The following is a 52,184-nucleotide window of genomic DNA, read 5'->3' on the forward strand; positions in this document are numbered from 1 at the left end:
GCCTGATCCTGCCGGCCAAAGCCGGAAATCCCAGTGTCCGCCTCGATCCAGCTACACCACGCTCTGGGACACGATCCGTCATCGAATTTGATGGGCTTCGAGAGCGAGCCTGAGAGGCTCGCCCTTTCACCCTGTCAAATCGGCTGAAGCATGCCACTAGAGAGTTTTCCGCATCGAAGTTCTTCGAGCGGGCCGCCTCGGGACGAATAGGTCGAGGCGGAGATTTCATCTCATTTTTTTCGGAGACGCCGACAATGACTGCTTTCCCTGGACGCCGTTTCGCCGTTTCGCGCATCGTCGTGATAGCGGTGCCGATCATCTGCGGCGATGCGCTCGCGCAGGCGTCCGCCGGCAAAGGGCCCGGGACGGCCGAAAGCCCGAAATCCTCGGCCCCGGCCGCGACGGGCAATCCGACTCCGCCTCGCGGCCCGTATCGGTCGGTCCTGCCGCTCGCCGCTCCGAAGATTTTCGAGGACGCCGAAAAGGCCGCGCCGAATTCCGTTCCGAGCGCAGAGCCGGCGCTCAAAGAGGAAAGCGAGTCGTCGCCCGGCGCCGCTCCCTCCGCCTATGGCGCATCCACCGCGCCCTACACCACGGCCCGCGTCGCGGTGCAGACTCTGGGCAATTCGACGACGGCGGCGAACACGCCCGTCGCCAGCTTTCCGTACCGCGCGACAGGAAAGCTGTATTTCAAGGTCGGCGCGGAGGTCGCCGTGTGCACGGCGTCGCTGGTGAAGCCCGGCGTGCTGATCACGGCGGCGCATTGCGTGTTCGATTTCGGCAAGGGCTCGAAGGGCTGGTACAGCGGCTGGGTCTGGTGTCCCGCCAACACGTCCGCCGACGGGGGCGCCTATGGCTGCTATAGCGCCGGGTCGGCCCGGACGTTCGCCACCTACATCGACGGAACCGATGTCTGCGCGCAGCGCGGCGTCGTCTGCAACGACGACATCGCGACGCTGCTCGTCGCGCCCAAGAACGGGGTTCTCGCCGGCAAGGTCCTCGGCTGGTACCGCCATGGCTGGAACGATCCCTCCTACAAGCCGTCGCCTCTGCTCGGGAATGTGACGGTCCTGCAGATCACGCAGCTCGGCTATTCGTCCGCGCTGGACGGCGGCTATCAGATGGAGCGCACGGACGCCGTCGGCTGGTATTACGCCTCGGGAAACCTCAAGAACACGCAGATCGGCTCGGCGCAGGCCGGCGGCTCCAGCGGCGGGCCCTGGCTGATCAATTTCGGCACGCCGCCGGTCTTCGACCCGGCCTCGTCGTCGCCCGGAGCCTCTTCGAGGCAATTTATCGTCGGCGTGACGAGCTATGGCTCGTCCAGCATCGACTTCAATCGCCAGGGCGCCTCTTATTTCGGGCGGAATTCCCAATACAACGAAACCTATGGCTCTTACGGATCCGGCAACATCGGCCGGCTGATGAGCGACACCTGCACCGCCAACCCCACCTACTGCTGACCGGCGCCGCAAAAAATCAATCCCGGCCGAGCGCTTCCCTTCTCCCGCGCGCGGGAGAAGGTGGCCCGGCGAAGCCGGGTCGGATGAGGGGAACCCCGCTTTACGCGAGCGCGCCCGGCGCCGCTGCCCCTCACCCGGCCGCTCCGCGGCCACCCTCTCCCTCTGGGAGAGGGACGCGCCCGTGCTTGCGAGAGTATTGCGGCAATCTCCATTGGCCCGGCGAGCGGACGAGCGGCTCGTTCATAACAGACAAGCGGCGACGTGCTGCAGCCAATCGCCGATTTGCGGGAACGTGTGCGTGAGCCTATCGATAACCAATGCAACGGCGCCGCATCCACCGCCTACTTTCGCGCCAGGGAGCGCGCGCTTGGCCCATCTCGTCAGCGCCGGGCCGACAGCGTCGCCCCATTTGCCCGCTTCTCTCACGACGCTCTTATCGGCATGGCTCGCGAACTTCTTTCCTGCGCGCTTCGCCGTGCCTGCGACACCGACCATCGGAGAAATTGCCGCTTCAGCAATCGCCTTGACCACATTCTCCATGCTCGTGACGAGGTCTTCCGCCAAGAGATCGGCGCCGGCCGCGATCGGATCGACGCACGTGGTTTCCGCATCGCGCTGCGCGGCGAGGCGGCTCGCCATCTCGCTCACGATCGACGCGATTTCCTGCTCGACGAATTCCGCGGCCTCCGTTTCGCGCAGAGCATCGGCGAATTCGGCGGCGATGCGCGGCGTCGCCTCGCGCTGCTCGGCGGTCAGCCGGTCCTTTTCGGCGTTGGCTTTGAATTCGCGCCATTTCGGAAACTGTCGCACGGTGCTATCGAAAGCGCGAGTCACCGCGAGATAATCGGCGGCGAGCGTGCTCGGCCATTCGGCGACGACGCTCGCGGCGTAAGCTTCGAGCTTTTCCTGCTCATGCGCGAGCCGGAACAATTGCTCCTGAGTCGGCCGTTTCGTCGGGATGCGGTCAACCAGACGACGCAGAGATGCGGTCGCCCGCCTGTCGATGTTCGATTCCGCTTCGAGGCTGTCGACGAGATCAGCGAATTGCTGCTTCAGCGCGCGCAGGGCGGCATTGAGCGCGCGCGCATCGAGATCGGCGCCGATCGGGCCGTTGCGGAGGCGGATTTTCCCGTCCGCGGCGATCGGCTCGATCGCGGCTGGCCTAGGTCGGGGAAGATTGGGTGTCTGGCGCAAGCCAGGAGGACGCACGATCTCTGCGTCGACCGAGTCTGCTATCTCAGCAATTTCCAGCATATTCTTTGTCGCGCTTTTTGTCAGCCGCGCGATTGCCTGCGCAAGCAGCGCATTCTGCTCGGCGGGGTCTTTCTCTCGCGGGTCGACCGGAAGCGTCGCGAAAAGAAGCTCGATCTCCTCGGACAATTCCTCTCCCACGAGGCGCCGTTGGTACCAGTCGAGCCACGGCCGCCAATGTTCCTCCGCGACGAGCGAGCGCCAGCGCGTCCAATGTTTTTTCGCCCAGTCGGGCGCGCCCTGCGGCCAGAGAGGATCGCCCGAGATTTCTGACGCCGACCGGCCCTCTTCGAGCGCGTCGACGTCGGCAGACAATGAACGCCAAAACGAGCGATCGGCGTCGAAGCGGCTGGTCACGCCAGCGGCATGATCGGCGGCTTCGCTGGCGCCCTCGGACGGGACGTGGACAACTCCGACGAGGCGAGCGGCGTAGCCGGCGGCGTCTCCGGCGAACCAGTTTTGTTCGGAGCCAAAATTACCGGCGACTTTGGCTGATTTAGAGGCTTTGGCCACCGGGAGGCCATCAGCGTGGGTCGGATATCTGCCTGCCGCCCGAGCCAAAGCCGTGGCCCAAAACAATGCTAGCGCCAATCGTTCATACTGAGGCGAAATCGAATGTGGGCCTGCGTCGCCGAACTGACCCACCGATGGCAGCATGCGAAGCGTCGCTCGTGCTGCGATGACTATGGCGGCCTGCCGCTGCCGTTGGACCGGCAGAGCGTCGATCCATCTTTGCAGGCTTGTCCCGCTGTTAATCGGTGGCTCGCCGCTCACATCCAATCCAGTCACGAAAGTCCTCCACTCTCACGCGAGCATGGCGTCGAGTCCACGGTTGCGCAAGGCTGAGTCGAGGACGCCCAACCCTGGCCACAGATTCCCCAGTGAATTGCACAGCATTGCGCGAGAGGCGTTCGAAGTTGAGATGCGCGAAGCGCACCGCCTGCGGCGGTGTCCAGTCAATGGCGGCGTGCCGCCGGTGTTCCTGAGCGCCGCGCTCCCTTGACACTCACAAGAAAATATTCCTATACTCCGTCACCCTCGCCGAACGGCAAGGGCTTCGCCCGGGCCGCGGGGCCGGCGAGGGGGCGGTTTTCGAGAGACGCGGGACGGCTGCCCCCGTCGGCGCGCTCGATCGCTCCTCCGCCGGTCCGGCTTCTCCTTCGTGCGGAGGGCCTTTGGAGACAAAGGCGAAAGCCGGCCTGAATGTCCGAGAGTCGCGCGGGGATAGATTACCCGAGAGGCGGAAAACAACCCTGGCTCCGGAGGCGGTGTAAAATAACAGGCGGACCGCGTCCGGGACCTCGCGTCTTCCGAATGCGCTTTTTCACAAAGGCCGTGGCCAACGGAGGCCGCGGCGGTCCTGGACGACCTTGTCCACCCGCTCGCGACGGCGCGGCGGGGCGCCCGCGCGTGTCTTCTCAGGTGCGCCAGGGATGCGCCGGCAGATCGCTGACGCCGACCACTGCGACGCCGGCCTCCGCGACCGCATGGTCGTTCTCGACCGAGCTGCCGCTCACGCCGATCGCGCCGATGAGCACGCCGTTCTCGTCGACGATGGGCAGGCCGCCGGGAAAGGTGATGAGCCCCTGGTTCGAATGCTCGATGCCATAGAGCGGGCCGCCCGGTTGCGACAGCTTGCCGATCTCGCCGGTCGGCATGCCGAAGAAGACGGCGGTCTTCGCCTTCTTGATGGCGATGTCGATGCTGCCGACCCAGGCGTCGTCCATGCGATGGAAGGCCTTCAGATCGGCGCCGGAATCGACGACGGCGATGCACATTTTGGTGCCGAGCTCGGCGGCGCGCTGGCGCGCGGCGGCGATGGCGGCGTCCGCCGCGGCGATGTCGACATGCATGGTGGAGCCTTCTTTCGGCAGGAGGGACAGGGGCGGGGTCGGCCATCAGATGGCGGGAGCGAGGCTTGGTTTCAAGTCGCGCGCCCCCTGCGCATTTCGACGCGGCCGCGCGTAACGCTTCGGCTCCGGCGCGCGAAGATGAGGAGGGAGCGGCCCGCCGCCGCTTCGCCGGCGGTCCGCCGCCGGACGCAGACGCCAATTGAGGACTTCGCCATGCGCTCTCGCCACACTCTCGCCTTCGCCGCCATCGCCGCGCTGATCTCCGCGCCGCTCTCCGCCGCCGAGCGTCACGCCTATTCGGCGAAGGCGTTCGACGCCGCGCAGGCGGCGGGCGGGCCGATCCTCGTCGAGGTTCACGCGCCCTGGTGCCCGACCTGCAAGGCGCAGTCGGCCGTGCTGGAAAAGCTGGAGGCGCAGGAGAAATTCGCCGGACTGCAGGTCTTCACTGTCGATTTCGACAGCCAGAAGGACGCGCTGGCCCGCTTTCGCGCACGCATGCAGAGCACGCTGATCGCTTATCACGGCAAGGACGAGAAGGGCCGCTCCACCGGCGAGACGGGCGAGGCGGCGATCGCCGCCCTTCTGGACAGGACGCAATGAGCGCGGCCGATCTCGCCGGGCCCGGCCTCGCCTTCGTGGCGGGGCTGCTGTCGGTGCTCTCGCCCTGCGTGCTGCCGCTGCTGCCGATCATTCTCGGCGCGGCGGCGAGCGAGCACAGGCTGGGGCCCGCGGCGCTCGCCGGCGGCGTCGCTTCGTCCTTCGTCGCCATTGGCCTCGTCGTCGCGATGCTCGGCTTCGGCGCCGGCATAGACGGCGACAGCTTCCGCTTCGGCGCGGCGCTGCTGATGATCGTCATCGGCGTCGTGCTCGCCGTGCCGGCTCTACAGGCGCGGCTCGCGGCCGCCGGCGGCCCAATCAGCGATTTCGTCGAGCGCCGCTTCGGCGGCTTCTCCACGCACGGGCTCGAGGGGCAGTTCGCGTTGGGGCTGCTGCTCGGCGCGGTGTGGAGCCCCTGCGTCGGGCCGACGCTCGGCGCCGCCTCGGCGCTCGCCGCGCAGGGGCGCGACCTCGGCGAGGTCGGCGTCACCATGGCGCTGTTCGGCCTCGGCGCCGGGGCGCCGCTGATCGCGCTCGGCGCGCTGTCGCGACGCGCCTCGATGAGCTGGCGCGAGCGGCTGATGGCCGGCGGCAAATGGGCCAAGACCGCGCTCGGCGTCGCGCTCGCCTCGATCGGCCTCGCCGTCGCGACGCATCTCGACAAGCCGCTCGAGGCCGCCCTCGTCGCCGCTTCGCCCGAGTGGCTGACGCGGCTGACGACGGCGTTCTGATCCATCGGGAACGCAGCCGGGCGAGGGAGCGCGATCCACGCCTCTATCCCCTATCCCCGGTCGCCGCGATCGGTCTAGCATGAGCGCGCTTGTATCGCGTTATCTGGAGTTGCGGTGGCGGGTCGGGGCGCGAGGGCGGCGGGCGCGGCCGAGCGGGCGAGGGAAGCGGCGCTGCCTGCCCTCTCCGGCGCGCGCGCGGCGTTCATCTGCGCCTTCCGCGCGGCTGTCGAGCGCGAGATCGCGCTGCGGCGGCCGTTCCTGTGGCTGCCGGTCGCGGCGGGCGCCGGCGCGCTGCTCTATTTCGCCGCCGACCGCGAGCCCTCCCTCGCCGTTGCGGCGGGCGCCTTCGCCGTCGTCGCCGCGCTCGCCGCGCTGCTGCGCGGCCATCGCGCCGCGCGCGCGCTGTGTCTCGCGCTCGCGTGCCTCTCGGGCGGATTCGTCTCGGCGGCGTGGCGCGCCGCGCGCGTCGACGCGCCCATCGTTCCGCGCGCGGGCGTCGGCTTCCTCACCGGCTTCGTCGAGGAGCTCGATCCGCGCCCCGCCGGCGCGCGCTTCATATTGCGCGTCGCAAGCGCCGAGGGCCTGCCCGGCGACGCGCGGCCGCGGCGCGTGCGGCTGACGACGCGTGGCGATGCGAAATTCGCCGCCGGCGATTTCGTCGCGCTGAAAGCGCGCGTGCTGCCGCCCGCCCATGCGGCGCTCCCCGGCGGCTATGATTTCGCGCGCGACGCTTATTTCGCCGGTCTCGGCGGAGTGGGCAACGCGCTCGGCCGCATCGAGATCATGCCGCCGCCCGATCCGCCGCCGCTGTCGCTGCGATTTTTCGCCGGCGTCGATCGTCTGCGCAATGATCTCGCGCGGCGAGTCTACGACGGACTCGGCGGCGACACCGGCGCCATCGCCGCGGCGATGGTGACCGGCAAGCGCGATTTTCTCGGCGAGGAGGCCAAGGAGTTGATCCGCCGCGCCGGCATCTTCCACATCATCACCATCTCCGGCGTGCAGATGACGCTGGTCGCCGGAATTTTTTTCGTCGGCCTGCGCCGGCTGCTGGCGCTGTCGCGCACATTGGCGCTGAACTATCCGATCAAGAAATGGTCGGCCGCGCTCGCCATTCTCGGCGCGATCTTCTACGACATCGCCACCGGCTCGCGCGTCGGCACCGAGCGCGCGCTCGTCATGACCTCGGTGATGCTGATCGCCATCCTGTTCGATCGGCCGTCGCTGTCGATGCGCAATCTCGCCTTCGCGGTGTTTTTCGTCATCGCCGTCGAGCCGGAGGCGCTGCTCGGCGCGAGCTTTCAACTGTCCTTCGCGGCGGTCGCGGCGCTCGTCGCCGTTTATGAGGCGCGCGGCGCGATGGTCCAGCGGCGCCGCGAGCCGTCGGTCTCGACGTCGCGCCCGCGCGCCGACCCTCGGCGCGAGACTCTCGCGGAGCTGCTGCTGCGCGGGCCGGGCGCGCCATTGTTCGCGACCTTCTGCGCGACATCGGCGACGGCTTCGTTCATGGCGGGCAATTTTCACGAGCTCAGCCCCTATGTGCTGATCGGCAATCCGCTGACGCTCGCGATCATCGAATTTTTCGCCGTGCCGGCGGCGCTGTTCGGCGCCATGCTCTATCCGCTCGGGCTCGACGCGCCGGTCTGGGCCTATCTCGGCTTCGGCATCGATCTCGTCACGCGCATGGCAGGGGTCATCGCCGCCGCGCCCGGCGCCAGCCTGCCGGTGCGGAGCTTCGCGCCCTTCGCCCTCGCGTTTCTCGCGCTCGCCGTGCTGTCGCTGGTGATCTGGCGCAGCTGGCTGCTGCGCGCCACCGCCATTCCCTTCGCCGCGATCGGCCTCTATGGCGCGGCCAATGGCGACGGCTTCGACATGGCCGTCGCGCCGTCGGGCGAAGCCGCGGCGGTGCGGCGGCCGAGCGGCGAGCTGGCGCTGGTCGGGCGCGGCAAGCTGTCGTTCATCGGCGAGCAATGGCTGCGCGCCGACGCCGATCCGCGCGCGCCGGCCGACGCCAAGGGCGTCGCCTGCGACGAATTGGGCTGCGTGACGACGACCGTGGACGGGCGCAGGGTCGCGCTGCTGCTCGACCGTCGCGCGCTGATCGAGGATTGCGCGCGCGTGGCGATCGTGGTCGCGCCGTTCGATGCGCCCGCCGGCTGCGGCGCGGCGATCGTCCTCGACCGTCGCAAGCTCGCCGAGACCGGCGCCGTGACGCTCCGCTTCGAGGCGGGCGGCGTCGTCTGGCGCATGGCGCGCGGGCCGAACGAGGACCGGCCTTGGTCGCGGGCGCCGCAGCGGCGGCCGCATGCGGGCGCGGCCGGCTCCGAAGAGGAGGATGCGCGCATTGATTAGAACGCTTTCCGATCGAACGGAATCGTTCGATCGATCAGAATTCGCTCTAGCGATGCGTCGAACTCACCGGCGGCGGCGGCGGCCGCTTCCGCTCTGGCTGCGGTGTTCGCTCGGCGCGCCGGCGGCGCGGCGCTCGGGGGCGCGTCCGCGCATTGCCGCGCGATCGAGCGCGGCGAGCTTGCGGCGCATGCCCGCCGGCACGTCGGGCGTTTGCGACAGCGGGCGGAAGTCCGCATCCGTGTAAGGAAAGCGCCCGGCGCCGCGGAAAATCCGGACGCCGCGATCGGTCATCACCGCGTCGCCGCGGCGCAGCGTCGGGTCTCGATACAGCGCGTTGGTCGGAGCTTGCGCAGCCTCGGACTGGCAGGCGCAGCTCGGGTCCTTCTCCGTATCCGCGCGCCGGCGCAGCGAGGCGGCCAGGCGCGCATAAGAGCCGCGGCCGTGCGCGGCGACGGCGTCCTCGATCTTGTCGGAGCCTGTCGGCAGGACGAACAAGCTCGTGCTGGCGCCGGGGCAGAGGCTGCTGCAGGCGCGCTGGTGGCTCGCCGTGTCGGCCGAGCCCGTGTAGACGCCGACCGGAAAGAAATAGCCGTCGCAATCGCGCACGCAGTAGGATTGCAGCCCGCCCGGCGGCGCGGCGACGGCGTTGCGCTCTTGCGTCTGAGGCAGGGCGTGGCGCGGGCGCTGCGGCTCGACGGGAGAAGCGGCCGCCGGCGCGATCCGAGCGGCGCGCCGCCATTGACGCAGAGCGTGACGCGGCGCATGGCGCGCGCGGGCCTCGCGCAAGCGTGGCTGATTCTGCTGTGCGAACGAGCCGAACAGCTCCTGGAAAAAATCTTGGGCGAGAGCGCCCGAGAGGTCGCCGGCCGCGCAGGTCGCGGCGAGGACGATGACGGCGACGAGGACCACCCCGCGCCGGAGGGGGCCGGCCGGCGCTCGCAACACACGCGAAAGCATGACGCACCTACGCTGACGCGCCCGGGCGGATGCGCCTGGGCGAGGGAACACCCTCATACATGGCGCAGTCGCGCATTCGGCAACCCGGGCGAGGCCCTTTGGTTACGCCTTTGCCGATCGTCGCAGCGCGCAGCGCAGCGCGTCGATCACCTCGTCGGCGTAGAAGGGCTTCTCGATCATCGCCCGGGAGGCGTGCGCCTCCGGCAGGCCGGCGCGGCCATAGCCGGTGGTGAAGATGAACGGACAGTCGCGGCCGGCCAGCAGCTCGGCGACCGGGTCGACGCGCTCCGGGCCGACGCTCACGTCGAGCAGAGCCACGTCGATCTGCTCGCTGGCGGCGAGATGCAGCGCCGAGGCCACGGTGCGCGCCGCGCCGACGATGACGCAGCCATGCTCCCGCAGCATATCCTCGAGCGCGGACGAGATGAACGGATCGTCCTCGACGACGAGGACGCGGCGGCCCGCGAGGGCGTCGGCCGCCTGCCCGCGCCGATCGTCCATCGCGATCGCGTTGCGTCGTTCCCTCGTCCCGGCCATCGCCGTCATCGTGGGGCCGAATGCGGCGCCTGTCCAGGTGCGGGCGGGTGCGTGCAGAAACGCAAGCGCCTCCGCGTAGAAGCCGCGCTCGCGCGACCTGCGCCGCCGATCGGTCGCGGCCGCTCGGCCGATTTGACAAAGCTCGGCGCTCGCTCTATCAGCAGCATCGCTGCATTGCGGCATGAGATGCTCCGGTCGCGTAGATCGATCCCGTGGGTCGAGGTTCTGTCGAGCACATCCTTTTCAAGCGGACAGCCTGATACGCGGGGCGAGTCTCCCTCTCAACGTCGAATCTCCGTGGGCGAACCGCGTCGGATTCGATCCAATCGAAAGACGACACGTGACAAAATTCTCCGATCTCGGCCTCGCCGAGGTCATTCTGCGCGCGCTCGCGCAAGAAGGTTATGTTGCTCCCACGCCTATTCAGGCGCAAGCGATCCCCCCGCTCATGCAGGGCCGCGATCTGCTCGGCATCGCCCAGACCGGAACCGGCAAGACGGCGGCTTTCGCCCTGCCGATCCTGCACCGCCTGATCGCCGAACGGCGTCGTCCCGCGCCGCAGACGACGAGCGCCCTGGTCCTCGCGCCGACGCGCGAGCTCGCCGCGCAGATCGCCGACAGCTTTCGCGCCTATGGCCGCTTCGCGCGCTTCAATGTCGGCGTCATCGTCGGCGGCGTCTCGCATGGGCCGCAGATCAAAATGCTCGCGGGCGGTCTCGACGTGCTGGTCGCGACGCCGGGGCGCCTGCTCGATCACATCGGGAGCGGCGCGCTGCGGCTCGACACGACGCGGACGATCGTGCTCGACGAGGCCGATCACATGCTCGATCTCGGCTTTCTCGCGCCGATCCGCAAGATCGTCTCGCGCCTGCCGAAGAGCCGGCAGAACCTGTTCTTCTCGGCGACCATGCCCAAGGAGATCGCGTCTCTCGCCGACGATATGCTGAATGATCCGGTCTGCGTGCAGGTCACGCCGGCGGCGACGACGGCCGAGCGCGTCGACCAGCGCGTGCTGCTGGTGGATGGCGCGGCCAAGCGCGACGTGCTGGTCGAGCTCTTCGCCGATCCGGCGCTCGCCTGCGCGATCGTCTTCACGCGCACCAAGCGCGGCGCGGATCGCGTCTCGCAGCATCTCGAGGCGCATGGCGTGGGCTCCGCCGCGATCCACGGCAACAAGAGCCAGAATCAGCGCCTGCGCGCGCTCGATGATTTTCGTCGCGGCCGCACGCGCGCTCTCGTCGCCACCGACATCGCCGCGCGCGGCATCGACATCGACGGCGTGACTCACGTCGTGAACTTCGAGCTGCCGGAGACGCCCGAGGCCTATGTGCATCGCATCGGCCGCACGGCGCGCGCCGGCGCCGGCGGCGCCGCCATCTCGCTCTGCGACAATAGCGAGCGGCCGCTGCTGCGGGCGATCGAGAAATCGACCAGGCAGTCGCTGCCGGTCATCGACCGGCGCAGCGCGCAGCCGGCGCAGGAGGAGCGGGCGCCGCGGCGCGCGCCGCAAGAGCATCGCCGCCCGCATGAGCGCCCGGAAGGGAGCCGCAAGCCCGCCGGCCGCGCGCAGCCGCATGGCAAGCCGGCCGCCGGCGCGCGTCCCGCAAAGCCGTCCGGCGCGAGCCGCCCGCAAAACAGCGGCGCGAAATCCTCCGGCCGGCGGCCCTAGAGCATTCTTTAGTTTGAGCGAATTCTGATCGATCGAACGATTCCGTTCGATCGGAAAGCGCTCTAATCCAGTTTCGCGAACCTTCGATGAAACGCCGAATCTGCTCCCTCTCCCGCGAAGCGGGGGAGGGCTGGGGAGGGAGCGTCGAGCGGGCTCGCGCGCCGGGCCGACGCTATCGGTCGGCGCGAATAGCGGCGACGAGCGCGAACACTGCGAGCGCGGCCCAGCTGGCGATGAGCAGCGATCCGCCGATCGGCGCCGCGTAGGGAAAGAGCCGCGTCCCCGCAAAGGCCCGGACGGCGAGGTCGCCGGAGAACAACGCCGCTCCGGCGAGCATCGCGAAGCTTGCCCCGAGCAGCCAGCGCGAAAAAGCTCCGGCCGTCGCCGTGACGGCGGCGAGCGCGAGGCCGGCGGCGGCATGAATCAGCAGGAAGCGGCTCGCAGTGTCGAGCAGCGGGCTCGCCTCCACGTGCGCGGCGGCGGCCGACAGAACGACGCCGGCGGCGCCTTCCAGCGCCGCGAGCAGAATGACGATATATGTCGAGCGGAGCATGGGGCGAAGCCTCTCGCTGAGCGGCGCGGCCGCTTGTCGATCTCATACGGTTTCCGGATGATCGGTTCGCGATCGATCAGGTCAAAAAGAACAGCCCCCTCATCTTGAGAGGCACCGAAGGGGCCGTCTCGAAGGACGAGGGCGCTGGTTTGCCGCGATGCGCTGATCGACCGGAAACCGTATCAATGCAGGAAGAGCTTCAAGGCGACTGCCGACGATTCGTTCAATAGGCGTTCTCCGCCTTCACGAGCGCGAGCGGCGTCAGCGCGAGTATATAGATGTCGAGCAGGATCGACCAGTTCTCGATGTAGTAGAGATCGCATTCGACGCGCTTCTGAATTTTCTCCGGCGTGTCGGTCTCGCCGCGCCAGCCGTTGATCTGCGCCCAGCCGGTGAGGCCGGGCTTCACGCGGTGGCGCGCGAAATAGCCGTCGACGACCTCGTCATAGAGGTGCTCGGCGGCGCGCGCCTGCACGGCGTGCGGGCGCGGCCCGACCAGCGAGAGATTGCCCTTGAACACCACATTGAACAGCTGCGGCAATTCGTCGAGCGAGGTCTTGCGGATGAAGCGCCCGACGCGCGTCACCCGCGGATCGCCGCGCGTCACCTGCCTGGCCGCGGCCGGATCGAGCTGATCGACATACATCGAGCGGAACTTGTAGACCTCGATCTTCTCGTTGTTGAAGCCGTGGCGATCCTGCCGGAACAGGATCGGCCCGCGCGAGTCGAGCTTCACGGCGAGCGCCACCGCCGCCATCACCGGCGCGAGCAGCACGAGGCAGATGGTCCCGACGATCTTGTCGAAGGCCGTCTTGATCAGCACGTCCCAATCGGCGATCGGCTTGTCGAACACGTCGAGCACCGGCACATTGCCGATGTAGGAATATGAGCGCGGCCGGAAGCGCAGCTTGTTGGTGTGGGCGGCGAGGCGAATATCGACCGGCAGCACCCACAGCTTGCGCAGCATCTGCAGCAGCCGCTCCTCGGCCGAGATCGGCAGCGTGAAGATCACCAGATCGAGACGTGTGTGGCGCGCGAATTCGACGAGATCGTCGATTCCGCCGAGCTTGGGATAGCCGGCGAGGACGTCCGGCGAGCGGCTGTCGCCGCGGTCGTCGAATATGCCGAGGATGCGCAGATCGCTGTCCTGCTGCGCGGCGGCGAGGTCGCGCAGAACGGGCTCGGCGGCGGGCCCGCCGCCAACGATGACGGTGCGCCGGTCGAGCCGGCCCTGCTGCGTCAGCGCGCGCACCAGCGCGGAGACGGCGAAGCGCTCGGCGGCGAGCAGGCCGAGCCCCGTCGCATACCAGCCGGCGAGCCACACGCGCGACAGCGCATTGTCGAGCTTCAAAAAGAAGATGGCCGCGAGCGCCGCGAGAAAGACGCAGGTCCAGCCGCAGACGAGTCGGGCGCCATGGCTGATCGGCGCGCGGAACGCCTGCGTCGTGTAGAGCCCGAGCGCCTGCAGCGCGATGACGGCGAGCAGCGCCATGCCGGGAATCACGATGAAATATTCGACGCGATATCCCCAGGTCGGCGCGACATGCAGATAATGCACGCCGAAGCCGGCCGCGACGATGAGCAGAAATTCGAGGAGGCGCACGAGGCCGGACAGAACAATCGGCGAATAGGCGCGCGTCGGCGTCGTATCGGCGGCGATCTCGGCGAGGAGCGCGGCGCTGCGTTGCGAGGGCCGGGCCGCCGGGGCGCCGCCGGCGTTATCGACCGATTTCATGTCGCGCAACGCGAAAGCGCACATTTTCTCCTCCATTCAAGCTTTCTGCGGCGTTGCGGCCGGCATGGCGCGGCATCGGCGGCTCGCCGCCGCGAGCGCGTCGCGATAGCCGCGCAGCACCGATTCCGTCATCGTCTCGAGACTGAACATTTCGGCGACGCGCGCCGCGAGCGCGTCGCAATCTTTCCTCAGCGCCTGCGGCTCTGCGCTGCGCGTGCGGATCATGGCGTCCGCCAGCGCCGACGGATCGTCGCGTCGGACGAGCCTTTCAGCGTGAGGGCCGAATATTTCCGGAATGCCGCCGACGCGCGTCGCGATCAGCGGCGCGCCGGCGGCGATCGCCTCGAGCACGATGTAGGGAAGAGATTCGGCGCGGCTCGGCACGATCAATATGCGTCCGAGGCGCAGCGCCTCGCGCGCCGGCGTCGGCGGAAGGAAGGACAATTGCGCCAACACGCCGCGCCGCTCGCCGAGCGCGCGCAGAGCGGCTTCATCCGGCCCCGAGCCGACGAGCGCGAGGCGCGGCGTTGCGCCGCATCTCGCGCCGACCAGCGCGAGCGCCTCGATCAGAGTGTCGACGCCCTTGCAGCGGCGCCACTCGCCGACATAGAGAAAATCGGCGGCGTCGGCGGCGGGCGCGACCGGCGCGAATTCGTCCGGCCGCAATCCGTTGAGCACGACGCGCGAGAGCGCGCGCGAGAAGCCGACCGTCTCGCCGAAGCGCGCCTGCGCGAAGGCGCTCTCGAACGGGATGAAGTCGGTCACGCGCTCGAGCGCTGTCTCGACGGCGAGATAGAGCCGATGCGCGAGAGTGTCCGGATCATAGTGCAGACTGCCGCCATGCGGCGTGTAGACGCGGATCAACGGACGCCGCGGCGCCGGAAAAAAGGGGAGCAGAGCCGGCAGACGCGCATAGAGGCCGCCCTTGGCTCCATGGCCATGCGCGACGTTGGGCGCCAGCCGGCGCAGGACCGATGCGACGCGGCAAGCGATATGAACGTCGCTCCAATGCGGCTCCCGCCGCATGCCGATGCGCGTGACGCCGAGCGCGAGAGCCGGCTCGAGACGGCGCAGCACGCTCTCCGCGCGCTCGCCGCCCGTGGTCGAATCGACGATCAGCCCGACCGCATGGCCGCGCGCGGCCTGCTCGCCGGCGAGATCGACGACATGGCGGAACAGGCCGCCGATCGGCGCGCGCATCACATGCACGATGCGCAGGGCGTCCTCGGCCGTGTCGCGCTGCGCCGCCATCGCGTCAGAATATCCGCTCGCGCACGGTGATCGTATCGCCGGGGCGCACGGTCTGCAGCAGCGGCACGCGGCCCGTCACCGACACGCCGCCCATGTCGCGGGTCAAATCCACCGCGTCCTGATAGCCGCGCGGGCTGAAGCCGCCGGCGATGGCGATCGCCTTCTGCGCGGTCAGCCCGTCGACATAGGGATATTGGCCGGCGCTGATCACCTCTCCGAGCACATAGAAGGGCCGAAAGGCTTCGACCTCCACCGAGACATGCGGGTCGCGGACGAAGCCGTTGCGCAGCCGCGCGGCGATGTCGTGCTGGAGCTCCTGCGTGTTTCGCCCGGCGGCGGGAACCAAGCCGACGAGCGGCATGGAGATATGGCCCGAGCCGTCGACCGTGTAGCTGTTCGACAGAGCGTCCTGCCCGAAGACGATCACCCGCAGCCGATCGCCGGCGCCGAGCAGATAAGGCTCGTCCGGCGCGGTCGCCAGCAGTTCCGGGACATAGGCGCCGGGCAGGGCGCAGCCGGTCATTGTCGCGCTCATGATCAGCGAAAGAAGGAGGAAGCCATATCTCGGCATTTCGAACCTTGATCTCGAGTAACGGCTTATCACCGTCGTCGGCGGGCGCATTTTTAGGCGGTTATGGTTAACAAAGATTGATCGCGCGATTAACCGGGCGGAAACCATGCGCTCGCTATCAATCGTCTCACGGACGGGGAGACGAGGATGAGCGCCGGCGATTCGCGGGACGTGGAGCCGATGGCTCAGGGCGAGATCGATCTGGGGCAGATCGCTTCGGCGCTGTCGCGCCATCGGCGCATCGTGATCGGCGTGACGCTCGCGGCCCTGGTCGGCGCGCTTTTGTTCGTCAATCTCGTCAAGCCGCGCTACACGGCCGAGGCGCGCGTCCTGCTCGAGAATCAGGAGAGCTATCTCACGCGCTCGGACAAGGGCGAGCGCTCCGATTCCGCCATGGCGCCCGACGCCGAGGCGGTGCAGAGTCAAATCCAGCTGCTCACCTCGCGCGATCTCGCGCGCCGCGCGCTGAAGTCGCTCGAGCTCGAGGGCAATGTGGAATTCGATCCGCTCGCCGGCGGCCCGGGCCTCCTGACGCGCATCGGCGTGGCGCTCGGCGTGTTGCGCGATCCCTCGCGGCTCTCGCCCGAGGAGCGGATGCTCGACGCCTATTTCGAGCGGCTGACCATTCTCTCGCCGACCAAGACGCGCGTGCTGCAGATCGAATTCTCCTCGCGCGATCCCGATCTCGCGGCGCGCGCCGCCAACGCCATCGCCGCGACCTACATCGACATGCAGCGCGAGGCCAAGCGCGAAAACGCGCGCGCGGCGGCTCGGGCCCTGAGCCCGCTGGTCGCCGACCTGCGCGTGCGCGTCGCCGAGGCGGAAGGAAAGGTCGAGGAGTTCCGCATCAAATCCGGCCTGCTCGCCGGCAGCAACAATGTGTCGATCGCCACGCAGCAGCTCGGCGACCTCACCAATCAGCTCTCGCTGTCGCGCACGTCCGAGGCGGACGCCGAGGCCAAGGCGAGGCTGGTGCGCGAGATGCTGCGCCAGAACCGCGTCGGCGAGATTCCCGACGTCGCCAATAATGAGATGATTCGGCGCATCGGCGAGCAGCGCGTGGCGCTGCGCGCGCAGCTCGCGCTCGAATCGCGCACGCTGCTGCCGGCGCATCCGCGCATAAAGGAGCTGAACGCGCAGCTCGCCGATCTCGAGGGCGATCTGCGCCGCGCCGCCGAGCGCACGGCGCGGACGCTGGAGAACGAGTCGCATATCGCCGCCGCGCGCGTCGAAAATCTCACGCGGGTGATGGAGCGGCAGAAGAAGATCGCGGGACAGGCGGGCGCCGAGGAGGTGCAGCTGCGCGAGCTCGAGCGCGCCGCCCATGTGCTGAAAGAGCAGTTCGAGGCGGATTCGGCCAAATATCAGGAAGCGCTGGCGCGTGAGGGCGCGAAATCCTCGCCCGCCGACGCGCGCGTCATTCAGGCCGCCGTGGCGCCGCCCAATCCGTCATTTCCGAAGAAGCTGCCGATCACGGCTTTCGCCGCCATCGCTGCTTTCGTGCTCTCGGCCGGAGGCGTCGTCGCCGCCGAGCTGCTGACCGGGCGTCCGCGTCTTTCCACGAGCCGCACGCCGCCCGCTGTCCGGGCAGCGCGCGTCGAGCCGACCTCGATGACGGAAGCGGATCGCGACGCGAGGGATGAGCAGCGGAGCGAGGAAGAAGATTCAGAGGACGACGAAGACGACGACGTGATCGACGACGACGCCGTGGATCGGCCGACTCTCTTTCGCCGCGCCGCCCTTCGTGTCGCATCTGGCGACGCGGACCCGATGTCGGAGCAGGATGAGCAGAGCGAACGCGCCGAGGCGCGGATCGAGGATATGAGAGAGGTCGTCGGCCGCATCACGGCCGGCGACGACCAGGCCTCGGTCGCCGTGCTGCTCGTCGGCTGCGCCGATGCGCGCGGCAGCTGCAGAACCGCGGCGGCGCTGGCTCGCTCGCTGGCTCGGCGCGGCGCGGCCATTCTGGTCTGCGTCGACGACGACGACGAATATGACGGTCTCGTCGCCGGCGAAGATCCGGAGCCGCCGCTCGGCTTCGCCGATCTCGTCGCGCGCGAGACGACATTCGCCAGCGCGATTCACAAGGACGCCGCCTCGCGCCTGCATGTGATGCCGGGCGGCTGCGCCGACGCGCGTTTCGACGAAGATGCGTCCTGGGTGCTGGAGGCGCTGTCGCGCGCCTATGATTTCGTCGTCGTCGCGACGCGCCGCTACGAGCGCGCCGTGGAGCTCGCGCCCTCCTTCGATCTCCTGTTGGTCAGCGGTGGCGACAAGGTCGCCGAGCTCGTTCGCGATGAGCTCGAGCAGGCGGGCGTCGACGACGTCGTGCTGCTCGAGGATGATGCGCTCACGAGCGCGACGGCGGCCTGACTCGGCCGAATGCGCCGCGCAGACGCACGGCCCGACGGAACATCCAGGGGGTCTGCTTGATCTGGCGCTTGGCGCGCGTCGCCGCGACGAAGAGCGGCGCGGCGACAACGCCGAGCGGGCTCGCCGGGACGATCGTGTCGACCAGCGCGATGGTCTCGTCACAGACCGCATTCTTGTAGCGCCCTTCTCCGACGCCGAGATCGAAGCGCGTGAAGCCACGCGCGACGAGATCGCGCATCAGCGCATGCAGCAGCAGATCGCCGGGCGACGAGCGCGCGATCTCTTCCTCCGAATCGAAAGAGTTGAGCATCGCCGAGAAGCCGCGCTCATGCGGCAGCCCCGCATAGGCGGCGATGATCCGGCCGTCGAGGGTCAGCGCATGAGCTTCGAGCGCGCCCGTCTCGACGAGACGAAGAACGAAATCGCGCATGTCCGTCCGCTCGAAGGAGGCGTCGACGCCGCGCAGCCGCTCGGCCTTCTGCGCGAGCAGCGTCTTCACGATGTCTCGCGCACGATGTCCCGTCGCGACATGCTCGAAGACGACGGCGCCGAGCGTCTCGAGCCGCGTCTTCTTCTTGCGCAGCTTCTTGCGCGCATCACCCGTGAGCCGCGCATCGAGATCGGCGGCGCGAGCGGGCAGGGCGGTCGCATGCGCCGAGCTCGGACTGGGAGAGGAGCCGGGAAGAGCGAGCGGATTTGCGGCGCCGGCGCAGGATCGCGGCTGATTGCGCAAGAGGAAGAGATCGACGCTCTGCGGCGCCGCCCGTGCGGCGCGGCGCAGCAGCAAGCGCATGTCGCCGAGCGCGGCGTCGCGGGCGATCAGCCCGCAATTGAGATTGCTCTCTCTGCCGCCGATGAAGCGCGCGACGCCGAGCGGACCGACGCGCCCGAACGCGAGCGGCAGCAGGGCGACGGCTCGTCCGCCGCTCGCCCGGGCGACGACGATCATCGGCGCGAGGCCCTGCGCGCGGCCGAGCGTCTCCATCCAGACATTGCAGAAATCATAGGATTGGTAGGCGCTCGCCGGAGCGCGGGCGAAGAGATCGTCCCAATCGGCGCGCGCATCCTCGAGCCGTGTCAGCACATCCAGAGCGACGGGCGCCTCCTCGACCTCGCCCGCGAGATCTCCCACGCCGCAATCGATTGCATTTACCATGACTCGACGGTCCCGTTGCCGATCCGCTGCTTTGGTTCAAGCTATCAGGCAAAGGTCAACGAGAGCTGTAGAGCGCGAGAGGAGAGACCGCCATGGCCAACTGGCGCCGGCTGGCCATCGATGCAGGCATGGCTTTCTTTCGGGCGAGCGGCGCCCATCGCCTCGCCGAGCCTTTTACGCGCGGCGTCGGGGTCATATTGACGTTTCACAACGTGCGGCCTCGGCGCGACGACGCTTTCGAGCCGAACGGGTCGATCGAGATCACGCCGCAATTCTTCGACGGCGTGCTGACGCATTTGCGGCGGCGAGGGATCGAGATCATCTCGCTCGACGATGCGCTCGCGCGTCTGCGGGAGCCTGAAGCCGATCGCACGCCTTTTGCCGTGCTCAGCTTCGACGATGGCTATCGCAATCTCGTCGCGCATGCGCTGCCTGTTCTCGAGCGTCACGAGGCGCCCTTCATCGCCTATGTGACGGCCGGTTTCGCCGATGGCGCCGCGCGACTTTGGTGGGTCGAGCTCGAGGAGGCGATTCGGCGGCTCGATCGCATCGACATCGTCGCCGGCGGTCTGCGCGTTGCGCGCGGAACGGCGACGGCGGCGGAGAAGCAGGCGGCGTTCTGCGATATTTACGCTCGGCTCGAAGCCGGCGCGGACGAGGAGCGTCTCGACGTCATCGCCGCGCTCGCGGCGCAGGCGACGCTCGAGGCGGGTGCGCTGACGCGCGAGCTCTGTCTCGGATGGAGCGAGCTGCGCGCGCTCGCGCGTCACCCGCTGGCGACCATCGGCGCGCACACGCTGACGCATCCGCGGCTCGCGCGGCTCGCGCGCGCGCCGGCCGTCATGGAGATGGCAACGAGCCGCAAGCGCCTGGCCGACGAGCTCGGCGTCGCCGCGAGGCATTTTTGCTATCCCTATGGAGGCCGCGCAGCGGCCGGCGCGCGCGAGTTCGAGCTCGCTGCCGCGATCGGCTTCGAGAGCGCGGTGACGACGCGGCCGGGCATGATCTTCCCGGCCCATCGCGAGCGCTTGCTCGCCCTGCCGCGGCTCTCCGTCAACGGCAATTATCAGAGCGTGGAGGCGCTCGACATTCTGCTGTCGGGCGCGCCCTTCGCCTTGATGAACGCCGGCCGCCGGGTCGCCGCTTGACGGTCAGCGCCCCCAGCCGAAGCGCTGACGCAGATCCCGCCACATCTGCGCGAGGGTGCGCTTCTGCGACAGCGCGCGGGCGCGCGACGCCACGGCGCCGGGCGTGATCGCGCCGGAATAGTTGCAATCGCAGAAGAGATGATGCGCTTCGCGCATCGACAGGCCGAAGAACTCGATCGCGTCGCCGAGGCGGTCGCCGGCGAGGCCCTGCTCGCGGAACTGCGGATCGCGATAGGCGATCGAGAGAGGCGACTCGTCCTGACGCAGCTTCACGCGCTCGCGCACCGGAACATATTCCATCATGGAGAATAGGCGGATGCGTCCGGAATGCGCCGAGAGGATCTGCGCGAGCCGCTCCAGCCGCGCGCGCCGCGGCGACTCTTCCTTGTTCGCGACGGGCTCGATCGCCGCAATTTTCGTCACTTCTTCCAGAGTTCTGTGCTTCATCACGCCCTCCGTCGCCAATGGGCCGCTCCGCCCGAAACTTCCGGCCCCAATTCCTTTGAACACGCTTCCCCCGGATTGGTTCCGGGGCTTTTTCATGCGTCCGCTCGGGCTCGGCCGTGCGGAGCGCAGATGCTCCCGCGTTGTCGGTTACACGCTTGTCGCGGCGTGCGCTTCGACTATTTGGTGCGCGGGGCTGCGGGCCAATGGAGTGTCCTTCGATGTCCATGTCCTTCCGAGAGGCAACTGCTCAGGAGAATGCCGCAGTCTACGGCGGCCTCGTCGACGCCGTGGGAGGCATCGCGACGATCGTCCTCGCGGTCGTCGGTCTCGCCGGCGTCAATCCCCAGCTGTTCGCGTCGATCGCCACCATCGTGTTCGGCGTCGCTCTGCTCATTCAGGGCGGAACCATGCTGTCCGAATATGCTCAGATCATCTTTCCGACGGGCTCCCAGTCCTCCTCCGTCGAGCATTTCGGCGGCGGCAGCCTGTCTGCAGTGTTCCTCGTCGGAGCCGCCGGCATCGTGCTCGGCGTGCTGGCGCTGCTCGGCATCAGCCCCGGCGCGCTGACCCAAATCGCGGCGATCGCTTTCGGAACGGCGCTCGTGCTCAGCAGCAATGCGGTGTGGCAGCTCTATGTGCTCCGTCATGCTGCGGCCAAGAGCGAGGCCGCCCAGTCGCAGAGCTTCGGCGGCGAGTTTTTGGCGAGCGAGATGGCGTCGGGTTCGGCCGGCATTCAGTCGCTCGCGGGACTTGGCGCGATCGTGCTCGGCGTGCTCGCGGTCGCCGGCGCCACTAATGACGTGGTTCTCAACCTCGTCGCGCTTCTCGCCCTCGGCGCGACGCTCGTTCTCACGGGCAGCACGCTCAGCACGACGGTTCTTAGCTTCATGCGGCCGTGGTCGTCGCAGGCCTGAGCGGGCTCTCCCATTCTCCCGGGGTCGTCGCGTCGCGACGGCGCTCGGGTGAAGGGCTCATGTCTCGTCGGCGCCGATATCGTCGACGCGATGCGGCGCCTCGCCGCCGCTCCCATCGAAGAGATCGAGAAAGGCGCTTTTGTCGGCGCGCAGCCTTCTCAAATGGGCGTCCGCCAGTTGTGCGAGCCGGCGGTCGCCCGAAGCCGTGATGATCACGAGCGACCGGCGACGGTCGCCGGGATCGATCTTGCGCCGGACCAGCTTCGCCTGCACCAGCCGCGAGACCAACTCTGCCGCGCTGTGATCGCGAATGATCAATTGCTCGGCCAGCTCTCCGACGCTGATATGTCCGCCGCCGCGAAACGTCTTGATGACGAGCAGCGCCTGATAGCGCTGCATGGTGAGCCCGACATCGGCGGCGGCCTGCTCGCTGAAGGCGAGAAAGCGGCGCAGCGCGTAGCGAAAATTGGCGAGAGCGAGCAGCTCCTCCTCGGTCGGGGCGGGCTTGTCGGCCGCCTTCTCCGCAGCGCCGCAGTCTGCCGTCGGGTCCACGCTGCCTCCTCGCTCTCGCGATAGTCGTCGCCGGAAACGAGAATGATGACGTTCCCGTTTCGAGCGGTCAAGGCGCCCGGGGGCATGCGGCGTCAAAGCCTGCGACAATCGGGCTCGACAGCCGCTCTTGCCGATACATCGTATCACGATTTATAGTTTTGCGGCCGGGGACCGCGAACGGCGCGCGGCGCACGGAGGAACGAGCGCGCAGAGCGCCAAGAGCCGGAGAGAGCGTAAATGATCAGATTTCTCGTCGCCACTTTGCTGGTCACCGCATGGCTGACGTCACAAGCCCACGCGCATGGCGGCGTCAGCATCGACGAAGGCCAATGCAAGATGAAGATCGGCCCCGATCAGATGAACTTCACCGGCTACCAGCCGCTGAAGTCGCGGGAGCAGTTCTGCGACGACATTCCGGACGTGGGCCCGACAATCATCGTCCTCGACGCTGTGCAGGACGAGCTGCGCGATATGAATCTCGAAATCCGCATTCTCCGCGATGTGGGCCAGAAGACCGACGAGGAAAACCTCGAGCAGAACACCGAGACCTATGTTCCGCCCAAGAAGTACCGGACCGGCACGCTCAACTTCGAGTATGATTTCGCGCAGAAGGGCAAGTTCATCGGCCTCGTCAAAGCGTCGACCGACGACGGGGCGAAGGTGTATGTCTCGCGCTTCCCCTTTTCGGTCGGCGAGACCGCGACCCGCGACATCACCGTGATGGTGTTTTTCGCGGCGCTGGGGCTGGTCGGATTCGGTCTCTGGTACAAGAACTCCTTCAACAAGAAGCCGTCCGCCATAGCGTGAGCGGCGCGAAGGGCGCGAGACCGCGGCTCTCGCGCCCGCTCTCACTTCCGTGGCGTTCGGCGACGGACGGAGGAGCGGAAATGACCATCGATCGACGTCGCATCCTTTCGCGCGCGCTCTCGGCCGGCGCGGCGTTCGCGGCTTGCTTCATCATTTGGCCTTCGACCTCGATCCGCGCGCACGAATATGAGGTGGGCGCGATTAAAATCGAGCATCCCTGGTTGCGCGCTCCGCACGAAGGCGAGACGCGCGCGCAGCTCTATATGTTCGTCTCCAATAAGGGGGATCGGCCCGATCGGCTGATCGGCGTCAAATCCGCCGGTTTCGGCTCGGCCGAATTTCACGTCGCGCCGCATTTCGCCGTGCGCGAGAATGCGATCTATCTGCCGCCCATGTCCAAAGTGACGCTGGAGCCCGGCGGATCTCATGTGCTGCTGGTCGATATATCGAAGATGAATCCCATCGGCTGGGGATTCGAGATGACGCTCGTCTTCGACAAAGCCGGAGAAGTCGCCATCGACGCCTCGATCGACGCGCCGGACGCAATGCATGCGCATGACGCCGACGCGATGGAGCGCTGGCGCAAGTCCCATCGCGAATCGTCGTCCGAACCAGAGACGCCGAGCGATCACACGGATCATGACCAAATGCAGAAGGATCAGGAGCCGATCGGCGGCGAGGGCGAGTCGGCGCCGAAATCCGAATGATCGCTGCTGCAGCGTTCGCGCGAGCGCTGACGCGCCAACGGCGCGCGACGGCGTTCGAGCCGCGGTCGTGCGTCGGATCGGGACTCTGCCTGAACTAACTGAAATATCGGCGTTTGGATCAAAAAATGAGCTTGCTTCGCGCAGCGATTGATCGTAGGCCGACCAAACATGCTGCGGCGTCTCGACGTTTTCTGCGCTCAGCATTCCTACTGTTTGGAGCAGAAGCGTCAGTGGAGGCAAAACCGATGTCCAACGATCCTTTCAAGAGGTCCGGCGCCGAGCTGGTCAAATCGATCGCGTGGTTTCTCGGCGCGGTCGGCGTGATCTTCGCGATCATCCATTATGCGCCGATCATTTCGCATGGCGGCTTCTGAGCCGGCGCGACGAAGAATCATTCGATAAAATCCGGGAGTCGTCCGACGAGGGCGGCTCCCGGATTTGCGTTCGGGATGGACGGCGCGACGTTCCGCGCGCGTTCATCGCCACATGCGCAGACCCACCGCGACGGCCATGGAAACGATCGCCACGATCGCGATGATAGCGGCGAGCCGCACCACTTCTCTGCTGTCATCGGCGTTCCGCATAGTCTTCCTCTCGACGGCGTCTCGCGATTGAGCGCGGGAAAAGCGGCCGCCGCGACGGCCGCCCGTCCTCATCGGAATTCCCGCCTTGATTTGCGGACAGCTTACGCGCGTGTGGCCGCCGAGACGAGCGCGAACGGCGCGACGATCTGTCGCGGCCGCCCCTCAGAAGGGGTTCCAGGTCGCTTCGCGTGTGAACTTCAAATAGCCGAAGCTGACGCCGAGCCGCGCGCCGACGCCGGAACGGATCGGCGCGAGGACGATGTCGCCGGCCGTCAGCTCGGTGAGGCCGAGCCCGCCGACCAGATAGGCGGAGCCGTCGACGCCGCCGAACCGCGTATAGATCGCCTCCGCGGAAGGCAGATTATAGACCAGCATCATGGTGCGGTCGCCGTCGGCGCCCGCGTCGAAGCCGAGCGTCGGCCCTTGCCAATAGACCCGCTTTTTGCCGGCGTTGCGGGTGTACATCAAGCCCTCGCCATAGCGCAGCCCGCCGATCAGAGCGCCCGAGGCCTCCTGGCCGAGCACATAGGCGTTGGGCCGGCCCCAGCGCCGCGCGGCCTCCTCGACGGCGAGCGCCAGATTGCGTGCGATCGAACCGAAGAAGCGATGGCCGTCGCGCACGATCTCGTCGCCCGACATTTCCTCGGGGCGCTCCTCATAAGCGGCGAGGGCGGGAAGGGCCGGCGCCAGCGCGCAGGCGCCGGCGAGAGCGAGAATATCCCTGCGGGAGGATCGTGACGCGGCGCTCATGCGGAAGACTCCCCGCGCGGTCTCGGCGACCAGGCCGGCGCCGCGCTCGCTCGAAGAATCTCGCGCGAAGCTTAACAAATCCTTGCCGCCGCGGGGTCGCCGAGAGCGATGAAGGGGCCGTTGCGATAGCCGGTCTCGGCCTTGCCGTAGCGCAGCGGACGGCCGGACGGGTCGAGCACCGCGCCGCCCGCCGCCCGCAGCACGGCGTCGCCCGCCGCCGTGTCCCATTCCATCGTGGGTCCAAAGCGCGGATAGAGATCGGCCACGCCTTCGGCGAGGCGGCAGAATTTGACCGAGGAGCCGGTCTCGCGAATTTCGGTCACGCCCCGCGCGCGCAAGAAGGCCTGCGTCTCTTCGTCGAGATGGGAGCGGCTGACGAGGGCGGTCGGCCCCTGCGGCGGCGCTGTCCGCACGCCGAGCCGGCGCCAATCGCCGGGCGGCGGCGCGTGGGCGCCGGGCGCGGCCCGGCATCCGAAAGCGGTCGCTCCCGCGAACCATAATTCGCCGAGCGCCGGCGCGAAGACGGCGCCGATGCGAGGCGCGCCGTCGGCGACGAGCGCGATATTGATGGTGAACTCGTCGCGCCGCGCCAGAAACTCGCGCGTGCCGTCGAGCGGATCGACGAGCAGAAACACATTGGCGGGCAGGGGAGTCGCGCCCCGCGCAGTGGACTCTTCGGCGATGATCGGAACGCCCGGCGCGATCGCGGCGAGCTCGGCCAGCAGCATGGCCTCGATCTTCTCGTCCGCCTCGCAGACCGGGCTCGCATCCGTCTTGACCCGGGCGACGATGTCCGGCGCCGCGAGAATCTCCATGGCGATGACGCCGGCGCGCGCCGCGAGATCGGCGAAGGCGAGCGCGAGGCGGTCGCGGGTCGCGTCATCGAGGCTCATGTCGGCGCAAAGCCGACATCGCCCGCGCCATTGCGCAGGGCCGCCTCGTCGCAGTCGTCGAGGCGCAGCGCGTCGACGCGCGAGGCCGGCGGGCCGCGCCGCGCCGCGACAACCAGCGAGTCGACCACGGCGGCCGGGCCGGCGGCGACGATCTCGACGGAGCCGTCGCGGCAATTGCGCGCCCAGCCTTCGAGCCCGAGCCGGCCGGCCTCGCGCGCGACGAAAGCGCGGAAGCCGACGCCCTGCACGCGGCCCGTCACAGTGATGCGCAGGATGCGGCGGTTCTCGAAATCCATCACGCCTCCTCGACGGCGATATTGTCGATGAGCCGCGTCGCCCCGAGGCGAGCGGCGGCGAGCAGGCGCGTCGGTCCGTCATGGCGCCGCGCGACGCGCGCCAGCGTCTGTGCATGGCGCGCCTCGAGATAGTCGATCGCAAAGCCGGCCGTCGCCACCTCTTCGCGCGCTTCGCCCATCACATGGCCGATCGGCTCGCCCTCGGCGATCCGACGCGCCGCCGTGACGAGCGCGCGATGCAGCGCGGGCGCGACGCGCCGCTCCTCCTGCGAGAGATAGATATTGCGCGAGGACATGGCGAGCCCGTCGGCTTCGCGCAAAGTCGGCGCGCCGACGATCTCGGCGCGCAGGTCGAGGTCGCGCGCCATGCGCGCGATCACCAGCAATTGTTGATAATCCTTCTCGCCGAACACGGCGACGTCCGGCTCCGCCTGATTGAGCAGCTTGGCCACCACGACCGCGACGCCGGCGAAATGGGTCGGCCGAAAACGGTCCTCGAGATCGGCCTCGGCCGGCCCGCCGACCGTCACGCTGGTGGCGAAGCCCTGCGGATACATCTCCTCGACGGCCGGCGCATAGCAGAGGTCGGCGTTCACCCGCGCGAGGCGGTCGAGATCGGCCTCGAGCGTGCGCGGATAGCGCCCGAAATCCTCATTGGCCGCAAATTGCGTCGGATTGACGAAAACCGAGACGACGACGCGCTCCGCCCGGCGCCGCGCTTCCTCCATAAGGGAGAGATGTCCGTCGTGCAGCGCGCCCATGGTGGGGACGAAGCCGATGCGCTCGCCGCGCGCACGCCATTGCGCGATGCGGCGTTTCAGTTCTGCGACCGAGCCGACGAGGGGAACAGGTGGGGCGAGGCGGTTCATGGGAGGGCTCGCAAAGGCGCGCCGCGTCCGGGTCCGGGCGCGCGGGGGATCAGGCTGTCGAGAAAGGCGAGATAGGCGGCGGGCAGCGCGGCGGCGCGGGCGGCCGCGGCGACGCTCTCCATATAGCCGGGCGCGGGCGCGCCTTCACGCGCCGCCGAGCCGATATAGACGAGGGCGTTGACCGAGCCGGCCGTCTGCTCGCGCAGCACGGGAAGCACGAGCTTGCGATAGAGGCCGCGACGTCTTCATAGCGGTCGAGCGCGGGTGTGTCGGAAAGAGCGAGGTCCCACAGCAGGCCATGCACATCGGCGCGATTGTCGCGCAGGATGCTGGCGAAGCCCGTCTCCTGCACCACGAAGCGATGGCGGGCGAGCCGCGCCCGGCCGAGCAGGCGCGAGCGCGGACAGCGCGCCGCCATGGCGGTCGCGTCCATATTGGCGCCATAGGCGAAATAGAGCGGCATGAGCGATGCCTCTTGCTGCGTTGCCGCGAGAGTTTAGCGCATCGCGAGCCTCTCAGCGAGAAAATGGCGCGAAGGCTCGCCAGAGGCGCCGTTGAGGGTGAGCGCTCGCTTGCTCGACGATCGGCGCGATGCTAGAACAAAAATAGAACTCAGCGGAAGCGCCTTTGCTGTGGACAACGGAACCGATGTCCGCCGGCGCCGATTGGTTCGGATTAGAGTGTCCGGGTTCTGAGGAGAGAGGCAAATGGCGGGCAGCGTCAACAAGGTGATCCTGATCGGCAATCTGGGACGCGATCCGGAGGTGCGCACGCTTCCCTCGGGCGACCGCGTCGTTTCGTTTTCCGTGGCCACGTCCGAATCCTGGCGCGATCGCAACACGGGCGAGCGGCGCGACCGCACCGAATGGCACAATGTGTCGATCTTCAACGAGAATCTCGGCAAGATCGCCGAGCAGTACTGCCGCAAGGGCTCCAAGGTCTATCTCGAGGGCCAGCTGCAGACGCGCGAATATCAGGACAAGGACGGCATTCAGCGCCGCGCCACCGATGTCGTGCTGCAGCGCTTTCGCGGCGAACTGACCTTGCTCGACAGCCGCGGCGGCGGCAGCGGCGGCGATATCGAGGGCGGCGGGGGCTATGGGTCGAGCAGCGGCGGCTCCAGCTTCGGACGCTCCTCGCCGATGGAGCGCTCATCCGGCGACCGCGCGCCCGCCCCGGCCGGCGGCGGCCGGCTTTCCGACCAGCTCGACGACGATATCCCGTTCTGAGCTACGGCGGCGTCGTGACATTCCCTTCTGCCGCCCTGCGGGAGAAGGGGCGCGGCGGCGAGTTTGCGCGTCAGAACGGGTGGTATTGATACAGCCAGTTCTCGGAGAGAACCTCGGCGCCATTGCGCAGGAAGAGGCGCATCTCCACAGGCTCGGGGCCGTCGACCGTCAGATCGAATTGCGCGCGCCAATGGCCCGGCACGCCGTCCGGAACGGCCTCGGTGAAGATATAAGAAAATGTTCCGCGCGAGGCCCAGAGCGCCGCCTCCGGCTTGACGCCGAAGGGCAGCTTCTCCAGCGGCCCGCCCAAAAACTCCACCATGAACTTGCGCACGCCCTTGGGCCGCGGCTTGCCGGGCTGGCCGCCATTGCCGAGCCGCGTCGCGACGCAGCGGGCGAGAGGCGCGGGGTAGGGCTCGTCGGCGAGCCAGTGCAGCCGGTAGGAAAATTCGAACGAGGAGCCCGGCACCGCCGGCGCCTGCGGAACCCACATGGCGACGATATTGTCGTGAATCTCGTCGTCGGTCGGGATCTCGACGAGCTGCACGGCGCCCTTGCCCCAATCGCCCTTGGGCTCGACCCATACGCTCGGGCGGCGGTCGTAGAACACGCCGTCGAGATAATGGTCGAAATTGCGGTCGCGCTGCATCAGCCCGAATCCTTTCGGATTCTCGTCGCTGAAGGCGGAGGCGATCACCCGTCCGGGATTGTTCAGCGGGCGCCACAGACGCTCGCCGGAGCCGGTCCACATGGAGAGGCCGTCGGAATCGTGCACCTCCGGCCGCCAGTCGGCGGCGGTCGGCTTCACCGCCTCGGAGAACCAGAACATGGAGGTCAGCGGCGCGATGCCGAAACGGATGAAATCGCCGCGCAGATGCAGGGCGCAGTCCACATCCATCGTCACCGCGCCGTCGCGCTTGGCGATGATGCGGAACGCGCCCACGATCGACGGTCCTTCGAGCAGCAGATGGATGTGCAGCCCGTCGGCTGTCTCGGGGCCGATGTAGACATTGGTGAAATCGGGAAATTCTTCCGACCGGCCGGCGACCCAGGTGTCGAGCGCGACGCCGCGCGCCGAGAGTCCATATTGGCGAAGCGCGCCGATCGCGCGGAAATAAGAGGCGCCGAGAAAGGCCGCCCAATCATTCTTGCGCCAGTCGAGCGGGCCGTCCACCGGCTCCTGGATGCGGAAGCCCGCGAAGCCCGCGCCCTTCGGCAGCTGATGGGCGATCGAATCGGCGGGCATTTCGAAATAGGTCGGGCTGTAGAGGATCTCGCGCGCGTCGCCGTTCTCGACCTTGTACATCCGCACGGATTTGCGGAAGAACATGCCGAGATGGAAAAACTCCACCGGATAGCGCCCGGGGCCGATCCTCAGCGCATAATCGGTGTCGTAACGGATCTTGCCCCAGGCCTCATAGTCGATTTTGCCGGTGATCTCGGGGTCGGGCTGGAGCGGGGGATGGTAGGGCTCGGCGACGCGCCGGCGCGCGGTGTCCTTCAGCCGCTCGAAAGTGAAAGGCTCGGCCGGCCCGAGCTGCAGCTTGCCGGGCAGGGGCGCGCCACTAGCCTCGGCCGCGCCGAGGGCGCTAACAGCGGTCGTCGCCGCCGCGGCCTCGAGGAAGGAGCGGCGATCCATCTTCTCGGTCATTGGGGTCGATCCTCACGCGGGCCGAAGCGTTCGGGCGAGCGTCGTTCGAGCCGCCGTCCGGCCGATGGTCGTTGGGGGATGTGGGCGATCAGCGAATCGGCTCGTGGCGGACCGCGGTGCGCATGAAGAAATACAGGCCGACAAAACCGGCGAGCGCGAACACGATCTCGATGCCGCGGCTGATCGCCGGGTCGAGCTGAAACAGGCCGCCGAGCGCCCAGCCGGCCGCCCAGGAGGCGCCGACCAGCTCTGTTCCGACGAGGATCGCCACAGCGACCAGCGTGGACAGATGCAGGAGGTTGAGGGGCTTCTTGCTGCTCATGCGACGGGGGACTCCGCGCTCATCGTCTGCCTCGACGGTGCTATACGATCGATCGGAACGGCGCAAGCGCCAGGCCGCGGCGGCGCGAAGGACGCAGGTCCCGCGCGCGAATCCGCATCATTCCGCTCATTCTTTCTCCTGGGCGCGGCGCGATCTGATGATCGCCGATCCGACGCTCCAGCCGCCGATCGCGCCGACCACGCTTCCCGCGATCGCCACGCTGAAGCCCAATGCGCTGCCCACATAGGCGCCGATGAGCGCGCCGACGCCCGCGAAAGCCAGCGCTGTAGCCGACAATTCCACCCGAGGACTCCTTATCTTGTCGGGTTCGTCACGCCGCCGCTCCCGTCGCCTCGCCGCCTCCGTTCCCGGATGGGGACCTCGGACAAAGCCACGACGGCTCGGCGATTACTCAGGCACTCTCATGACCCGGAGGCGCTCGCAACCGAAATTCCCGCTGCGAGCGCTCGTCGCCACGATTTGCCACGCCTCACCATAAATTGCACTCGCTCCGCGCCAAAGCATGAAAATTCGTATTCGAGGCGCTCCAGAATTGGACGCGTCTTCGCTTGCGCACTACAAGCGACGGGAGCGAGGCGATCGGAAACGGAGGGGCGAGCATGAATGCGAGCGTTGCGCCGCCGCTCGTGCGGCTGCTCGTCTGCCTCGGGCCGCGCTGCGATGCGCAGGGCGGCGGCGAATCGCTGCTGGCGGAGCTCCGGGCGGCCTTGGCCGAGGCTTTCGCCGAGGACTTGGCCCGCGGCCGGATCGCCCTCGCGACGCGCGACTGTCTCCGCCACTGCACGCGCGAGCCGGTGGCGCGAGTCGAGCCCTCGGGAGACGTCTTCTCCAATCCCCGCATCGACGAGCTTTTGGCGGCCGTCGCGCGCGAGCTGGCGATGTGAGCCCCGGGCTATTCTTCTCCGACCTTGGCGGGCTTCAGCACCACTGGCCGCAGCAGGAATGAGGGGATATGGTCGCCGAGGCCGATCACGGGCGGCCCATCGTCTTCTCGCGGACGCGGCGTCCGTCGGTCGCGGCGATCGCCATAGGTCGGCGGCCGCGTGTCGGACTCGGAGGGGCGGCGCGGACGGGCGCGCGCCGGCTCGGCGCGCTCCGCAGCGGCCGGGCGCCGCGATCTTTCGCCGGAGCGGATGCGCTCGCGGCCGCGCGCCGGACGCGGCGTCTCCTCCGCGGGCGGCAATTCGTCGAGGCCTGGACCTTCCCAGTCGATCTTATTGCCGATCAGCGTCTCGATCTGGTCGAGATATTTGCGATCCTCGCCCGTCACCAGCGTGACGGCTGTGCCGGAGCGTCCGGCGCGGCCGGTGCGGCCGATACGATGGACATAGTCCTCGCTGTGCGTCGGCACGTCGAAATTGAACACATGGCTCACGTCGGGAATGTCAAGTCCGCGCGCCGCCACATCGGAGCAGACGAGCAGGGTCACGTCCCCGTTCTTGAACGCGTCGAGCGAAGCCATGCGGGCGAGCTGATCCATGTCGCCGTGCAAGGCGCCGGCCGAGAAGCCGTGCTTGTCGAGCGAGCGGTGCAGGATGGCCACGTCGCGCTTGCGATTGCAGAAGATGATCGCGTTCTTGAAGTTCTCGGCGCCGCGCAGCAGGCGGCGCAGCGTCTCGCGTTTCTCGCCGTGGCCGTGGGTGGCGACCAGCGCCTGGCGGATGGTCGCGGCCGTGCTCGAGGCGCGCGCCACCTCGATGCGAACCGGATTATGGAGGAAGGCCTCGGTCAGCCTCGTGATCTCCGGCGGCATGGTGGCCGAGAAGAACAAGGTCTGGCGCGTGAACGGCACGAGCTTGCAGATGCGCTCGATGTCGGGAATAAATCCCATGTCGAGCATGCGGTCGGCCTCGTCGATGACGAGGATCTCGATATTGGTGAGCAGCAGCTTGCCGCGTTCGTAGAAGTCGAGCAGGCGGCCCGGCGTCGCGATCAGCACATCGGCTCCGCGCATGATCTTGGCTTCCTGGTCGCCGAAGGCGACGCCGCCGATCAGCAGCGCGACATTGAGCTTGTGATTCGCCCCATATTTGGCGAAGCTCGCCTCGACCTGCGCGGCGAGCTCGCGCGTCGGCTCGAGGATGAGGGTGCGCGGCATGCGCGCGCGGGCGCGGCCCTGCTCGAGGCGGCACAGCATCGGCAGCACGAAGGCCGCCGTCTTGCCTGTTCCGGTCTGGGCGATGCCCAGAATGTCGCGTCCCTGCAGGGCAGGGGGAATGGCCTGCTCCTGAATGGGCGTCGGCTGCGTGTAGCCGGACGCCTCGACGGCCGCGAGGACCTTCTGCGAGAGGCCGAGTTCGTCGAATGTCATCAATGGTCCTGGTCGCGGCGATGCGGGTGAATTCGGATCAACGCGCGTGCGGGCCGCGACGGGCGCGCGTGTCGCTCAGGCGGCTTCGTCGCAACTCGACGATCGAATGTTCCGCTGACGCTCTGCTCGGGCGATCCGAGAGCAAGACGTGCGCCATGCTTGAAGCCGAACGGGCTCAAAGTCAATGAATTTGACGCGGCCGGCCCGTTTCGTCGGGGCCGGGTTCGAGCAAATGCCTCAATTATGGCCCTTGTCGCAGGGCGAAACGGCGGCGGCGCCGCGCCGCGCGGCCGGAATCGAGGCGGTCGTCGACATGTCGACGCGGACGTCTCGCAAATCCTGCGCGCCGGCCGGCCGGTTGTCCGGCCGCACGAAGGCGATGGCGGGAAGCTCGCCCTTTTGTAACTTTGACGACAGCAGATCTGCGCCGAGCACGCTGACGAGCGCAAGCAGGGCGGAAACGAGCGCAACTCTCTCCACGAGGGAGCCAGACTCGTCACGCAGAAATCCAGGGGTGGTCGACATGGGGGCCTCGCGTTCCGGCTGCGTCCGAGATTGACGACATGCGGTTAAGGACGCGTTGACGGCGCGCGGCTGCGCTCCAGCCGAAGCGAAAGGGATTGGAAAGCCTCGCAGGCCGGGAGGCGGCCGCCCTCACTTGTTCGGCGGCGAAGACACATTATCTCCCTCGGTGATTTGTCGACTGTCCCCTCCGTTCCGGAAGGCGCCTCTTTCGATTTTTTCCGTCGAACGGCTTTTGGGTCTTGCCAATGCCCCTGCGAGAAAGAAAACTCATCGGGTCCCCGCTTCGCCCTCCGCGCGATCGACGGCCGAACCCGTCCGGTACGGAGAATGCTACGAACCCGTTCGGCGGGCCTTTCGAGGGCCATTCATCGGAAAGGGGAAAGAGGAAGGCCGAGGTGACAGTGAACGATGAATTCTCGCTCGATAGCGTGGTTCGGCCGCATGCATCGCGTCGCGTTGCGCCGCTGCGCGCCGGCAAGGAGCCCCGCAGGAACGGGGGCGGCGATGGCGGCTCGGGCTCCGGAACGGCGCTGATCACCCGCACCCGAACCCAGACGCGGCGCCCCAACATGTACCGCGTCCTTCTGCTCAACGACGATTACACGACGCAGGAGTTCGTGGTGATCGTGCTGCGCAAATATTTCAACAAGTCTCTGGAAGAGGCGACACGCATCATGCTGCATGTGCATAATCACGGCGTCGGCGAATGTGGGGTCTACACCTACGAGGTCGCCGAGACCAAAGTGACGCAAGTGATGGATTATGCGCGCAAGCATCAGCACCCGCTTCAGTGCATCATGGAAAAGAAGTGAGGGCGGACCAAAACGATGCCGACATTCTCGCGCAACCTCAAGCAGTCTCTCGATCGCGCTCTCGCTTCGGCGAGGGAGCGCCATCATGAATATGCGACGCTCGAGCATCTTTTGCTCAGCCTCATCGAAGACACCGACGCGGCCGCTGTGCTGCGCGCCTGCTCGGTCGATCTCGATCTGCTGGGCAAGAATCTGCGCGACTACATCGACCGCGAGCTGGACAATCTGGTCAATGAATCGGCAGGCGACTGCAAGCCGACCGCCGGCTTCCAGCGCGTCGTGCAGCGCGCCATCATCAGCGTGCAGTCCTCAGGCCGCGAGGATGTGAACGGCGCCAATGTGCTGGTCGCCCTGTTCGCCGAGCGCGAGAGCCACGCCGTCTATTTCCTGCAGGAGCAGGACATGACGCGCTATGACGCGGTCAATTACATCAGCCATGGCATCGCCAAGCGGCCGGGCCTCGCCGATTCGTCGCGCGCGCCGCGCGGCGTCGAGGACGAGGCGGATCGCGGCGACGCGCGGGAGGCGCGCGAGGGCGAGCCACGCAAGAAGGAAGGCGCGCTCGAGGCCTATTGCGTCAATCTCAACCGCAAGGCGCGCGACGGCCGCATCGATCCGCTGATCGGACGCGAATCCGAGGTGCTGCGCACCATCCAGGTGCTGTGCCGCCGGCAGAAGAACAATCCGCTTCTGGTCGGCGATCCCGGCGTCGGCAAGACGGCGATCGCCGAAGGCCTCGCCCGCAAGATCATCCAGAACGAGGTTCCGGACGTGTTGTCGAGCGCAACCGTCTTCGCTCTGGACATGGGCACGCTGCTGGCCGGCACGCGCTATCGCGGCGATTTCGAGGAGCGGCTGAAGCAGGTCATCAAGGAGATCGAGAACCACAAGAACGCGATTCTCTTCATCGACGAGATCCATACGGTGATCGGCGCCGGCGCCACCTCCGGCGGCGCGATGGACGCCTCCAATCTGCTGAAGCCGGCGCTGGCGCAAGGCACGCTGCGCTGCATCGGCTCGACCACCTATCGCGAATATCGCCAATATTTCGAGAAGGATCGCGCTTTGGTGCGCCGCTTCCAGAAGATCGACGTCAATGAGCCGTCGATCCCGGACGCGATCGAGATCATGAAGGGGCTGAAGCCTTACTTCGAGGAGTTCCACAAGATCCGCTACACCACCGAGGCGGTGAAGGCGGCGGTGGAATTGTCGGCGCGCTACATTCATGACCGCAAGCTGCCGGACAAGGCGATCGATGTGATCGACGAGACCGGCGCCGCGCAGATGCTGCTGCCCGAATCGAAGCGCAAGAAGACGATCGGCTTGAAGGAGATCGAGACCACGATCTCGACCATGGCGCGCATCCCGGCCAAGACCGTCTCCAAGGACGACGCCGAGGTGCTCGCTCATCTCGACGAGACGCTGAAGCGCGTCGTCTATGGACAGGACAAGGCGGTCACCGCTCTGACCTCGGCGATCAAGCTGGCCCGCGCCGGCCTGCGCGATCCCGAGAAGCCGATCGGCTGCTATCTCTTCTCCGGCCCGACCGGCGTCGGCAAGACCGAGGCGGCGCGTCAGCTCGCGACCTCGCTCGGCATCGAGCTCGTGCGCTTCGACATGTCCGAATATATGGAGCGCCACACGGTCAGCCGTTTGATCGGCGCCCCTCCCGGCTATGTCGGCTTCGACCAGGGCGGCCTGCTCACCGACAGCATCGACCAGCATCCGCATTGCGTGCTGCTGCTCGACGAGATCGAGAAGGCGCATTCCGATCTCTACAACATCCTGCTGCAGGTGATGGACCACGGCAAGCTGACCGATCACAATGGCAAGCAGATCGACTTCCGCAATGTCATTCTGATCATGACGACCAATGCGGGCGCCGCCGATCTCGCGCGCACGCCGATCGGCTTCACGCGCGCCAAGGTCAACACGTCCGACGACAATGAGGCGATCAACCGCCTGTTCGCGCCGGAGTTCCGCAATCGTCTCGACGCGATCGTGACCTTCGGCCATCTGCCGGAAGACGTGATCGCCCGCGTCGTCGACAAATTCGTGATGCAGCTCGAGGCGCAGCTCGCCGACCGCAATGTCACCATCGAGCTGACCGACGAAGCGCGCGCCTGGCTGGTCGAGCATGGCTACGACCAGGCGATGGGCGCTCGGCCGATGGCGCGCGTGATTCATCAGAGCATCAAGACGCCGCTCGCCGACGAGGTTCTGTTCGGCCGGCTGAAGAATGGCGGCGCGGTGCGCGTGGTGGTGGTGACCGACGAGAGCGGCGCCAAGACGCTCGGCTTCGTCTTCCCCGAAGGGCCGGTGCTGCCGCGTCCCGAGCGCGACATCATCGAGGCCGGCAAGAAGCGCGCGAGCGCCGACGGCGAGCCGCGGCGCACGCGCAAGGCCAAGGAGGCCGATCCGGACAAGAGCGAGAGCGCGCGTCCGCGCAGCGTGCCCGAGACGCCGCTCAAGAACTGAGCGCCTCGTCATCGCAGACGTCGAGAGGCGGCCCTTCGCGGGGCCGCCTTTTTTCACACCTTCTGTTAACCATCCCGCGACTAGAGTGAGACGGTCGCTTTTTGCGCGAGGCGCGCGGGGCGTCGCGTCACTTTGCGCCGAACCGGTCCGATCTCTGCTGCGATGCGAATCTGTCACGTCATCGAATCCGCGAGCGGTGGAAGCGCCCAGGTCGTCGTCGATCTTCTGCGCGCGGGCATTGCGGCGGGTGACGAGCAGACGCTGATCTACTCTCCGGTTCGCGCCGAGGCGCGCTTCCTTCAGGCGATCGACGCGCTGCGTGGGCTGGTCCGCGTGCACGCGCTCGAGATGCAGCGACGCGTCGGTTGGAGGGACATTATCGCCGCGGGACGATTGATGCGTCTGATCCGCGCGCTTGGACCCTTCGACATCGTCGCGTCGCACAGTTCCAAGGCGGGCGCCCTGGCGCGAATGGCCGGGATCTTTCTGCCGGGCGTGGCGCAGGTCTACACGCCGCACGCCTTCATCACCATGGCGCCCGAATCGCCGGCGATCTATGGTCTCGTCGAATGGGCGGCCAGCTGGTTCTGCGACGCCATCATCGTCGGCTCGCAGCAGGAATGGGATCACGCGCGCCGCTGTTTGCGCATCCTTGCCTCGCGTCTGCGTCTCGTGCCGATGGGCGTCGACCTCTCGGCTCATGCCGAGCGCGATCCGGCGCGACGCGCGCTTCTGGCGGAGGAGGGCGCCTTCATCGTCGGCTTTGTCGGACGTCTCGTGTCACAGAAGAATCCCGAGCGGCTCGCCGAAGTCTTCGCGCATGTCGCGGCGGCCGAGCCGCGCGCGCGCTTCGTCGTCGTCGGCGATGGGCCGCTGCATGACAAGCTGCGGCGCGAAATTGCGAGTCGCGGCGTCGCCGATCGCACGCGGCTCGTCGGCGGATGCGATGCGCGCGCGCTGATGCCGGGCTTCGATTGTCTGGTCTGCACCAGCGACTATGAATCCTACGGCCTCATTTTTCCGGAGGCGCTCGCCGCCGGCGTTCCGATCGTGTCGCCGCCGGTCGGCGTCGCGCGCGAGGCGGCGAGCGAGGGCGAGACCGGCGTCGTGACGGGTTTCGATGCGTCGGACATCGCCGCCGGCGTGCTGACGCTCGCGGCGCTCGGCGCCGAGGCGCGCGCGCGCCTTGCGGAGCGATGCCGCGAGCATTCGCGCCGCTTCGATTTTTCCGAGACGGCGCGTCGCACGCGCGCGCTCTATGCGAGCCTGCTCCGCCGCGCGAGATGAGCGAGCCTTCGGTCTCGCTCCTCGTCACGCGGATCGGGCGCGCGGCCTCACTGCTCCTGCGCGGCGCGCTTGCGACGCGGCGCCGGCGCCTCCTTTTTCACCTTCTCCGCACGTGGCGGACGCCGCTTCAGCACCTCGTCGAGATAGCGGCCGGTATGGCTGCGCAGCGCCGCGACGATCTCCGACGGCGGGCCCTCGGCGACGATCTCGCCGCCGCCGTCGCCGCCCTCGGGTCCAAGATCGATGATCCAATCAGCGGTCTTGATCACCTCGAGATTATGCTCGATCACGACGACGCTATTGCCCTGATCGACGAGCTCGTGCAGCACCTCGAGCAGCTTCGCGACATCGTGGAAATGCAGGCCGGTCGTCGGCTCGTCGAGGATGTAGAGCGTGCGCCCGGTCGAGCGGCGCGCCAATTCCTTGGCGAGCTTTATACGCTGCGCCTCGCCGCCCGACAGCGTCGTCGCCTGCTGGCCGACGCGAATGTAATCGAGGCCGACGCGCTTCAAGGTCTCCATCTTGTCGCGGATCGCCGGCGCCGCCTTGAACAGATCGCTCGCCTCCTCGACCGTCATGTCGAGCACATCGGCGATCGATTTCTCGCGATATTTCACCTCCAGCGTCTCGCGGTCGTAGCGCTTGCCCTTGCAGACGTCGCAAGTGACATAGACGTCCGGCAAGAAATGCATCTCGATCTTGATGACGCCGTCGCCCTGACAGGCTTCGCAGCGACCGCCTTTGACGTTGAATGAAAAGCGTCCCGGCGCATAGCCGCGCGCCTTCGCCTCGGGCAGGCCGGCGAACCATTCGCGGATCGGCGTGAAGGCGCCCGTATAAGTTGCCGGATTGGAGCGCGGCGTGCGGCCGATCGGCGATTGATCGATGTCGATGATCTTGTCGATATGCTCCAAGCCTTCGATCTTGTCGAACGGCGCGGGATGCTCATGCGCATTGTTGAGGCGACGCGCCACGGCCTTGTACAGAGTCTCGATGACGAGAGTCGATTTGCCGCCGCCGGAGACGCCGGTGACCGCGGTGAAGAGACCCAACGGAATCTTCGCCTCGACATTTTTCAGATTATTGCCGCGCGCGCCGGAAATCTTCAGCCAGCGGCCGGGATCGGGCTTGCGCAGCGCATGGCGCAAGGTGACCTGCCGTGCGCCGGTCAGATACTGGCCGGTGAGCGAATTCTCATCGTCCATGATCTCCTGCGGCGCGCCCTTGGAGACGATTTTGCCGCCGTGCACGCCGGCGCCGGGGCCGACGTCGACGACATAATCGGCGGCGAGGATCGCATCCTCGTCATGCTCGACGACGATGACGCTGTTGCCGAGATCGCGCAGCCGCCGCAGCGTGTCGAGCAGGCGATCATTGTCGCGCTGATGCAGGCCGATCGACGGCTCGTCGAGCACATAGAGCACGCCGGTGAGGCCGGAGCCGATCTGTGAAGCGAGCCGAATGCGCTGACTCTCGCCGCCGGACAATGTGCCGGAGGCGCGCGACAAAGTGAGATAATCGAGCCCGACATCGACGAGGAAGGTGAGCCTGTCGCGAATCTCCTTCAATATGCGATGGGCGATCTCATTGCGCTTGGCGTCGAGCTTTTCCGGCAATGCGCGAAACCAGTCGAGCGCCGCGCGCACGGAGAGATCGGACACTTCCCCGATATGGCGAGAATCGATCTTCACCGCCAGCGCCTCGGGCTTCAGTCGATAGCCGAGGCACGCCTTGCAGGGCTCGGCCGACATGTAGCGGCCGATCTCCTCGCGCGCCCATTCGCTGTCGGTTTCGAGGAAGCGCCGTTGCAGATTGCTGACGACGCCTTCGAACGGCTTCTTCACATCATAGGCGCGCGCGCCATCGTCATAAGAGAAACGAATTTCTTCCTTGCCGGAGCCGTGCAGCAGCACGTCGCGCACCGCCTTGTCGAGCTTCTCGAACGGCGTGTCGAGACGGAATTTGTAATGCCGCCCGAGCGACTCGAGCGCCTGCATGTAATAGGGCGAGGATGATTTCGCCCAGGGCGCGATGGCGCCTTTGCGCAAGCTGAGCTTGGGATCGGGAACGACGAGATCGGGATCGATGACCTGCTCTTGTCCGAGGCCGCTGCAGACGGGACAGGCGCCGAAGGGATTGTTGAACGAGAACAGCCGCGGCTCGATCTCCGAAATGGTGAAGCCGGAAACAGGGCAGGCGAATTTGGAGGAGAAGACGATGTGGTCGGGCGCGTAATGAGAGGTGAGCAGGGCTTTGGGGGCTCCATGACTACTCACTGCCTCGCTGCTCGCTTTGTCGGCGAATTCGACGACAGCCAGCCCATTCGCCAGCTCCAGCGCGGTCTCGAAACTATCGGCGAGACGCGCGCCGATGTCGCTGCGCACGACGATGCGGTCGACGACGATGTCGATGTCGTGCTTCAATTTCTTGTCGAGCGGCGGCGTGTCGGCGATTTCGTGATAGGCGCCGTCGATCTTCAATCGCTGAAAGCCGCGCTTCGTATATTCGGCGATCTCTTTTTTATATTCGCCCTTGCGGCCGCGCACCACCGGCGCGAGCAGATAGAGCCTCGTCCCCTGCGGCAGCGCCAGCACGCGATCGACCATTTGCGAGACGGTCTGACTCTCGATCGGCAGGCCGGTCGTCGGCGAATAGGGGATGCCGACGCGCGCCCAGAGGAGACGCATGTAATCGTGAATCTCGGTCACCGTGCCGACGGTGGAGCGCGGATTCTTGGACGTCGTCTTCTGCTCGATGGAGATGGCCGGCGAGAGCCCGTCGATCTGATCGACATCGGGCTTCTGCATCATCTCGAGGAATTGCCGCGCATAGGCGGAGAGCGATTCGACATAGCGGCGCTGGCCTTCGGCATAAATGGTGTCGAAGGCCAGCGAGGATTTGCCCGAGCCCGAGAGGCCGGTGAAGACGACGAATTTGTCGCGCGGAATGACGAGATCGACGTTTTTGAGATTATGCTCGCGCGCGCCGCGAATGGCGATGACCTTGCCGTCGAAGAGATCATCGAGCGTGGCGTCGGCGGCGGATTTCTTCGAGCTTCGCATGTGCACGACCAGAACTTGAGCGGCGGGCGGGTCGCACCCTCCCTTCGGGGGGAGGGTCGCGCCGAAGGCGCGCGGTGGGGTGACTCCCGGAGTCTCGCGGCGCACCCCACCCCGGACGGCTTCGCCGTCCGACCCTGCTCCTGAAGGGGAGGGTGGAATACGCCGATTTTCCCAGGGTCGCGTCGATCTTACGCCCTCCGCTTCCTCTTGCCATGCTGCGACGCAGTAATCCACAGCCTCGCGCGCCCGCGTCCCCGCCGCCGTCTCCGGCGCGGGGGGATCCAGCGTCACGGCCGCGCTTGTCGCGGCCATCTACGCCTCGACGATTTGGAATGTCGGAACATGAGCGGAACAACGCCGCCTCGTTTTCCCGCATGTCGCACTGTCTGGGCGTGGACGCTCGCGACAAGCGCGGGCATGACGCGACGTATCGGAATTGTCGACCTGGATTCGGAGCCCTGCGCACCGCCTGCAGAGGCGTGCGTCCTCGATAAGATCGGAGCCGTCTGCCGCTATTGCGCGCCGTTGTCGGCGTCAAAGATAGGCCTGCGCAGGGCTGCTCTTCAACTCGTCATCCGCAAGGCCGCGAGCAGAAGCGCGCCGACTGCGAGTTGCGTCGCAAGCATTCCGCACAAAATATCGACTTTCAAATGGGCCGCTGTCGTTACGATTTTCGCTTCCAGGCGCTCGATGGCGGCGCCGATGTTCGTCCTGCAACGATCGATGTCGGCCTTCGACGCGACGCCGTCGCGCAGAGCCACATCCAGCGCTTCCGCATGGGCGCGCGCCCTGCCGCCGATGCGGCATAAATCATGCTGCCGGATGGAGCGACCGAGAAAGGCGAGCAAGAGCGATGGCGGGATTCGGACATTCGGCGGGCGAGCGGCAGGCTCGGAAGACCATGCGATGAGCGAGCCGCTGCGCGCCATTCTGATCGATCTCGAAGGCGTCATGATGCCCATGGCCTTCATGACCGAGACGCTCACGCCGCTCGCGGCGCAGCGGCTGGGGAGCTATATCGTCGAGCATGCCGAGGACGAGGTGGTGGAGGAGGCGCTCGAGGAGACCGGGCGGCTCATGGGCGGTTATGACCTCGAGCCCGCGCAGGCGGAATCCCTGCTGCTGCGCTGGATGAAGCAGGGGCGCAAGGCGACGCCGCTGAAACTCCTCCAGGGTCTCGTCTGGGAGGAGGCCTTTGAGGCGGGCAAGCTGCAAGGCGCGCTCTATCCGGATGTGGCCGAGCGTCTCGCCGCCTGGGCCGCCGCCGGCCTGCGCCTCTTCGTCTATTCCTCCAATTCGATCTTCGCGCAGAAGCGGCTGCTGACCCGCTCGTCTTCCGAGCAGCTGATGGGCTTGTTCGAGGATTTCTTCGACACCTCGCTCGGGCAGAAGATCGAGCCCGGCTCCTATCGCGATATCTGCGAGCGCCTCGACCTGCCCGCGGCGTCGATCCTCCTGTTGTCGGAGAACGAGGAAAAGCTCGACGCCGCCAAGACCGCCGGCCTCGCGACCATCCGCGTCGCGCGCGACGGGCCGGTCGACAGCGGCCATGACGTCAGCCCCGATCTCGCCTCCTTGACCATCGGACGGTGACGAATGACGAAATTCACGCTCGAGACACGCGACGGGACGCGATCGGAGATCGCTGGCAAGGATCGCGCGACGATGATGAAGCTGATCCGCAAATCCGGGGTGGAGGAGCTGGTCGCAGAATGCGGCGGCAGCTGCACCTGCGCCACCTGCCAAATCTATGTCGATCTGCCGGACGGCGTCGCCATGCCTCCCATGGAGCCCGCCGAGGCCATCATGCTGGCCAAGGCCCCCAACCGCCGCCTCAATTCGCGCCTCGCCTGCCAGATGAAATTCGACTCGAGCCTCGACGGAATGCATGTCTGCATCGCGCCGGAGGATTTCAGTCAGATTTAGGGGGTAGGGCGGCGCGGGCCCTCATCCGACCCGGCCCATAGCCCGTCGCCTGCGACGGGCGTCCTTGCGGACGCCCTATGGCCGGGCCACCTTCTCCCATAAATGGGAGAAGGATGCGCGAGCCTATTCGGTGTTTCTCAGAAAAGGGCGTCTCCTTCTCCCGCCTGCGGGAGAAGGTGGCCCCGCGAAGCGGGGTCGGATGAGGGTCCCGACGAAAAAGGCCCGGTCTTTCGACCGGGCCCTTCGTTCCTCAGTAGCTGTAATACATGTCGTATTCGACCGGATGGGGCGTCATCTCGAAGCGATAGACGTCCTGATATTTGAGGTCGATATAGGAGGCGATGAAGTCCTCGTTGAAGACGCCGCCGGCGGTCAGGAAGGCGTGGTCGGCCTTCAGGCTGTCCAGCGCCTCGCGCAGCGAGCCGCACACGGTCGGGATCGCCTTCAGCTCCTCGGGCGGCAGGTCGTAGAGGTCCTTGTCGGCCGGCTGGCCCGGATCGATCTTGTTCACGATGCCGTCGAGGCCGGCCATCAGCATGGCCGAGAAGGCGAGATAGGGATTGGCCGTCGGGTCGGGGAAGCGGACCTCGATGCGCTTGGCCTTCGGGCTCGTCCCGAAGGGAATGCGGCAGGAGGCCGAGCGGTTGCGCGACGAATAGGCGAGCAGCACCGGCGCCTCGAAGCCCGGAACCAGGCGCTTATACGAGTTCGTCGACGGGTTGGTGAAGGCGTTCAGCGCCTTGGCGTGCTTGATGATGCCGCCGATATACCACAGGCACTCCTGGGAGAGGCCGGCGTATTTGTCGCCCGCGAACACCGGCTTGCCTTCCTTCCAGATCGACTGGTGGACGTGCATGCCCGAGCCATTGTCGCCATAGACCGGCTTCGGCATGAAGGTCGCCGTCTTGCCGTAGGAATGCGCCACCTGATGGATCGCATACTTATAGATCTGCAGATGGTCGGCGACCTCGACCAGCGTCGCGAACTTCAGGCCGAGCTCGTGCTGGGCGGAGGCGACCTCGTGATGGTGCTTCTCGACCTTCACGCCCATCGACGCCATGGCCGCCAGCATCTCGCCGCGCATGTCCTGCGCCGAGTCGATCGGCGGAACCGGGAAATAGCCGCCCTTGGTGCGCACGCGGTGGCCGAGATTGCCGCCCTCGTAAGCCGTGTCGGAGTTCGACGGCAGCTCGGTCGAGTCGACGGTGAAGCCGGTGTTGTAGGGGTCGGCGGAGAAGCGCACGTCGTCGAAGACGAAGAATTCGGCTTCCGGACCGAAGAAGGAGGTGTCGCCGATGCCGGTCGACTGCAGATAGGCCTGCGCCTTCTTGGCGATGCCGCGCGGGTCGCGGTTATAGGGCTGGCCGGTGGTGGGCTCGACGACGTCGCAGACGATCGAGATCGTGGAGGCGGCGAAGAAGGGATCGGTCGCGATCGTGGAGAGGTCCGGCAGCAGCGTCATGTCGGACTCGTTGATCGCCTTCCAGCCGGCGATGGAGGAGCCGTCGAACATGATGCCTTCGTTCAGCGCGTCCTCGTCGACGATCGACACGTCGAAGGTGACGTGCTGCCACTTGCCGCGCGGATCCGTAAAGCGGAAATCCACATATTTCACGTCATTGTCGGCGATCTGCTTGAGAACGTCCTTGGCCGTCGTCATGTCGTGGAGCCTTCAGTTCGTTGTGGAGCGACCGGTGCGCGATGCGCGGGCGAAAGATGAAGCGGGGGGGGCGAGCCCGAGCGTTAGCGAGATCGGCGCCGGCTCTAGATCGCGTCCGCGCCGGTCTCGCCGGTGCGGATGCGGATCGCGCCTTCGACATTCGAGACGAAGATCTTTCCGTCGCCGATGCGGCCGGTCTGCGCGGCTTTGCGGATGGCTTCGACCGCGCGATCCACGGCGTCGTCCGCGAGCACGATCTCGATTTTCACTTTGGGAAGGAAATCCACCACATATTCCGCGCCGCGATAGAGCTCGGTGTGCCCTTTCTGGCGACCGAAACCCTTTGCCTCGGTGACAGTAATGCCTTGCAGGCCGGCGACTTGCAGCGCCTCTTTTACTTCATCGAGCTTGAAGGGTTTGATGATCGCCTCGATTTTCTTCATTCACCTTTCCCCGCATCCCGACCCGTGGCTTCCCGTCTCGCCCGAGCATTGCGAGGAGGCGAGGAACCGCCGCGCTCATAGCATTTGTCACAATCTCACGCCATGTCGAAAATGAGCGAAGCTGCCCAATAGGCGGGCGGCGGCGCCCAGCAAACGATCAAACCTCGATGACGACGGGCAGATCGGGCCGCGCGCCCCATTCCGACCAGGAGCCGTCATAGACCGTCGCCGGCGGCCGGCCGGCGGCGGCGAGCGCGAGGCTCAAAATAGAGGCTGTGAGCCCCGAGCCGCAGCTCGCGATGACCGGCCGGTCCGGATCGACGCCGGCCGCGGCGAAGGCGCTCTCGAGGCCGGACCTGTCCTTCAGCCGGCCCTGCGCGAGCAGCGCGCCGAAGGGCAGGTTGATCGCGCCGGGCATATGGCCGGACCGCAGTCCCGGACGCGGCTCGGCGACGAGGCCGCGGAAGCGCTCGGACGAGCGCGCGTCGACGACCTGCGCCGAGCCGTCGGCGAGCGCCGCCTGCACATCCGCGGCGTCGGCGACGAGGGCGTGGTCGACGCGCGGCGTGAAATGGCGCGGCTGGCGCGCATGCGGCCCCTCCTCGAGCGGGCGCCCCTCGGCGATCCAGGCGGGCAGGCCGCCGTCGAGGATCGAGACCTCGCTCGCGCCGAACACCTGCAGCGTCCACCACAGGCGCGGCGCCGAGAACAGGCCGACGCTGTCATAGACGACGGCGCGCATGCCGTCGCCGAAGCCGAGCTTGCGCACCGCCGAGGAGAATGCGACCGCGTCCGGCAGCATGTGCGGCAGGTCGGTCGAATGATCGGCGATCGCGTCGATGTCGAAGAACACGGCCCCGGGAATATGCCCCGCGAGATATTCGGCATGCGCGTTTCGGCCGGCTGCCGGCATGTGCCAGGAGGCGTCGAAGACGACGAGGTCCGGCGCCTGCAGATGGTCGGCCAGCCATTGCGTCGAGACGAACAGGCTCTGCGGGGCGGGTCTCGTCATGCTCGTGCTCCTCGGGCTCGTTCAGCTCGGCTCGTTCGTCTCGGCCGGCGGCGAAGGCGATGGCGCGGTCGGCGCGATCGTTGTAACCAGTGTAGCAGAACGATTCGATACTCCCAATCGGCGCCGACGCGAAACCTCTCATGCTCGACATTCCCGGCAAGGCCTGCGGTCCTTGCGCCTTCTGCTGCAAGGTGCTGGAGATCGACGAATTCGACAAGAGGGCCGGCGTCTGGTGCGCCCATTGCCAGGGCGCCGCCGGCTGCGGCGTCTATGCGACGCGCCCGCAAGTGTGCCGCGACTATTATTGCCGCTGGAAGGAAGAGCGCGAGCTCGGGCCGCAGCTGAGGCCGGACCGGGTGGGGACATTGCTGATGGACGATCCCGACAGCGACGAATATCATGCGGTCTGCGACCCGGAAAAGCCGTTTTCCTGGCGCAATCAGCTCGTATTCAAGCACCTCGTGAGCGAGGCGAAAGCCGGCCGCATCGTGGTCGCCAAAGCGGGACTGCGCGCCTGGCGCGTCTTCGCCGACGGCAGCTGGCGGGAATGGGTCTGAACGGCCCATCCGCCGGACGGGTGAAGCGCCCGCGCGAGCGCGTGCGGCGGTTTTTGTGGCGCATAGTCGAATCGATCGCGGACCCCGGCATGGCGCAAGTGTCATTCGTTCTCGTAAGGGGGGCCTGCGGCCTCGCCGCGTCGTTTCTCGCAATGGCCGCGGCAGGGCCGGCGGCGGGCGCGGAGACGCTGAAAGCGCAATATTCGCTGAGCCTCATCGGCTTTTCCATCGGCCACGCCTCGGCCGAGGGCGTGTTCGACGGACGCGCCTATCGCATCGACATATCGATGCGCACCTCGGGGCTCGCCGCGCTCGTCAACGACACGCGCGGCGCCGCCACCGCCGCCGGCGCCTTGTCGCGCGGCGGGCCGCAGCCCTCGCGCTACGCCAACACCACCTCCAATTCCTATGAGACGCGCACCGTGCGCATGGCGCTCGCCGGCAATGCGGTGCGCGCCGTTCAGGTGGAGCCGACGCCCTGGGATCTGCCGGTCCGCATTCCCGTCACCGACAGCAACAAGACGCATATCATCGATCCGGTGAGCGCGATGCTGATGACCGTGCCGGACAATGAGCCGCTCACCGGCCCTTCGGCCTGCAATCGCACCATCCCCGTGTTCGACGGCGTGACGCGCTTCGACGTCACGCTGCAATATGTCGAGACGCGCATGGTGCAGACGCGCGGCTATGAAGGGCCGGTCTCGGTGTGCATGGCCCGCTACACGCCGATCTCCGGCCATCGGCCGGACAGCGTGTCGACGCGCTTCATGGCCGAGAACAACGACATCACGGTGTGGCTGGCGCCGTTGCCGAACGCCCATATGGTCGTGCCCTATCGGCTCGCCCTGCGCACATCGGCGGGAATGCTGGTGGTCGAGCCCGCCGAGTTCCGCCTCGGCGGACGGCGGCAGGCATCGGAGCAGTAGCGCGGAGGGGGCGGCGTCCTTCCTCCCGCGAGCGGGAGGGAAAGAGCGCGCCGAGGGCGATCGGGGGAAGCAAATGCAATCACCCTCGTCCTGAGGAGCCCGCGAAGCGGGCGTCTCGAAGGACGGCTACACGCGAAACTCCTGCCATTCCGGCCCGCGGCCGTCCTTCGAGACGCCGCCTGCGGCGGCTCCTCAGGACGAGGGTGCGGGATTTATGCTCGGCTTTTTACGAGATTGCGCCCCGCGCTCAGTCGAGCCGCACTTCCTGCAGTTTCTTGCGGTTCAGCCGGTCAGATCCGTAGGTGAGATAGCGGATTTCGGTCGGCTGGGTCGCGCCCGGCGCGAGGCAGAAAGAGGGCGAGGGCGTGAAGCGGCCGTCCGGCCCCGCGAAACAGTCCGAATAGAGCACCTCGCAGTCGAAGGACGTATCCTGCTTGGGCGCGGCGCGCAGCGCGAGGGCGCGCGCCTTCTCGACGGCGGAAGCGCAGACGGAGGCCTCGAAGCCGAGGGCGCGGCACTGCTGCGTCGTCGCCATCAGCGTTCCGCCGGAGGCGCAGGCCGGCGTGCGGCGCAGGACGAAATACCAGGTCGCGGCGCCGAGGACGACGAGCGTCGCGGCGGCGACGAACAGGAATGAGGGGCGGGCCATTGCTTCTGCTCCAGGCGAGACGTTTTCTTGCCGCCGCGCCTCTCTATCCGCCGGGGGCGGGGCGCGGCAAGGGCGTCGCGCCGATCGTCCTCGGCCAGGACGGTCGCCAAAGACCGCCGCAGCGCGCTATTTGATAAAGGGCTCGATACGGCGCGGGGAGCTCACGCTCGTCGCCGTGGATCAAACGTCCGAGGCGGCGAGATGCAGGGCTTGACCAGCGCCGAGGCGCGCGCGCGTCTGCTGAGATTTGGGCCGAACACGCTGCCCGAGCCGCGGCCGCCGTCGATTCTTTCCGTGTTCCTGCGGCAGTTTCTCAGTCCGCTCATCTATATTCTGGTCGCGGCGGCGCTCGTCGCGCTCCTCATCGGCGACGCCAAGGACGCGCTGTTCATCGCCATTGTCCTGCTCATCAATGGCGTGATCGGCGCCGTGCAGGAATATTCGGCGAGCCGCGCGGCGGCGGCGCTGCGGGAGCAGGATCAGCCGCATGCGCTCGTCATTCGCGACGGCGTGCGCATGGACATCGATGCGCGCGAGCTCGTTCCCGGCGATTGCGCGCTGCTCGAGGCCGGGCGGCGCGCGCCGGCCGACATTCGACTCGTCGAGGCCGACGATCTGCGCTGCGACGAATCGCTGCTCACCGGCGAGTCTCTGCCGGTGCGCAAGGCGCCGCAAACGGCGCCGTTCGGGCGCGAGGCGGAGCGCTCCGGCATGGCTTTCGCCGGCTCCATGGTCACGCGCGGACGCGGGGCCGGCGTGGTGGAGGCGACCGGCCGCGCGACGCAAGTGGGCCGAATCGCCGAGTCGTTGGCCGAGCCCTCGATCTCGCAGCCGCCGCTGATGATCCGCATGGAGCGCTTCTCGCGCATGGTCGCCATCATCATCGGCGCGGCCATCGCCGTGCTGGCGGCGATCGGCTTCGCGCGGCAGATGCCGCTCGTCCAGATCTTCATGATGGCGGTGGGACTCGCGGTCGCCGCCATTCCGGAGGGCCTGCCCGTCGCCATTTCGGTCGCGCTCGCGATCGGCATGCGCCGCATGGCCAAGGCCAATGTCATCGTGCGCAGAATGCCGGCGGTCGAGGCGCTCGGCTCCTGCACGATGATCGCCTCCGACAAGACCGGCACGCTCACGCTCAACCAGCTGACGGTCACGACGATCGCTCTGCCCGACGGCACGGTGCTGACCTGCGAGCCGGACGGAGAAACGCTCGCCCGCGAATCCGGCGCGGCCGATGCCGCCGGCGAGCGCGCCGATCTCCTGGTGGCGGCGCTGCTGCGCGCCGCGGCGCTGCCCAATGAGGCGGAGATCTGGCAGGAGCGGGAAGGCATGCGGACCGTGGGCGACACTGTCGATGTCGCGCTGCTCGTCGCCGCACATCGCGGCGGCGTTCCGCACGACGCGCTGCGCGAGCGCTATCCGCTCATCAAGCGCATTCCCTATGAGCCGGACATTCGCTACGCGGCCTCCTTCCATCGGCACGAGCAGGTCGGAACCGTGCGCGTGTTCGCCAAGGGCGCGCCGGAGGCGCTGATCCCGATGGCGAGCCGGATGGATGTCGGCGGCGAGGCGGTCCCGATCGACCGCGACGCGATCATCGCGCAGAAGGACGCGATGTCGGCGCAGGGGCTGCGCGTGCTCGCCTTCGTCGAGGGCGAGGTCGCGGCCGAGCCCGACGGCGAGTACGGCCCCGGCCATCTCGACAATCTCGTCTTCCTCGGCCTCGCCGGCATGCAGGACCCGCTGCGCCCGGAGGCTAGGCGCGCCATTCGCGCGTGCTACGGGGCCGGCGTCGAGGTCGCGATGGTGACGGGCGATTCGGCCGGAACGGCGGCCGCCGTCGCCGAGCAGGCGGGCATGGAGTTCACGCCCGAGCAGGTCGTGACCGGCGCCGATGTGCGGCGCGCGGAGGAACTGGGCGAGGCGACGCTCGACGAGCTCACGCGCCGCGCGCGCGTCTATGCGCGGGTGGAGCCGATCCAGAAGCTCGCCATCGTCCTGTCGCTCGCGCGCAATGGCCATTTCGTGGCGGTGACCGGCGACGGCGTCAATGACGCGCCGGCGCTCAAGCATGCGCATGTCGGCGTCGCCATGGGCAAGCATGGCACGGATGTCGCCAAGGAGAGCGCCGACATCATCGTCGCCGACGATAATTTCGCCTCCATCGTGCGCGGCGTGCGGGAGGGCCGCGTCGCCTATTCCAATATTCGCAAGGTGATCTTTCTGCTGGTGTCGACCGGCGCGGCGGAGCTTCTGCTGTTCCTGCTGGCGATTCCGCTCGGCATGCCGATGCCGCTGCTGCCGGTGCAATTGCTCTGGCTCAACCTCGTCACCAATGGCGTGCAGCATGTGGCGCTCGCCGCCGAGAAGCCCGAAGGCGACGAGCTGCGCTATCCGCCGCGCCGGCCGGAGGAGCCGATCTTCGATCGCGTGATGGTCGAGCGCAATGTCTATTCGGCGATCGTGATGGCCTGCGTCGGCTTCGGCGTGTTCGACTGGCTGCTCGACCATGGCTATGACGAGGCCCATGCGCGCAATCTTCTGCTGCTGCTGTTCGTGATCTTCGAGAATTTCCAGGCGCTCAACGCGCTGTCGGAGCGGCACTCGGTGTTCTATCGCAGCCTGCTCGCCAGCCCCTTCCTGCTGGCCAGCGTCGTCGGCGCGCAGGCCATTCATCTCGCGGCCATGCGGTGGCCGCCGCTCGCGGAGCTGCTGCGGATCGCTCCGGTGACCTTTCGGGAATGGGGCTATCTGATGCTCGCGGGGTCGTCTCTGCTCGTCGTGATCGAAATCGCCAAATGGCTGGGGCGCCGCCGGGGCCCGCGCGCCGCCGCGCCCATCCGCGCGCCGGCGTGGGGCGTTTCGCAGCGCGCCGAGGCCAAGGATTGGCGATGGGCGGGCCTCGTCGGCAGCCTCGCCGTCGCCGCGATCGCCGGCTCGCTCTATCTCGCGACGCGGCGCGAGCCGATCCTGGGGCGGGAACCGCCCGGCGCGCCAGCCGAGCGCGCCGTCGAGGCGCACGGCGTGGTCTCGCTGACGCCGGCGGAGGCGGTGAGGGCCAAAATCGCCGGCGTGCTGGGCTCGGTCGATTGTCCCGTCGGCGCGAGCGTCGCAGCCGGGCAGATCTGCGCCCGCATCGATTCCCGCGCCCTCGACACGGCCCTCGCCCAGGCGCGAGAGGCGCGGGACGCGGCGGCCCGCCGCGCCGAGAGCAGCGACGTGGCGGAGAAGGCGGCGAAGGCGGCGCTGGAGCGCGCCGAGGCCGGCAAGGCCGCGCGCCGGACCGCGCGGGCGCGCGCGGCGCTGTCCCGCGCGCAGAACCGGCAGGCGCGCGACGCGGCGCAGCTCGAGCGTCGAAAGACCGAGCTCGCAAAGGCGCAGGCCGATCTCGCCGGCGCGGAGATCGTCGCGCCCATCGCCGGAACAGTGGCGGAGCGCAACGCCGCGCGCGGCCGAACGGTCGCGCCCTCGGACGCCAAGCCATTGTTTCTCATAGAGCCGCAGCGGCCCCTGCGCGTCGCCGCGACGCTGGACGCGGCGAGCGCGCCCCGGGCGCAGCTGGGCGATCCGGCGCTGGTCTCGATCGGCGGACAGGAGCTGGCCGGAACCGTAGTCGAGGCCGAGGCGCTCCCGGACGGGGGGCGGCGGATCGTGGTCGCGGCGGAAAAGCCCGAGCCGCCGCCGCCGCCGGGCGCCGAAGCGACGGTGAAAATTCGGCCGGCGCCGTGAGCGACACGTGATTTCGCCGATCAGCTCGCGGTCGAAATTTTACGCGGCCGACCTCCTTTGATCCGTTCTCGCGCGCCGCGGCGGCCTTCGCGCGTGAGCGCGCCTGGCCGCCCGTGGCGCCGAGCTGCGCGGCCATCCAGCGCCGGGAGCCGAATACGCCCTGCAGGAGCGCCGGCAGATACACATCGGCGTCGAGCTTCGGCTAATGCAGCCCGAGGCCGGCCGGGCTGATCTCGTTTGTGGAAAGGTCGGCCGCCGATGCGTCGGCGAGACCTTCCGCCAGCCGCGTCGGGAAGGCGACCTGCACGCCCGTGTTCAGATCGATGACGACGCGGCCCGTGCGGCGATCATAGCGCGCGGACACGGCAAAGCCGCTCGCGCGCAGAGCCTCCGTCCGCTCTTCGGCCTGTCGAACGTCCTGGCTCTCCATTCCGCGCGCCATCAATCCCCTGGCCTCGCAGGGCGATCGGGTGAACGATAAAATCCCCAACCCTCGTCCTGAGGGGCCGCCGCAGGCGGCGTCTCGAAGGGCGGCCGCAGGGCGAAATCAAAGGGTTCTCCCCATTGC

47 protein-coding genes and 3 pseudogenes are annotated in these 52,184 nt (G+C 67.6%); 24 read left to right on the top strand and 26 right to left on the bottom strand.

Features of this window, described 5'->3' with window-relative positions; all coding sequences use genetic code 11:
• Positions 1-254 precede the first annotated feature (254 nt).
• Both K3F48_RS18240 and K3F48_RS18245 read left to right on the top strand, forming a co-directional pair.
• Positions 255-1,463: a serine protease gene (locus K3F48_RS18240; RefSeq protein WP_222576860.1), complete on the top strand. Its 1,209-nt coding sequence runs from the start codon at positions 255-257 to the stop codon at positions 1,461-1,463.
• Positions 1,464-1,724: 261 nt separating this feature from the next.
• Entirely contained in the window at positions 1,725-2,987 is a 1,263-nt protein-coding gene (locus tag K3F48_RS18245; RefSeq protein ID WP_222576861.1) for a hypothetical protein, read from the top strand.
• Positions 2,988-4,132: 1,145 nt separating this feature from the next.
• Here the strand turns inward: K3F48_RS18245 and K3F48_RS18250 are convergent.
• Complete coding sequence (locus tag K3F48_RS18250) at positions 4,133-4,567, bottom strand: heme-binding protein (protein WP_222576862.1); 435 nt, start codon at positions 4,565-4,567, stop codon at positions 4,133-4,135.
• Between the two features lie 213 nt (positions 4,568-4,780).
• Between K3F48_RS18250 and K3F48_RS18255 the strand changes: the two genes are divergently transcribed.
• The 3 genes from K3F48_RS18255 (at position 4,781) to K3F48_RS18265 (ending at position 8,247) form a co-directional block, all read left to right on the top strand.
• Positions 4,781-5,167 (top strand): thioredoxin family protein, encoded by a 387-nt coding sequence (locus tag K3F48_RS18255; RefSeq protein ID WP_222576863.1) that lies wholly within the window; start codon positions 4,781-4,783, stop codon positions 5,165-5,167.
• A complete protein-coding gene (locus tag K3F48_RS18260) occupies positions 5,164-5,895 on the top strand; it encodes a cytochrome c biogenesis CcdA family protein (RefSeq protein WP_222576864.1) in 732 nt (243 codons plus the stop codon). Before K3F48_RS18255 ends, K3F48_RS18260 begins: the two co-directional genes overlap by 4 nt.
• A 114-nt stretch (positions 5,896-6,009) precedes the next feature.
• Positions 6,010-8,247, top strand: coding sequence for a ComEC/Rec2 family competence protein (locus tag K3F48_RS18265; protein ID WP_222576865.1), 2,238 nt, complete (start codon positions 6,010-6,012; stop codon positions 8,245-8,247).
• 63 nt (positions 8,248-8,310) lie between these two features.
• Here the strand turns inward: K3F48_RS18265 and K3F48_RS18270 are convergent, their stop codons facing one another.
• Together K3F48_RS18270 and K3F48_RS18275 are read right to left on the bottom strand one after the other, a co-directional pair.
• Complete coding sequence (locus tag K3F48_RS18270; RefSeq protein WP_222576866.1) at positions 8,311-9,204, bottom strand: DUF2865 domain-containing protein; 894 nt, start codon at positions 9,202-9,204, stop codon at positions 8,311-8,313.
• Between the two features lie 102 nt (positions 9,205-9,306).
• The gene (locus tag K3F48_RS18275; RefSeq protein ID WP_255609340.1) at positions 9,307-9,705 is read right to left on the bottom strand and encodes a response regulator; all 399 of its coding nucleotides are present in this window, start codon (positions 9,703-9,705) and stop codon (positions 9,307-9,309) included.
• 376 nt (positions 9,706-10,081) lie between these two features.
• On the opposite strand from K3F48_RS18275, the gene K3F48_RS18280 reads away from it, so the two are divergent.
• Entirely contained in the window at positions 10,082-11,410 is a 1,329-nt protein-coding gene (locus tag K3F48_RS18280; protein WP_222576868.1) for a DEAD/DEAH box helicase, read from the top strand.
• A 172-nt stretch (positions 11,411-11,582) separates the two neighbouring features.
• On the opposite strand, the gene K3F48_RS18285 is transcribed toward K3F48_RS18280, so the two are convergent.
• The 4 genes from K3F48_RS18285 to K3F48_RS18300 all read right to left on the bottom strand — a co-directional run bounded on the left by K3F48_RS18285 (position 11,583) and on the right by K3F48_RS18300 (position 15,520).
• Positions 11,583-11,963 (bottom strand): DUF423 domain-containing protein, encoded by a 381-nt coding sequence (locus K3F48_RS18285; RefSeq protein ID WP_222576869.1) that lies wholly within the window; start codon positions 11,961-11,963, stop codon positions 11,583-11,585.
• Positions 11,964-12,186: 223 nt separating this feature from the next.
• Entirely contained in the window at positions 12,187-13,722 is a 1,536-nt protein-coding gene (locus K3F48_RS18290) for an undecaprenyl-phosphate glucose phosphotransferase (protein WP_222576870.1), read from the bottom strand.
• 12 nt (positions 13,723-13,734) lie between these two features.
• On the bottom strand, positions 13,735-14,949 hold the full coding sequence (locus K3F48_RS18295) for a glycosyltransferase family 4 protein (protein WP_222576871.1): 1,215 nt from the start codon (positions 14,947-14,949) through the stop codon (positions 13,735-13,737).
• A 4-nt stretch (positions 14,950-14,953) separates the two neighbouring features.
• Positions 14,954-15,520, bottom strand: coding sequence for a polysaccharide biosynthesis/export family protein (locus K3F48_RS18300; RefSeq protein WP_222576872.1), 567 nt, complete (start codon positions 15,518-15,520; stop codon positions 14,954-14,956).
• A 147-nt stretch (positions 15,521-15,667) separates the two neighbouring features.
• Between K3F48_RS18300 and K3F48_RS18305 the strand changes: the two genes are divergently transcribed.
• The gene (locus tag K3F48_RS18305; RefSeq protein WP_222576873.1) at positions 15,668-17,893 is read left to right on the top strand and encodes a GumC family protein; all 2,226 of its coding nucleotides are present in this window, start codon (positions 15,668-15,670) and stop codon (positions 17,891-17,893) included.
• Here the strand turns inward: K3F48_RS18305 and K3F48_RS18310 are convergent.
• Entirely contained in the window at positions 17,871-19,025 is a 1,155-nt protein-coding gene (locus K3F48_RS18310) for a GNAT family N-acetyltransferase (RefSeq protein WP_370631450.1), read from the bottom strand. The genes K3F48_RS18305 and K3F48_RS18310 overlap by 23 nt on opposite strands.
• 116 nt (positions 19,026-19,141) lie before the next feature.
• Here K3F48_RS18310 and K3F48_RS18315 point away from each other — a divergent pair, with 116 nt between their 5' ends.
• The gene (locus K3F48_RS18315) at positions 19,142-20,197 is read left to right on the top strand and encodes a polysaccharide deacetylase family protein (RefSeq protein WP_222576875.1); all 1,056 of its coding nucleotides are present in this window, start codon (positions 19,142-19,144) and stop codon (positions 20,195-20,197) included.
• 3 nt (positions 20,198-20,200) lie between these two features.
• On the opposite strand, the gene K3F48_RS18320 is transcribed toward K3F48_RS18315, so the two are convergent.
• The gene (locus K3F48_RS18320; RefSeq protein WP_222576876.1) at positions 20,201-20,644 is read right to left on the bottom strand and encodes a hypothetical protein; all 444 of its coding nucleotides are present in this window, start codon (positions 20,642-20,644) and stop codon (positions 20,201-20,203) included.
• Positions 20,645-20,862: 218 nt separating this feature from the next.
• Here K3F48_RS18320 and K3F48_RS18325 point away from each other — a divergent pair, with 218 nt between their 5' ends.
• The gene (locus K3F48_RS18325; protein ID WP_222576877.1) at positions 20,863-21,558 is read left to right on the top strand and encodes a hypothetical protein; all 696 of its coding nucleotides are present in this window, start codon (positions 20,863-20,865) and stop codon (positions 21,556-21,558) included.
• Positions 21,559-21,615: 57 nt separating this feature from the next.
• Here K3F48_RS18325 and K3F48_RS18330 read toward each other — a convergent pair whose 3' ends face one another.
• Entirely contained in the window at positions 21,616-22,110 is a 495-nt protein-coding gene (locus tag K3F48_RS18330) for a MarR family winged helix-turn-helix transcriptional regulator (RefSeq protein ID WP_222576878.1), read from the bottom strand.
• Positions 22,111-22,347: 237 nt separating this feature from the next.
• Between K3F48_RS18330 and K3F48_RS18335 the strand changes: the two genes are divergently transcribed.
• From K3F48_RS18335 to K3F48_RS24530, 3 genes are all read left to right on the top strand, one after another.
• On the top strand, positions 22,348-22,917 hold the full coding sequence (locus K3F48_RS18335) for a hypothetical protein (protein WP_222576879.1): 570 nt from the start codon (positions 22,348-22,350) through the stop codon (positions 22,915-22,917).
• 80 nt (positions 22,918-22,997) lie between these two features.
• On the top strand, positions 22,998-23,624 hold the full coding sequence (locus K3F48_RS18340) for a copper chaperone PCu(A)C (protein WP_222576880.1): 627 nt from the start codon (positions 22,998-23,000) through the stop codon (positions 23,622-23,624).
• Positions 23,625-23,869: 245 nt separating this feature from the next.
• Positions 23,870-23,998: a hypothetical protein gene (locus K3F48_RS24530; protein WP_255609345.1), complete on the top strand. Its 129-nt coding sequence runs from the start codon at positions 23,870-23,872 to the stop codon at positions 23,996-23,998.
• A gap of 372 nt (positions 23,999-24,370) precedes the next feature.
• Here the strand turns inward: K3F48_RS24530 and K3F48_RS18345 are convergent, their stop codons facing one another.
• The 5 genes and pseudogenes from K3F48_RS18345 to K3F48_RS18365 all read right to left on the bottom strand — a co-directional run bounded on the left by K3F48_RS18345 (position 24,371) and on the right by K3F48_RS18365 (position 27,479).
• Positions 24,371-24,958 (bottom strand): DUF1134 domain-containing protein, encoded by a 588-nt coding sequence (locus K3F48_RS18345; RefSeq protein WP_222576881.1) that lies wholly within the window; start codon positions 24,956-24,958, stop codon positions 24,371-24,373.
• A 71-nt stretch (positions 24,959-25,029) separates the two neighbouring features.
• Entirely contained in the window at positions 25,030-25,851 is an 822-nt protein-coding gene (gene cysQ, locus K3F48_RS18350) for a 3'(2'),5'-bisphosphate nucleotidase CysQ (protein WP_222576882.1), read from the bottom strand.
• Positions 25,848-26,147: an acylphosphatase gene (locus K3F48_RS18355; protein ID WP_222576883.1), complete on the bottom strand. Its 300-nt coding sequence runs from the start codon at positions 26,145-26,147 to the stop codon at positions 25,848-25,850. Before K3F48_RS18355 ends, cysQ begins: the two co-directional genes overlap by 4 nt.
• Complete coding sequence (gene panC, locus K3F48_RS18360) at positions 26,147-27,016, bottom strand: pantoate--beta-alanine ligase (RefSeq protein WP_222576884.1); 870 nt, start codon at positions 27,014-27,016, stop codon at positions 26,147-26,149. Before panC ends, K3F48_RS18355 begins: the two co-directional genes overlap by 1 nt.
• Positions 27,013-27,479 (bottom strand): annotated as a pseudogene (locus tag K3F48_RS18365) (gamma-glutamylcyclotransferase family protein). Before K3F48_RS18365 ends, panC begins: the two are co-directional and overlap by 4 nt.
• Before the next feature lie 244 nt (positions 27,480-27,723).
• Here K3F48_RS18365 and ssb point away from each other — a divergent pair.
• Positions 27,724-28,245, top strand: a complete 522-nt coding sequence (gene ssb, locus K3F48_RS18370; protein WP_222576885.1) for a single-stranded DNA-binding protein — start codon at positions 27,724-27,726, stop codon at positions 28,243-28,245.
• Between the two features lie 70 nt (positions 28,246-28,315).
• Here the strand turns inward: ssb and K3F48_RS18375 are convergent, their stop codons facing one another.
• The 3 genes from K3F48_RS18375 to K3F48_RS18385 form a co-directional block, all read right to left on the bottom strand.
• Positions 28,316-29,896, bottom strand: a complete 1,581-nt coding sequence (locus K3F48_RS18375; protein ID WP_222576886.1) for a glucan biosynthesis protein — start codon at positions 29,894-29,896, stop codon at positions 28,316-28,318.
• An 88-nt stretch (positions 29,897-29,984) separates the two neighbouring features.
• Complete coding sequence (locus K3F48_RS18380) at positions 29,985-30,218, bottom strand: hypothetical protein (RefSeq protein ID WP_222576887.1); 234 nt, start codon at positions 30,216-30,218, stop codon at positions 29,985-29,987.
• Positions 30,219-30,344: 126 nt separating this feature from the next.
• On the bottom strand, positions 30,345-30,521 hold the full coding sequence (locus K3F48_RS18385; RefSeq protein WP_222576888.1) for a hypothetical protein: 177 nt from the start codon (positions 30,519-30,521) through the stop codon (positions 30,345-30,347).
• A gap of 317 nt (positions 30,522-30,838) precedes the next feature.
• Here K3F48_RS18385 and K3F48_RS18390 point away from each other — a divergent pair, with 317 nt between their 5' ends.
• A complete protein-coding gene (locus tag K3F48_RS18390) occupies positions 30,839-31,123 on the top strand; it encodes a (2Fe-2S) ferredoxin domain-containing protein (RefSeq protein ID WP_222576889.1) in 285 nt (94 codons plus the stop codon).
• An 8-nt stretch (positions 31,124-31,131) separates the two neighbouring features.
• Here the strand turns inward: K3F48_RS18390 and K3F48_RS18395 are convergent, their stop codons facing one another.
• Both K3F48_RS18395 and K3F48_RS18400 read right to left on the bottom strand, forming a co-directional pair.
• Positions 31,132-32,550: a DEAD/DEAH box helicase gene (locus K3F48_RS18395; protein WP_222576890.1), complete on the bottom strand. Its 1,419-nt coding sequence runs from the start codon at positions 32,548-32,550 to the stop codon at positions 31,132-31,134.
• Between the two features lie 237 nt (positions 32,551-32,787).
• Complete coding sequence (locus K3F48_RS18400; RefSeq protein ID WP_222576891.1) at positions 32,788-33,075, bottom strand: hypothetical protein; 288 nt, start codon at positions 33,073-33,075, stop codon at positions 32,788-32,790.
• Between the two features lie 428 nt (positions 33,076-33,503).
• Between K3F48_RS18400 and clpS the strand changes: the two genes are divergently transcribed.
• The 3 genes from clpS to K3F48_RS18415 all read left to right on the top strand — a co-directional run bounded on the left by clpS (position 33,504) and on the right by K3F48_RS18415 (position 37,652).
• The gene (gene clpS, locus K3F48_RS18405; protein WP_222576904.1) at positions 33,504-33,887 is read left to right on the top strand and encodes an ATP-dependent Clp protease adapter ClpS; all 384 of its coding nucleotides are present in this window, start codon (positions 33,504-33,506) and stop codon (positions 33,885-33,887) included.
• A 15-nt stretch (positions 33,888-33,902) separates the two neighbouring features.
• A complete protein-coding gene (gene clpA, locus K3F48_RS18410; protein WP_222576892.1) occupies positions 33,903-36,365 on the top strand; it encodes an ATP-dependent Clp protease ATP-binding subunit ClpA in 2,463 nt (820 codons plus the stop codon).
• Positions 36,366-36,527: 162 nt separating this feature from the next.
• On the top strand, positions 36,528-37,652 hold the full coding sequence (locus K3F48_RS18415) for a glycosyltransferase (protein WP_222576893.1): 1,125 nt from the start codon (positions 36,528-36,530) through the stop codon (positions 37,650-37,652).
• Between the two features lie 47 nt (positions 37,653-37,699).
• Here K3F48_RS18415 and uvrA read toward each other — a convergent pair whose 3' ends face one another.
• Entirely contained in the window at positions 37,700-40,714 is a 3,015-nt protein-coding gene (uvrA, locus tag K3F48_RS18420) for an excinuclease ABC subunit UvrA (protein ID WP_222576894.1), read from the bottom strand.
• Positions 40,715-41,364: 650 nt separating this feature from the next.
• Between uvrA and K3F48_RS18425 the strand changes: the two genes are divergently transcribed.
• From K3F48_RS18425 to K3F48_RS18435, 3 genes are all read left to right on the top strand, one after another.
• The gene (locus tag K3F48_RS18425) at positions 41,365-41,523 is read left to right on the top strand and encodes a hypothetical protein (RefSeq protein ID WP_222576895.1); all 159 of its coding nucleotides are present in this window, start codon (positions 41,365-41,367) and stop codon (positions 41,521-41,523) included.
• Between the two features lie 97 nt (positions 41,524-41,620).
• The gene (gene mtnC / locus K3F48_RS18430; RefSeq protein ID WP_222576896.1) at positions 41,621-42,307 is read left to right on the top strand and encodes an acireductone synthase; all 687 of its coding nucleotides are present in this window, start codon (positions 41,621-41,623) and stop codon (positions 42,305-42,307) included.
• A gap of 3 nt (positions 42,308-42,310) precedes the next feature.
• A complete protein-coding gene (locus tag K3F48_RS18435; protein ID WP_222576897.1) occupies positions 42,311-42,640 on the top strand; it encodes a 2Fe-2S iron-sulfur cluster-binding protein in 330 nt (109 codons plus the stop codon).
• A 250-nt stretch (positions 42,641-42,890) separates the two neighbouring features.
• Here the strand turns inward: K3F48_RS18435 and glnA are convergent, their stop codons facing one another.
• The 3 genes from glnA to sseA all read right to left on the bottom strand — a co-directional run bounded on the left by glnA (position 42,891) and on the right by sseA (position 45,755).
• Positions 42,891-44,300, bottom strand: a complete 1,410-nt coding sequence (gene glnA, locus K3F48_RS18440) for a type I glutamate--ammonia ligase (RefSeq protein ID WP_222576898.1) — start codon at positions 44,298-44,300, stop codon at positions 42,891-42,893.
• A 104-nt stretch (positions 44,301-44,404) separates the two neighbouring features.
• Positions 44,405-44,743 carry a P-II family nitrogen regulator gene (locus K3F48_RS18445; protein ID WP_222576899.1) on the bottom strand — a complete coding sequence of 113 codons (339 nt, stop codon included), beginning with the start codon at positions 44,741-44,743 and terminating at the stop codon, positions 44,405-44,407.
• A 157-nt stretch (positions 44,744-44,900) separates the two neighbouring features.
• Positions 44,901-45,755, bottom strand: coding sequence for a 3-mercaptopyruvate sulfurtransferase (sseA, locus tag K3F48_RS18450; RefSeq protein ID WP_222576900.1), 855 nt, complete (start codon positions 45,753-45,755; stop codon positions 44,901-44,903).
• Positions 45,756-45,895: 140 nt separating this feature from the next.
• Here sseA and K3F48_RS18455 point away from each other — a divergent pair, with 140 nt between their 5' ends.
• Positions 45,896-46,312 carry a hypothetical protein gene (locus K3F48_RS18455; protein WP_222576901.1) on the top strand — a complete coding sequence of 139 codons (417 nt, stop codon included), beginning with the start codon at positions 45,896-45,898 and terminating at the stop codon, positions 46,310-46,312.
• The gene (locus tag K3F48_RS18460) at positions 46,303-47,238 is read left to right on the top strand and encodes a DUF3108 domain-containing protein (RefSeq protein WP_370631451.1); all 936 of its coding nucleotides are present in this window, start codon (positions 46,303-46,305) and stop codon (positions 47,236-47,238) included. Before K3F48_RS18455 ends, K3F48_RS18460 begins: the two co-directional genes overlap by 10 nt.
• A 247-nt stretch (positions 47,239-47,485) precedes the next feature.
• Here the strand turns inward: K3F48_RS18460 and K3F48_RS18465 are convergent, their stop codons facing one another.
• Positions 47,486-47,887 carry a hypothetical protein gene (locus K3F48_RS18465; RefSeq protein ID WP_222576902.1) on the bottom strand — a complete coding sequence of 134 codons (402 nt, stop codon included), beginning with the start codon at positions 47,885-47,887 and terminating at the stop codon, positions 47,486-47,488.
• A 201-nt stretch (positions 47,888-48,088) separates the two neighbouring features.
• Here K3F48_RS18465 and K3F48_RS18470 point away from each other — a divergent pair.
• Positions 48,089-50,704 (top strand): annotated as a pseudogene (locus K3F48_RS18470) (cation-translocating P-type ATPase); the annotation flags it as partial.
• 597 nt (positions 50,705-51,301) lie between these two features.
• Positions 51,302-51,616: pseudogene (locus K3F48_RS25015) on the top strand (HlyD family efflux transporter periplasmic adaptor subunit); the annotation flags it as partial.
• A gap of 202 nt (positions 51,617-51,818) precedes the next feature.
• Here K3F48_RS25015 and K3F48_RS24535 read toward each other — a convergent pair.
• Complete coding sequence (locus tag K3F48_RS24535) at positions 51,819-52,046, bottom strand: DUF2442 domain-containing protein (RefSeq protein ID WP_255609353.1); 228 nt, start codon at positions 52,044-52,046, stop codon at positions 51,819-51,821.
• Positions 52,047-52,184 lie beyond the last annotated feature (138 nt).

It is taken from the genome of Methylosinus sp. Sm6 (genome assembly GCF_019802345.1).
Lineage (GTDB): Bacteria > Pseudomonadota > Alphaproteobacteria > Rhizobiales > Beijerinckiaceae > Methylosinus.

Coding starts and splice junctions, on each gene's coding strand:
- K3F48_RS18240 (WP_222576860.1), top strand. CDS start 255: ATGACTGCTTTCCCTGGACGCCGTTTCGCCGTTTCGCGCATCGTCGTG.
- K3F48_RS18250 (WP_222576862.1), bottom strand. CDS start 4,567: ATGCATGTCGACATCGCCGCGGCGGACGCCGCCATCGCCGCCGCGCGC.
- K3F48_RS18255 (WP_222576863.1), top strand. CDS start 4,781: ATGCGCTCTCGCCACACTCTCGCCTTCGCCGCCATCGCCGCGCTGATC.
- K3F48_RS18260 (WP_222576864.1), top strand. CDS start 5,164: ATGAGCGCGGCCGATCTCGCCGGGCCCGGCCTCGCCTTCGTGGCGGGG.
- K3F48_RS18270 (WP_222576866.1), bottom strand. CDS start 9,204: ATGCTTTCGCGTGTGTTGCGAGCGCCGGCCGGCCCCCTCCGGCGCGGG.
- K3F48_RS18275 (WP_255609340.1), bottom strand. CDS start 9,705: ATGGACGATCGGCGCGGGCAGGCGGCCGACGCCCTCGCGGGCCGCCGC.
- K3F48_RS18285 (WP_222576869.1), bottom strand. CDS start 11,963: ATGCTCCGCTCGACATATATCGTCATTCTGCTCGCGGCGCTGGAAGGC.
- K3F48_RS18290 (WP_222576870.1), bottom strand. CDS start 13,722: ATGTGCGCTTTCGCGTTGCGCGACATGAAATCGGTCGATAACGCCGGC.
- K3F48_RS18295 (WP_222576871.1), bottom strand. CDS start 14,949: ATGGCGGCGCAGCGCGACACGGCCGAGGACGCCCTGCGCATCGTGCAT.
- K3F48_RS18300 (WP_222576872.1), bottom strand. CDS start 15,520: ATGCCGAGATATGGCTTCCTCCTTCTTTCGCTGATCATGAGCGCGACA.
- K3F48_RS18305 (WP_222576873.1), top strand. CDS start 15,668: ATGAGCGCCGGCGATTCGCGGGACGTGGAGCCGATGGCTCAGGGCGAG.
- K3F48_RS18315 (WP_222576875.1), top strand. CDS start 19,142: ATGGCCAACTGGCGCCGGCTGGCCATCGATGCAGGCATGGCTTTCTTT.
- K3F48_RS18320 (WP_222576876.1), bottom strand. CDS start 20,644: ATGAAGCACAGAACTCTGGAAGAAGTGACGAAAATTGCGGCGATCGAG.
- K3F48_RS18325 (WP_222576877.1), top strand. CDS start 20,863: ATGTCCATGTCCTTCCGAGAGGCAACTGCTCAGGAGAATGCCGCAGTC.
- K3F48_RS18335 (WP_222576879.1), top strand. CDS start 22,348: ATGATCAGATTTCTCGTCGCCACTTTGCTGGTCACCGCATGGCTGACG.
- K3F48_RS18340 (WP_222576880.1), top strand. CDS start 22,998: ATGACCATCGATCGACGTCGCATCCTTTCGCGCGCGCTCTCGGCCGGC.
- K3F48_RS24530 (WP_255609345.1), top strand. CDS start 23,870: ATGTCCAACGATCCTTTCAAGAGGTCCGGCGCCGAGCTGGTCAAATCG.
- K3F48_RS18345 (WP_222576881.1), bottom strand. CDS start 24,958: ATGAGCGCCGCGTCACGATCCTCCCGCAGGGATATTCTCGCTCTCGCC.
- cysQ (WP_222576882.1), bottom strand. CDS start 25,851: ATGAGCCTCGATGACGCGACCCGCGACCGCCTCGCGCTCGCCTTCGCC.
- K3F48_RS18355 (WP_222576883.1), bottom strand. CDS start 26,147: ATGGATTTCGAGAACCGCCGCATCCTGCGCATCACTGTGACGGGCCGC.
- panC (WP_222576884.1), bottom strand. CDS start 27,016: ATGAACCGCCTCGCCCCACCTGTTCCCCTCGTCGGCTCGGTCGCAGAA.
- ssb (WP_222576885.1), top strand. CDS start 27,724: ATGGCGGGCAGCGTCAACAAGGTGATCCTGATCGGCAATCTGGGACGC.
- K3F48_RS18375 (WP_222576886.1), bottom strand. CDS start 29,896: ATGACCGAGAAGATGGATCGCCGCTCCTTCCTCGAGGCCGCGGCGGCG.
- K3F48_RS18380 (WP_222576887.1), bottom strand. CDS start 30,218: ATGAGCAGCAAGAAGCCCCTCAACCTCCTGCATCTGTCCACGCTGGTC.
- K3F48_RS18390 (WP_222576889.1), top strand. CDS start 30,839: ATGAATGCGAGCGTTGCGCCGCCGCTCGTGCGGCTGCTCGTCTGCCTC.
- K3F48_RS18395 (WP_222576890.1), bottom strand. CDS start 32,550: ATGACATTCGACGAACTCGGCCTCTCGCAGAAGGTCCTCGCGGCCGTC.
- K3F48_RS18400 (WP_222576891.1), bottom strand. CDS start 33,075: ATGTCGACCACCCCTGGATTTCTGCGTGACGAGTCTGGCTCCCTCGTG.
- clpA (WP_222576892.1), top strand. CDS start 33,903: ATGCCGACATTCTCGCGCAACCTCAAGCAGTCTCTCGATCGCGCTCTC.
- K3F48_RS18415 (WP_222576893.1), top strand. CDS start 36,528: ATGCGAATCTGTCACGTCATCGAATCCGCGAGCGGTGGAAGCGCCCAG.
- uvrA (WP_222576894.1), bottom strand. CDS start 40,714: ATGCGAAGCTCGAAGAAATCCGCCGCCGACGCCACGCTCGATGATCTC.
- K3F48_RS18425 (WP_222576895.1), top strand. CDS start 41,365: ATGGGCCGCTGTCGTTACGATTTTCGCTTCCAGGCGCTCGATGGCGGC.
- mtnC (WP_222576896.1), top strand. CDS start 41,621: ATGAGCGAGCCGCTGCGCGCCATTCTGATCGATCTCGAAGGCGTCATG.
- K3F48_RS18435 (WP_222576897.1), top strand. CDS start 42,311: ATGACGAAATTCACGCTCGAGACACGCGACGGGACGCGATCGGAGATC.
- glnA (WP_222576898.1), bottom strand. CDS start 44,300: ATGACGACGGCCAAGGACGTTCTCAAGCAGATCGCCGACAATGACGTG.
- K3F48_RS18445 (WP_222576899.1), bottom strand. CDS start 44,743: ATGAAGAAAATCGAGGCGATCATCAAACCCTTCAAGCTCGATGAAGTA.
- sseA (WP_222576900.1), bottom strand. CDS start 45,755: ATGACGAGACCCGCCCCGCAGAGCCTGTTCGTCTCGACGCAATGGCTG.
- K3F48_RS18455 (WP_222576901.1), top strand. CDS start 45,896: ATGCTCGACATTCCCGGCAAGGCCTGCGGTCCTTGCGCCTTCTGCTGC.
- K3F48_RS18460 (WP_370631451.1), top strand. CDS start 46,303: ATGGGTCTGAACGGCCCATCCGCCGGACGGGTGAAGCGCCCGCGCGAG.
- K3F48_RS18465 (WP_222576902.1), bottom strand. CDS start 47,887: ATGGCCCGCCCCTCATTCCTGTTCGTCGCCGCCGCGACGCTCGTCGTC.
- K3F48_RS24535 (WP_255609353.1), bottom strand. CDS start 52,046: ATGGAGAGCCAGGACGTTCGACAGGCCGAAGAGCGGACGGAGGCTCTG.